At 46.3% G+C, this 57,257-nt stretch carries 57 protein-coding genes and 1 riboswitch (2 of these 58 cut by a window edge); of the genes, 35 read left to right on the forward strand and 22 right to left on the reverse strand.

All coding sequences use genetic code 11. From position 1 onward, the window contains the following. Nucleotides 1-415, reverse strand: the 5' portion of a protein-coding gene (locus ACN0VA_RS01885; RefSeq protein ID WP_417819498.1) for a YggS family pyridoxal phosphate-dependent enzyme. It extends 254 nt beyond the left edge of the window; the window shows 415 of its 669 coding nt (coding positions 1-415); the start codon lies at nt 413-415; the stop codon falls past the left edge of the window. Nucleotides 416-446: 31 nt separating this feature from the next. Here ACN0VA_RS01885 and ACN0VA_RS01890 point away from each other — a divergent pair, with 31 nt between their 5' ends. Then, on the forward strand, nt 447-1,058 hold the full coding sequence (locus ACN0VA_RS01890; protein WP_417819499.1) for a thiamine phosphate synthase: 612 nt from the start codon (nt 447-449) through the stop codon (nt 1,056-1,058). Between the two features lie 67 nt (nt 1,059-1,125). Beyond that, on the forward strand, nt 1,126-1,857 hold the full coding sequence (locus tag ACN0VA_RS01895; protein ID WP_417819500.1) for a class I SAM-dependent methyltransferase: 732 nt from the start codon (nt 1,126-1,128) through the stop codon (nt 1,855-1,857). A gap of 145 nt (nt 1,858-2,002) precedes the next feature. Here the strand turns inward: ACN0VA_RS01895 and ACN0VA_RS01900 are convergent, their stop codons facing one another. Then, the gene (locus ACN0VA_RS01900; RefSeq protein ID WP_417819501.1) at nt 2,003-3,094 is read right to left on the reverse strand and encodes a porin; all 1,092 of its coding nucleotides are present in this window, start codon (nt 3,092-3,094) and stop codon (nt 2,003-2,005) included. Between the two features lie 301 nt (nt 3,095-3,395). On the opposite strand from ACN0VA_RS01900, the gene ACN0VA_RS01905 reads away from it, so the two are divergent. From ACN0VA_RS01905 to holA, 4 genes are all read left to right on the forward strand, one after another. Then, nucleotides 3,396-3,926, forward strand: coding sequence for a DUF3576 domain-containing protein (locus ACN0VA_RS01905; RefSeq protein ID WP_417819502.1), 531 nt, complete (start codon nt 3,396-3,398; stop codon nt 3,924-3,926). Between the two features lie 88 nt (nt 3,927-4,014). Continuing rightward, nucleotides 4,015-6,582: a leucine--tRNA ligase gene (gene leuS / locus ACN0VA_RS01910; protein WP_417819503.1), complete on the forward strand. Its 2,568-nt coding sequence runs from the start codon at nt 4,015-4,017 to the stop codon at nt 6,580-6,582. Further along, entirely contained in the window at nt 6,569-7,120 is a 552-nt protein-coding gene (locus tag ACN0VA_RS01915) for a hypothetical protein (protein ID WP_417819504.1), read from the forward strand. The genes leuS and ACN0VA_RS01915 overlap by 14 nt, the downstream gene beginning before the upstream one ends. 19 nt (nt 7,121-7,139) lie before the next feature. Then, the gene (holA, locus tag ACN0VA_RS01920) at nt 7,140-8,171 is read left to right on the forward strand and encodes a DNA polymerase III subunit delta (protein WP_417819505.1); all 1,032 of its coding nucleotides are present in this window, start codon (nt 7,140-7,142) and stop codon (nt 8,169-8,171) included. A gap of 12 nt (nt 8,172-8,183) precedes the next feature. Here holA and ACN0VA_RS01925 read toward each other — a convergent pair whose 3' ends face one another. After that, nucleotides 8,184-9,074, reverse strand: a complete 891-nt coding sequence (locus ACN0VA_RS01925) for a LysR family transcriptional regulator (protein WP_417819506.1) — start codon at nt 9,072-9,074, stop codon at nt 8,184-8,186. A gap of 104 nt (nt 9,075-9,178) precedes the next feature. Here ACN0VA_RS01925 and ACN0VA_RS01930 point away from each other — a divergent pair, with 104 nt between their 5' ends. After that, on the forward strand, nt 9,179-9,679 hold the full coding sequence (locus tag ACN0VA_RS01930) for a GNAT family N-acetyltransferase (protein ID WP_417819507.1): 501 nt from the start codon (nt 9,179-9,181) through the stop codon (nt 9,677-9,679). A 77-nt stretch (nt 9,680-9,756) separates the two neighbouring features. Here the strand turns inward: ACN0VA_RS01930 and ACN0VA_RS01935 are convergent, their stop codons facing one another. The 6 genes from ACN0VA_RS01935 to ACN0VA_RS01960 all read right to left on the reverse strand — a co-directional run bounded on the left by ACN0VA_RS01935 (nt 9,757) and on the right by ACN0VA_RS01960 (nt 15,920). Next, nucleotides 9,757-10,770, reverse strand: a complete 1,014-nt coding sequence (locus ACN0VA_RS01935; RefSeq protein ID WP_417819508.1) for a ParB/RepB/Spo0J family partition protein — start codon at nt 10,768-10,770, stop codon at nt 9,757-9,759. A 2-nt stretch (nt 10,771-10,772) separates the two neighbouring features. After that, a complete protein-coding gene (locus ACN0VA_RS01940; protein ID WP_417819509.1) occupies nt 10,773-11,561 on the reverse strand; it encodes a ParA family protein in 789 nt (262 codons plus the stop codon). Beyond that, nucleotides 11,558-12,175, reverse strand: coding sequence for a 16S rRNA (guanine(527)-N(7))-methyltransferase RsmG (gene rsmG, locus ACN0VA_RS01945; protein ID WP_417819510.1), 618 nt, complete (start codon nt 12,173-12,175; stop codon nt 11,558-11,560). Before rsmG ends, ACN0VA_RS01940 begins: the two co-directional genes overlap by 4 nt. Before the next feature lie 104 nt (nt 12,176-12,279). Beyond that, nucleotides 12,280-14,151, reverse strand: coding sequence for a tRNA uridine-5-carboxymethylaminomethyl(34) synthesis enzyme MnmG (gene mnmG / locus ACN0VA_RS01950; protein WP_417819511.1), 1,872 nt, complete (start codon nt 14,149-14,151; stop codon nt 12,280-12,282). Nucleotides 14,152-14,325: 174 nt separating this feature from the next. Continuing rightward, the gene (gene mnmE / locus ACN0VA_RS01955) at nt 14,326-15,657 is read right to left on the reverse strand and encodes a tRNA uridine-5-carboxymethylaminomethyl(34) synthesis GTPase MnmE (protein WP_417819512.1); all 1,332 of its coding nucleotides are present in this window, start codon (nt 15,655-15,657) and stop codon (nt 14,326-14,328) included. Nucleotides 15,658-15,665: 8 nt separating this feature from the next. Then, nucleotides 15,666-15,920, reverse strand: a complete 255-nt coding sequence (locus ACN0VA_RS01960; RefSeq protein WP_417819741.1) for a DUF6489 family protein — start codon at nt 15,918-15,920, stop codon at nt 15,666-15,668. Nucleotides 15,921-16,073: 153 nt separating this feature from the next. Here ACN0VA_RS01960 and ACN0VA_RS01965 point away from each other — a divergent pair, with 153 nt between their 5' ends. From ACN0VA_RS01965 to ACN0VA_RS01975, 3 genes are all read left to right on the forward strand, one after another. Further along, the gene (locus tag ACN0VA_RS01965) at nt 16,074-18,116 is read left to right on the forward strand and encodes a thioredoxin domain-containing protein (protein ID WP_417819513.1); all 2,043 of its coding nucleotides are present in this window, start codon (nt 16,074-16,076) and stop codon (nt 18,114-18,116) included. A gap of 120 nt (nt 18,117-18,236) precedes the next feature. Beyond that, nucleotides 18,237-18,704 carry a methylated-DNA--[protein]-cysteine S-methyltransferase gene (locus ACN0VA_RS01970; RefSeq protein ID WP_417819514.1) on the forward strand — a complete coding sequence of 156 codons (468 nt, stop codon included), beginning with the start codon at nt 18,237-18,239 and terminating at the stop codon, nt 18,702-18,704. A gap of 45 nt (nt 18,705-18,749) precedes the next feature. Further along, nucleotides 18,750-19,724: a quinone oxidoreductase family protein gene (locus ACN0VA_RS01975; RefSeq protein ID WP_417819515.1), complete on the forward strand. Its 975-nt coding sequence runs from the start codon at nt 18,750-18,752 to the stop codon at nt 19,722-19,724. Between the two features lie 40 nt (nt 19,725-19,764). Here ACN0VA_RS01975 and ACN0VA_RS01980 read toward each other — a convergent pair whose 3' ends face one another. After that, nucleotides 19,765-20,592 (reverse strand): pirin family protein, encoded by an 828-nt coding sequence (locus tag ACN0VA_RS01980; RefSeq protein WP_417819516.1) that lies wholly within the window; start codon nt 20,590-20,592, stop codon nt 19,765-19,767. Nucleotides 20,593-20,718: 126 nt separating this feature from the next. Between ACN0VA_RS01980 and ACN0VA_RS01985 the strand changes: the two genes are divergently transcribed. Next, on the forward strand, nt 20,719-21,465 hold the full coding sequence (locus ACN0VA_RS01985) for a DUF4197 domain-containing protein (RefSeq protein ID WP_417819517.1): 747 nt from the start codon (nt 20,719-20,721) through the stop codon (nt 21,463-21,465). Beyond that, the gene (locus ACN0VA_RS01990; protein WP_417819518.1) at nt 21,462-22,031 is read left to right on the forward strand and encodes an ion channel; all 570 of its coding nucleotides are present in this window, start codon (nt 21,462-21,464) and stop codon (nt 22,029-22,031) included. Before ACN0VA_RS01985 ends, ACN0VA_RS01990 begins: the two co-directional genes overlap by 4 nt. On the opposite strand, the gene ACN0VA_RS01995 is transcribed toward ACN0VA_RS01990, so the two are convergent. Further along, the gene (locus tag ACN0VA_RS01995) at nt 22,028-22,999 is read right to left on the reverse strand and encodes a glycosyltransferase family 2 protein (RefSeq protein ID WP_417819519.1); all 972 of its coding nucleotides are present in this window, start codon (nt 22,997-22,999) and stop codon (nt 22,028-22,030) included. The two genes, ACN0VA_RS01990 and ACN0VA_RS01995, sit on opposite strands and share 4 nt — an antisense overlap. A 75-nt stretch (nt 23,000-23,074) precedes the next feature. After that, on the reverse strand, nt 23,075-24,334 hold the full coding sequence (gene rho / locus ACN0VA_RS02000) for a transcription termination factor Rho (protein ID WP_417819520.1): 1,260 nt from the start codon (nt 24,332-24,334) through the stop codon (nt 23,075-23,077). A gap of 335 nt (nt 24,335-24,669) precedes the next feature. On the opposite strand from rho, the gene ACN0VA_RS02005 reads away from it, so the two are divergent. Beyond that, a complete protein-coding gene (locus tag ACN0VA_RS02005; RefSeq protein ID WP_417819521.1) occupies nt 24,670-25,293 on the forward strand; it encodes a hypothetical protein in 624 nt (207 codons plus the stop codon). A 4-nt stretch (nt 25,294-25,297) separates the two neighbouring features. Here ACN0VA_RS02005 and hemJ read toward each other — a convergent pair whose 3' ends face one another. From hemJ to hemE, 3 genes are read right to left on the reverse strand one after another with little or no spacing between them, the layout of a single operon-like run. Next, nucleotides 25,298-25,732 (reverse strand): protoporphyrinogen oxidase HemJ, encoded by a 435-nt coding sequence (gene hemJ, locus ACN0VA_RS02010; protein ID WP_417819522.1) that lies wholly within the window; start codon nt 25,730-25,732, stop codon nt 25,298-25,300. A 5-nt stretch (nt 25,733-25,737) separates the two neighbouring features. Then, a complete protein-coding gene (gene hemH, locus ACN0VA_RS02015; protein WP_417819523.1) occupies nt 25,738-26,778 on the reverse strand; it encodes a ferrochelatase in 1,041 nt (346 codons plus the stop codon). A 35-nt stretch (nt 26,779-26,813) separates the two neighbouring features. Further along, nucleotides 26,814-27,854: a uroporphyrinogen decarboxylase gene (gene hemE / locus ACN0VA_RS02020; RefSeq protein WP_188662558.1), complete on the reverse strand. Its 1,041-nt coding sequence runs from the start codon at nt 27,852-27,854 to the stop codon at nt 26,814-26,816. 431 nt (nt 27,855-28,285) lie between these two features. On the opposite strand from hemE, the gene ACN0VA_RS02025 reads away from it, so the two are divergent. Genes ACN0VA_RS02025 through ACN0VA_RS02050 form a run of 6 tightly spaced genes read left to right on the forward strand, consistent with a single transcriptional unit; the run spans nt 28,286 to nt 32,468 of the window. After that, entirely contained in the window at nt 28,286-29,131 is an 846-nt protein-coding gene (locus ACN0VA_RS02025) for a pyruvate, water dikinase regulatory protein (protein ID WP_188662560.1), read from the forward strand. Then, a complete protein-coding gene (locus ACN0VA_RS02030) occupies nt 29,121-29,708 on the forward strand; it encodes a Maf family protein (protein ID WP_417819524.1) in 588 nt (195 codons plus the stop codon). Before ACN0VA_RS02025 ends, ACN0VA_RS02030 begins: the two co-directional genes overlap by 11 nt. A gap of 24 nt (nt 29,709-29,732) precedes the next feature. Further along, entirely contained in the window at nt 29,733-30,572 is an 840-nt protein-coding gene (locus ACN0VA_RS02035; protein WP_417819525.1) for a shikimate dehydrogenase, read from the forward strand. Nucleotides 30,573-30,574: 2 nt separating this feature from the next. After that, nucleotides 30,575-31,165, forward strand: a complete 591-nt coding sequence (gene coaE, locus ACN0VA_RS02040; protein WP_417819526.1) for a dephospho-CoA kinase — start codon at nt 30,575-30,577, stop codon at nt 31,163-31,165. 2 nt (nt 31,166-31,167) lie between these two features. Continuing rightward, entirely contained in the window at nt 31,168-31,851 is a 684-nt protein-coding gene (dnaQ, locus tag ACN0VA_RS02045) for a DNA polymerase III subunit epsilon (protein WP_417819527.1), read from the forward strand. Further along, entirely contained in the window at nt 31,848-32,468 is a 621-nt protein-coding gene (locus ACN0VA_RS02050) for a FecR family protein (RefSeq protein ID WP_417819528.1), read from the forward strand. The genes dnaQ and ACN0VA_RS02050 overlap by 4 nt, the downstream gene beginning before the upstream one ends. Nucleotides 32,469-32,540: 72 nt before the next feature. Here ACN0VA_RS02050 and secB read toward each other — a convergent pair whose 3' ends face one another. Further along, complete coding sequence (gene secB, locus ACN0VA_RS02055; RefSeq protein ID WP_417819529.1) at nt 32,541-33,029, reverse strand: protein-export chaperone SecB; 489 nt, start codon at nt 33,027-33,029, stop codon at nt 32,541-32,543. 68 nt (nt 33,030-33,097) lie between these two features. Further along, nucleotides 33,098-33,607 (reverse strand): FxsA family protein, encoded by a 510-nt coding sequence (locus ACN0VA_RS02060; protein WP_417819530.1) that lies wholly within the window; start codon nt 33,605-33,607, stop codon nt 33,098-33,100. 115 nt (nt 33,608-33,722) lie between these two features. Between ACN0VA_RS02060 and ACN0VA_RS02065 the strand changes: the two genes are divergently transcribed. From ACN0VA_RS02065 to ACN0VA_RS02075, 3 genes are all read left to right on the forward strand, one after another. Beyond that, complete coding sequence (locus ACN0VA_RS02065; protein WP_417819531.1) at nt 33,723-34,421, forward strand: Tim44/TimA family putative adaptor protein; 699 nt, start codon at nt 33,723-33,725, stop codon at nt 34,419-34,421. A gap of 13 nt (nt 34,422-34,434) precedes the next feature. Then, the gene (locus ACN0VA_RS02070) at nt 34,435-35,703 is read left to right on the forward strand and encodes a murein transglycosylase A (protein ID WP_417819532.1); all 1,269 of its coding nucleotides are present in this window, start codon (nt 34,435-34,437) and stop codon (nt 35,701-35,703) included. A 10-nt stretch (nt 35,704-35,713) separates the two neighbouring features. Then, a riboswitch (cobalamin riboswitch) is annotated at nt 35,714-35,912 on the forward strand. Between the two features lie 81 nt (nt 35,913-35,993). Beyond that, nucleotides 35,994-38,267 (forward strand): nitric-oxide reductase large subunit, encoded by a 2,274-nt coding sequence (locus ACN0VA_RS02075; RefSeq protein ID WP_417819533.1) that lies wholly within the window; start codon nt 35,994-35,996, stop codon nt 38,265-38,267. On the opposite strand, the gene ACN0VA_RS02080 is transcribed toward ACN0VA_RS02075, so the two are convergent. Then, on the reverse strand, nt 38,256-38,861 hold the full coding sequence (locus ACN0VA_RS02080) for a hypothetical protein (RefSeq protein ID WP_417819534.1): 606 nt from the start codon (nt 38,859-38,861) through the stop codon (nt 38,256-38,258). The two genes, ACN0VA_RS02075 and ACN0VA_RS02080, sit on opposite strands and share 12 nt — an antisense overlap. A 122-nt stretch (nt 38,862-38,983) precedes the next feature. Here ACN0VA_RS02080 and ACN0VA_RS02085 point away from each other — a divergent pair, with 122 nt between their 5' ends. From ACN0VA_RS02085 to ACN0VA_RS02095, 3 genes are all read left to right on the forward strand, one after another. After that, on the forward strand, nt 38,984-40,246 hold the full coding sequence (locus ACN0VA_RS02085) for a diguanylate cyclase (protein ID WP_417819535.1): 1,263 nt from the start codon (nt 38,984-38,986) through the stop codon (nt 40,244-40,246). 113 nt (nt 40,247-40,359) lie between these two features. Beyond that, complete coding sequence (locus ACN0VA_RS02090; RefSeq protein WP_417819536.1) at nt 40,360-41,394, forward strand: polysaccharide deacetylase family protein; 1,035 nt, start codon at nt 40,360-40,362, stop codon at nt 41,392-41,394. Nucleotides 41,395-41,433: 39 nt separating this feature from the next. Continuing rightward, nucleotides 41,434-44,217 (forward strand): [protein-PII] uridylyltransferase, encoded by a 2,784-nt coding sequence (locus tag ACN0VA_RS02095; protein ID WP_417819537.1) that lies wholly within the window; start codon nt 41,434-41,436, stop codon nt 44,215-44,217. Here ACN0VA_RS02095 and ACN0VA_RS02100 read toward each other — a convergent pair. Continuing rightward, on the reverse strand, nt 44,214-44,792 hold the full coding sequence (locus tag ACN0VA_RS02100; protein ID WP_417819538.1) for a uracil-DNA glycosylase family protein: 579 nt from the start codon (nt 44,790-44,792) through the stop codon (nt 44,214-44,216). The genes ACN0VA_RS02095 and ACN0VA_RS02100 overlap by 4 nt on opposite strands. Further along, entirely contained in the window at nt 44,793-45,518 is a 726-nt protein-coding gene (gene cobB, locus ACN0VA_RS02105) for a Sir2 family NAD+-dependent deacetylase (protein WP_417819539.1), read from the reverse strand. A 57-nt stretch (nt 45,519-45,575) separates the two neighbouring features. Between cobB and ACN0VA_RS02110 the strand changes: the two genes are divergently transcribed. Then, the gene (locus ACN0VA_RS02110) at nt 45,576-46,049 is read left to right on the forward strand and encodes a low molecular weight protein-tyrosine-phosphatase (protein ID WP_417819540.1); all 474 of its coding nucleotides are present in this window, start codon (nt 45,576-45,578) and stop codon (nt 46,047-46,049) included. Nucleotides 46,050-46,069: 20 nt separating this feature from the next. Here ACN0VA_RS02110 and ACN0VA_RS02115 read toward each other — a convergent pair whose 3' ends face one another. Next, entirely contained in the window at nt 46,070-46,246 is a 177-nt protein-coding gene (locus ACN0VA_RS02115; RefSeq protein WP_417819541.1) for a hypothetical protein, read from the reverse strand. 47 nt (nt 46,247-46,293) lie between these two features. Then, nucleotides 46,294-48,474: a PAS-domain containing protein gene (locus ACN0VA_RS02120; RefSeq protein WP_417819542.1), complete on the reverse strand. Its 2,181-nt coding sequence runs from the start codon at nt 48,472-48,474 to the stop codon at nt 46,294-46,296. A 225-nt stretch (nt 48,475-48,699) separates the two neighbouring features. Here ACN0VA_RS02120 and ACN0VA_RS02125 point away from each other — a divergent pair, with 225 nt between their 5' ends. The 9 genes from ACN0VA_RS02125 to ACN0VA_RS02165 form a co-directional block, all read left to right on the forward strand. Next, nucleotides 48,700-49,695: an adenosine kinase gene (locus ACN0VA_RS02125; protein ID WP_417819543.1), complete on the forward strand. Its 996-nt coding sequence runs from the start codon at nt 48,700-48,702 to the stop codon at nt 49,693-49,695. Between the two features lie 121 nt (nt 49,696-49,816). After that, nucleotides 49,817-51,634 (forward strand): translational GTPase TypA, encoded by a 1,818-nt coding sequence (typA, locus tag ACN0VA_RS02130; protein ID WP_417819544.1) that lies wholly within the window; start codon nt 49,817-49,819, stop codon nt 51,632-51,634. 193 nt (nt 51,635-51,827) lie between these two features. Then, nucleotides 51,828-52,718, forward strand: coding sequence for a DMT family transporter (locus tag ACN0VA_RS02135; protein ID WP_417819545.1), 891 nt, complete (start codon nt 51,828-51,830; stop codon nt 52,716-52,718). A 38-nt stretch (nt 52,719-52,756) separates the two neighbouring features. Beyond that, nucleotides 52,757-53,527 (forward strand): (Fe-S)-binding protein, encoded by a 771-nt coding sequence (locus ACN0VA_RS02140; protein WP_417819546.1) that lies wholly within the window; start codon nt 52,757-52,759, stop codon nt 53,525-53,527. Between the two features lie 4 nt (nt 53,528-53,531). Continuing rightward, a complete protein-coding gene (locus ACN0VA_RS02145; protein WP_417819547.1) occupies nt 53,532-54,956 on the forward strand; it encodes a LutB/LldF family L-lactate oxidation iron-sulfur protein in 1,425 nt (474 codons plus the stop codon). Further along, entirely contained in the window at nt 54,953-55,636 is a 684-nt protein-coding gene (locus tag ACN0VA_RS02150) for a LutC/YkgG family protein (protein ID WP_417819548.1), read from the forward strand. Before ACN0VA_RS02145 ends, ACN0VA_RS02150 begins: the two co-directional genes overlap by 4 nt. Further along, complete coding sequence (locus ACN0VA_RS02155) at nt 55,620-56,207, forward strand: Smr/MutS family protein (RefSeq protein ID WP_417819549.1); 588 nt, start codon at nt 55,620-55,622, stop codon at nt 56,205-56,207. Before ACN0VA_RS02150 ends, ACN0VA_RS02155 begins: the two co-directional genes overlap by 17 nt. Nucleotides 56,208-56,236: 29 nt before the next feature. Beyond that, nucleotides 56,237-56,599 (forward strand): helix-turn-helix domain-containing protein, encoded by a 363-nt coding sequence (locus tag ACN0VA_RS02160; RefSeq protein ID WP_188662621.1) that lies wholly within the window; start codon nt 56,237-56,239, stop codon nt 56,597-56,599. Between the two features lie 20 nt (nt 56,600-56,619). Beyond that, on the forward strand, nt 56,620-57,257 hold the 5' portion of the coding sequence (locus ACN0VA_RS02165) for a hypothetical protein (RefSeq protein WP_417819550.1). It continues 289 nt past the right edge of the window; the window shows 638 of its 927 coding nt (coding positions 1-638); its start codon is at nt 56,620-56,622; its stop codon lies beyond the right edge, outside the window.

The raw sequence follows: 57,257 nt of genomic DNA on the forward strand, positions 1-57,257 counted from the left end.
AACATCCGCCTTTTTGATCTTCTTCCCCGGTGTTGATTTGCAGGTAAACCCCCACTTGTTTCTCCTGTTTTTCCATTTCCTTTGCCAAGGCACGTGCAAGCTTGGGACGATCCACCGTTTCAATCACGTCAAAAAGGGCAACGGCTTCCTTGACCTTATTGGTTTGCAATCCACCAATTAAATGCAAACAAACCCCTGAAAACTCGTCTTTTAACGCGGGCCATTTTCCTTGGGCTTCCTGCACCCGGTTTTCACCAAACACGCGGTGCCCGGCCTCAAGTGCTGGACGGATTGTCTCTGCGACATGCACTTTACTGACCGCGACCAGTTCAATCTCATCTGCTGGACGGTCCGCCTCTTGTGCGGCCTGTTGAATTGATTGCTTCACTTGATCAAGATTATCTGCAATACCCATAGGAGAATCCGTTTACATCAAAGGTGTGGAAATGGCCCTGACCGTATCAGAGGTAGCCCGTCAGCTCAATCGCCGGAATGCAAAAAAGAAAAATTTACCGGCCCTTATTTTTATGACGGATGCAAAACGACTTTCTGACCCCACGTCTCTGATCCCGTACCTGCCGAAAAATTCTGCCTTGGTTGTGCGTCATTTTTCAAGAAATCAGAAAGAACAAATTATAATTAAAATCAAAAGATTATGCAGCAAACATAAAGTAAAACTTCTGGTTTCTGCTGATCTTCAACTTGCCCTGAAACATCGTTTGGACGGGGTTCATTTTCCAGAAAAATCTGTAAAGAGAATTGCGGCTTGCGGACGGTTTATACGACCGAAGGCAAGCTTCCTTATAACAGGGGCGTGTCATTCTCTAACCGCATTAAAACGGGCGGAAAAGGCCAAGCTGGACGGTATTCTTCTGTCCCCCGTCTTTACCACACAAAGCCATCCCAACGCAGCCTGTCTTGGCACCATCCGATTTAATGCGTGGGCTTCACAAACCGATAGGAGCGTCTATGGACTGGGCGGGATCAATCAAAAAACCGCCATTCGACTGTCCACCAGCAAATCAATCGGATTTGCCGGGATAAGCGGGTTGATTTGACCTTTTTCATCCGGGCAAGATCGTATAAATTCAAATCAAATCAGAACACTTATATTTTGGGGCATTTATGTTAGAAAATTTTGAAACCGTCGGGGAATGGGAAAGTGACGCAGAAGGCAATAAAGTCGGATTGCGCCGCATTGATATGGAATCGGTCATGCGCCATTTCACCACCTTTGACGGACCGGTCCTACATATCGGCAGTAAAGCTGCGGATTTAGATACCACAACACGCTGGCGCCGCGTTTTTGCCGGTAAGCAGGTCATCGGGATCGATATTGAGGACGGCGATAATGTGGATTACGTCTTTGATATTACAAAAAATATTTCCGGCTTGCGTAAAAAGACCGGAATCAAGCAATATTCCACCATTGTGGCCTATCATCTGTTGGAACATGTCACCAATCCGTTTGAAGTGGCCGCCAATATCGAAAAGCTTTTAAAGCCGGGCGGACGATTGATTCTCAGTGTGCCTTGGGTACAGGCTTTTCACGCTTATCCTGACGATTTCTGGCGCATTTCATTTTCGGGCTTGCGTCAGCTTTTTAAAAATCTTGATTTTGAATTTGAATTTTATGCCGATGGCCATGAAGGTTATGCCTATCAACTGACCCGTAACGGTATCCCGGAACATAGTCCCCGCATGTGTAACCTCGAGGCACGCCTCTTTCAATTACGTTTTGAGATGGGTGATATGCCGGAACAAAAAATTCTGAAAAAACGTGAAGATAAAAAAATACAAATTTCCAAACCATTTTGCCAGTATATGGCCTGTAGTATTGTTGCGGTAAAACGCTGAGATTTTAAATCTTAAAATAATTATACCCCTACCAGTCAGGGGCTTTTTTTGTCTAAAATATCCTAATCTTAATGAAGCAAAAAGAAAGGGCGTTCCAAAAGGAACGCCCTAACTTTTGAAGTATCTTATCTAAGCTGATATCAGATTAGAAGTTCACTTCGATACCAGTGACAACACCGAATGCTTCGTTGTCGCTAGTATTGTTTACTGTGTTCACGTTGCCGTTTTCGTATTCAGCAGAGAAGATAGAACCAACAAGTTTCACGCCAGCACCCATGTCATAGGAACCGCCCAGAACCCAGCTTTTGTCTGTGTCTTCAACAGCCGGGTTAGCAGCATTGTCTTGTTCCAAAGACAGGTAAGACAAGGAAACGCCGTACGGGCCAGTTGCGTAAGCAACACCAACATCCCAACCGGAAGCGTCGATGTTTTTCACGTTACCTTCGTTGTCTGTGTCACGGTAAGAACCACCGATTGTGAAGCCAGCAACACCAACGGAAACACCGCCGCGCCATGCTTCGCGATCTTCAACAGCTGTACCAGTTGTACCACCATTGAAGTCACGTTGGTAAGTTACGTCAGCACCAACAGAAACGCCACCGAATTCACCGTTGTAAGCAACACCAGCATCAAATGCAGTGTCAGAACCAGTGTTTGTACCACCTACGTCGATTGTTGTATCAGCGAGGTTGTTTGCGTTCAAACCGTAAGAGAAACCAGCTTGGAAACCGGCGAAGTTCGGAGTCCAGTAAACGATTTTTTGACCGTCGTTGGATTCAGAAGCAGTGTGAGTTTGGTTAGAAGTCACAACTGTGTCGTTTGCCCAATCAACAATGTCGCCATCGTTGTGGCCCAGCGCACCGAAGTTCGGTGAAGTGTGAGACAAAGCGTATGCAGCACCTTTAGTTTGGCCCAAACGGATTTTACCGAGGGAGTCGCTAGAGATTTGTACGAATACGTCATCAACGCCTTGGTTATCTTGAGCTGTGTACAAGTCGATGTTAACACCGATTGTCAGGCCGTTATCAAGTGTTGTGTTGCCACGGAAGTACAGTTCAGATTCAGAGTGAACAGTAACTTCTGCCCAATCTTCTTGACCGTCTTTGTCTTGATCAACATAACCAACCCACTCGTGCAGGTAACCACCTACAGAAACTTTGATCGGGTCAGCAGCTTGTGCAGAATTAACTGCAGCGAAAGCTACGAGAGCAGTAGAAGCTACGAGAAGCTTTTTCATCTAATTAGATCCCCTTAGAAAGGTTTTGTTTGTACAACATGTGCAATCGACATACCCACATGCCTTTTGCGTGAACGTATTAAATGCCTTTCCAATTCAGAGGTCAACAAGAAGAAATGCATTTATGTGACCTTTTATCCCCACTGTTGCAAAAAAAACACAGGCTGATTTTTGCCATAGGTACAATCAGATAAGGAAAAACCGATAAATCCTCGCTTAGATGCTTGCTTCCCCCTATCATTATAAGGCATATATCTTTCTAAGCTTTACTACACTGTCACAGAGCCGGGAATATCCGTTCATGAAAAGATTTCTATCTTCCATCCGTACCCTCGCCCTTATTGGCACTTTGCCCTTATTGCTTATAGCTTGTGACAGTCTTAACCCAGGACCGACAGAATTACCTAATGACCGCTGGGATAAGCTTGATAAACAGCAAACCGTTTTTGGCGAAGGTGGCCTAAGCTTTGGCGGAGATCAGAAACGTCAAGGCCAAGGTGGCAGCGGTATTGGGGTAAACGCTTATTTGTGGCGCGCGACACTGGATACGGTTTCCTTTATGCCCTTGGCTTCTGCCGACCCATTTGGTGGTGTTGTGCTGACCGACTGGCACAGCGCCAGCAACACACCGAACGAGCGTTTTAAATTAAACATCTATATTCTGGATCAGGCTTTGCGCGCCGATGCGATTCGTGTTGCGGCCTTTCGCCAGTTAAAAAATGCCAATAACGAATGGCAAGCTGTTGAAATTGACCCCAAAGCGGTCACCGACATTGAAAACGCCATTTTAACCAAGGCACGTCAGCTGCGCTCGGAAAGTTTAACGCAATAGAGCGCACGATATAAAACCCGTTAAAATCATACATCCCGGACAAGCCGTCCGGGATGACTTCTTTTAGAACAAGTAAGACATAACGATCATGGCCCGATATAATTTTAAAGAAACCGAATCCAAATGGCAGTCCTACTGGGATCAGAATCAAACCTTTAAGGTCACAGAAGACCCGGATAAGGAAAAATATTATGTGCTGGAAATGTTTCCCTATCCCAGCGGCCGGATTCATATGGGTCATGTGCGTAACTATACACTTGGCGATGTCGTAGCCCGTTATAAAAAGGCACAAGGTTTTAATGTCCTGCATCCAATGGGATGGGATGCCTTTGGCCTGCCGGCGGAAAATGCCGCCATGGATGCCGGTGTTCACCCCGGAAAGTGGACTTATAAAAACATCGAAGACATGCGTGCCCAGCTTAAAACAATGGGCTTGTCTTATGATTGGGACCGCGAAATTGCCACATGTGATCCGCAGTACTATCGCCACGAACAGAAAATGTTCCTCGATTTCTTGGAAAATGATCTGGTTTATCGCAAAGAAAGCTGGGTCAACTGGGATCCGGTCGAAAATACTGTTCTCGCCAACGAACAGGTTGTTGACGGATGTGGCTGGCGCTCCGGTGCCCCGGTGGAACGCCGTAAACTGAACCAATGGTTCCTGAAAATCACTGATTACGCCGAAGATTTGCGCACAGCCCTTAAAGATCTGGATCGCTGGCCGGAAAAAGTCCGCATCATGCAGGAAAACTGGATTGGTCGATCTGAGGGCATGCGCCTGAAATGGCAATTGGTGGATCGCGACGATTCGCTGGAGGTTTATACCACCCGCCCCGATACCTTATATGGCGCGTCTTTCTGCGCTATTTCCGCCAACCATCCGATTGCTGTTGAATTGGCGGAAGCGAATCCGGACTTACAGGCCTTTATTGAGGAATGTAATAAGACCGGCACATCCGAAGAAGCCATTGAAAAGGCGGATAAAAAAGGATTCGATACCGGGCTGAAAGTCAAACATCCGCTGGATGAAAGCTGGGAACTGCCGGTTTATGTCGCCAACTTTGTTTTGATGGAATACGGCACAGGCGCCATTTTCGGCTGCCCGAGCGGGGATCAACGCGATCTTGATTTCGCCCGCAAATACGACCTGCCCGTCGTGCCCGTCGTCGCCCCGGCCGATATGGAAAACCCCGAAAGCTTTACCATCGAAAATGATGCTTTCACCGATGACGGTGTGATGATCAATTCCGATTTTATGACGGGTATGAGCGTTGCCGAAGCCAAAAAAGCTATTTTTGCCAAATGTGCTGAGCTGAACATCGGTGAAAAAGAAGTCAATTACCGTCTGCGCGATTGGGGGGTCTCACGTCAACGTTATTGGGGATGCCCCATTCCGGTTATTCATTGTGATAGCTGCGGCATTGTTCCGGTTCCTGCTGACCAGCTTCCGGTTGAGTTGCCCGAAGATGTTGATTTCGACGAACCCGGTAACCCGTTGGACCGTCACCCCACTTGGAAGCATGTCGATTGCCCATGCTGCGGCAAACCGGCACGCCGTGAAACAGACACATTTGATACCTTCTTCGAATCAAGCTGGTATTTTGCACGTTATTGTTCCCCAAAATCGGAAAACGGTATCGATAAAGCGGCAGCTGATTACTGGATGTCGGTTGACCAATATATTGGTGGTGTTGAACATGCGGTTCTTCACCTGCTTTATTCACGTTTCTTCACACGCGCCTTGAAGAAATGCGGCTATCTATCTGCAGAAGAACCTTTTGCCGGTCTTTTAACACAAGGCATGATCTGTCACGAAACCTATAAAGATGCCGATGGCAACTGGATGTTACCCAGTGATGCGGTCCGAAACGAAGACGGTCAAGTCACTCACAAAAACGATGGTCGTGCCGTCAACGTCGGCCCATCCATCAAGATGTCCAAATCCAAGAAAAACGTTGTCGATCCTGAACTGATTATCTCTTCTTACGGTGCAGATACCGCCCGTTTGTTCATGCTGTCTGACAGCCCGCCGGAACGTGATCTGGAATGGACAGATTCCGGGGTAGATGGTGCATGGCGTTACCTGAACCGTCTCTGGCGCTTAATCACCGAACCAAAGGCTGCTTATCCGGCCAAAGATACGGCACAACCTGCAACGCTTTCTGATGAGGCACAAAAGGTCCGCGCACAAGTTCATAAAACAATCGCTGCCGTCACCGATGATTTAGGCAAATTCCACTTCAACAAGGCCGTTGCCCGTCTACGCGAATTGACCAATACATTGGGCACACTGGATGGCGTTGAAGGTGATGATGCCTGGGTCTTGCGCGAAGGCTATGAATATCTTGTGCGTTTGGTTGCCCCAATGACACCGCATATCGCCGCTGAACTTTGGGCCGAACTGGGCCATGACAGCATTTTATGCGAGGTTTCCTGGCCGGTTGCCGATGATAGCCTTCTCAAAGAAGACACCATCGTTATGCCAATTCAGGTCAACGGCAAACGTCGCGACCAACTGGAAATTCCAGTCGGTATGGATGTGAAAGAAATTGAAAAGCTGGCCTTGGCCTCTGAAAAAGTGCAAGCTATTCTGGATGGAAAACCAGCTCGTAAAGTCATCGTTGTACCAAAGCGGATTATCAATGTCGTCGCGTAACACTTTCATATTAAAAGTTTTTGTTTGTCTTTTCATTGTCGCAGGTCTTGGGGCCTGCGGCTTCCAACCCGTTCATGGCAAACGGAAAACAGCTGAAAACCAGATTATGAAAAATGAACTGGCCAAAGTCTGGATATATGAAATTGAAGACCGTGAAGGGCAAATGCTTCATAATGAATTGTTGAATTTGTTCAATCCAAAGGGACGACCGACACACCCAGCGTACAAGCTGAAAATCATTTATAACGAAACACAAAGCAATACGGGCATCGGAAAAAATGAATTTGCCACCCGTGCAAACCTGATTGTTTCCGCCCTTTTTGAGTTTAGTGGAAACGCACCTTTAAATGGATTAAGCCGTTCAACCGTTGCCTTTAATATCTTGAATTCCCCGACCGGAACGGAGTTTGCCAAACGCGACGCCCGTACACGTGCTATTAAATCCGTTGCCCGCGATATCCATCGTAGAATCGCCGTCCATTTACTTAATAAATCGCCCGCATCCCAAACGGAAAAACCAATCCGTATCATGAAATAACGGGTTTTTAGGCGGTCATATGAAAATCAGTGCAGGAAAAGCAGACGGATTTATCAAATCACCCCCGCCGGGTGTGCGCTGTATTTTGTTATATGGGCCGGATCAGGGATTGGTGTTTGAGCGTGGAAAAACATTAGGAAAAACGATTCTCGGCGATGAGAACGATCCGTTTAACAGTGTTGTTTTACAAGCCGGTGACATTAAATCCGATCCAGCCTTGATTGCGGACGAAGCCGCTGCCATGTCTCTGACAGGTGGGCGGCGCTTTATCCGTATTCAAGATGCCGCCGACAGCCTGACAGCTGCTTTTAAGACCTACCTCAGTGATCCTATCGGTGATGCTTTGATCGTTTTGGAAGGTGGGGATTTAAGCGCAAGATCCACCTTGCGGAAACTCTTTGAAAGCGAAAAATCCATCGCTGCGGTCGTTGCTTGTTATGGGGACGAAGGCCGTAATTTGTCCGATGTCGTGCGCGAAACCCTTCAAAAACATAGCTTAAATGCAGATCGCGATGCGATGGGATATTTACTCAATCATCTGGGTTCTGATCGCCAGGTCAGCCGAGGGGAGCTGGAAAAGCTCGCCATCTATATGGGGGAGGAAAAAACCGTAACACTTAATGATGCAATGGCCTGTATCGGTGATAGCGGTGCTTTTTCTTTAGATAATGTCACCATCGCTGCGGCCAATGGGGATCATGCACAGCTTGAAACGGCCTTGATGCGCTGTTTTGACGAGGGAAATCAACCCATTATGATCCTGCGTATGCTGGCACGCCATTTTCATCGCCTGCATCTGGCCAAAGGTTTCATGCAAAAAGGATATAATGGAGAAGAAGCCATAAAAAAACTTCGCCCCCCAATTATATTCAAACAAGTTCCTGCCTTTAAAAAGCAACTGGCAAGCTGGGACTTACATCGAATTGCTCTGGCCTTGGATATTCTGACTGAGGCCGAACGTGATTGTAAAATTACCGGAAATCCACCGGAAACCGTTTGTTCACGCGCCTTGATGCGAATCGCCCAAGCCGCACGCGCCCCCCGACGTTAAAACCCCTTTGCACTAGCTAAACCAAGCGCGACGGTCCCGGTCAAACAGCACCCCGATATAATCTTTCACCGCTTGAATACGGGCCGTTTGGCTGGTTTCCTCATGGGTTACCAGATAAATCGGCATTTCAAACAGATCTGCACGTAAATCAAGTTCGATCAAATCGCTAACGGCATGGCGATAAAAACGTGGCAACATCCCCATGCCCATGCCGGCCCGCAAAGCGCTGACAAAACTCATGGCGCTATTGGTTTGAAAAACCACCTGATCGTGATTTTTCACTGTTTCCTGCCATAAGGATAAAGCCTTACTTTCCTTATAGCCGAAATAATCCACCAGTTTGTGACCTTTCAAATCGGCCCAGTTCTGCGGTTCACCATAACGATCAATGTAACTTGGCGCCGCAAAAACATGAAACGGCACAATCCCGACTTTACGGGCAATTAAGGCCGGATCATCCGGCTTGCTCAATCGAATGGCAATATCAGCTTCCCGGTTTGCCAAATTCACAAAATGACTTTCACTTGCCATCTCCAGACTAATTTGCGGATAGGATTTTTGAAAATCAGCCAAATTTGGTGTCAGCCAAAAAGACCCCAGCCCATCGGTGACTGAAATTCGAACCTGACCATTCAGTGCATCATCTGCCCCCTTAAGGGTCTGTTCCAAATTACTCGCGGATTTTTCCATTTGTTGAACATGATCCAACAAGGTTCGCCCTTGCGGAGTCAAATTCATACCATAACGATAACGATCAAATAATTTGCATTTTAAATCTTCTTCCAGCTGATCAATGCGACGACCGACTGTTGAGCCATTTACAGACAGGCTCTCAGCCGCAGCAGAGAAGCTCCCACTACGTGCGACAGCTAGAAAATAGCGTAAATCATCCCAGTTCTGCATTTTTGCATTCCGTTATTGCAATATTTCCTATTTATAGCCACTTTTTAACCTGATAATCTAGTCTTAATTGGTATTTATGATGTATTTTTGCAGATGTAAAGAAAATGAGCAAAGCACAAGACTTCAATCTCCTGACAGGTTATCAACCCGGTCTGATCGGACGAACAGCGGCCTTGCATGGGCGCGCCTATGTTGAAAAATGGAAATTCTGGAAATTTTTCGAATGTAAAGTCGCAAGCGAACTTTCCATGTTTATGGAATGTTATGATGAAGAGATATCCTGCATCTGGTCACTGGAAAAAGATGGTGAGTTTTACGGGACAATCACATTGGATGGTTCACATGCGGAAAAAGACGGTGCTCACCTGAGATGGTTTATTCTGCACGAGGAGGCCAAAGGAAAGGGCCTTGGAAAGCTTCTTCTTAAGTCCGTCGTCGATTTTGCAAAAACCAAAGGATATGAATCCATTTATCTTTGGACCTTAGCGGGGTTGGAACCGGCCGGACAACTTTATCGTCATTTTGGATTTACTTTAGAAGAAAGTAAGCTCGATACTCAATGGGGTGTTGAAGTTCAGGAAGAAAAGCTCCGATTAAAACTTTAGCTTCATCAAATCTGATCATATAAAAAAAGAGGCTCAGTAAAATGAGCCTCTTAATGTTTTGTTAATATTTAAAGTCATCAAAGTTTATTTAACTCTTCTTCAACTTCAAACGGGCTCACTGGATCAAGTTCTTCTGATTGATCTTGGCCTGTTTTCCCATGCTGACCATGACTTAAACGGTGAAGAAGATCATCCAGTTGTTCTAATGAGCTGTAATGTAACGTCAACGCCCCGCCTTTTTGGCTCGCCTTAATATCGACTTTAACGCCTAAGAGGTCTGTTAAATCACGTTCCAGAGCAATCGTATCTGTATCTTTTTCTTTTTTCGCTTTAGGACGTGATTGGACACCCGCTGTTTTAACCAGACTTTCGGTTTGGCGAACATTCAGTCCCTTTTTAATTACTTGCTTGGCAATTTCTGCTGGTTGTTCGCAGTTCAACAACGCCCGTGCGTGACCCGTAGATAACAAACCATCTTCAAGGAAAGATTTTACCTCACTCGGCAAGGCCAACAGACGCATCATATTGGCAACGTGTGAACGGCTTTTCCCCAAGGCTTTTGATAATGCTTCCTGTGTATGGCTAAATTCCGCCATTAAACGGTTATAACCTTCAGCTTCCTCTAACGGGGATAAATCCTGGCGTTGCAGGTTTTCCACCAAGGCAATTTCGGCCGCATCACGATCATCCATTTCTTTAATGATGACCGGAACTTCGTGCAATTGCGCCCTTTGTGAAGCCTGCCAGCGGCGTTCCCCGGCAATAATTTCATATTCGCCGGGACGTTCTGGATGAGGGCGCACCAAAATCGGCTGTAAAATCCCTTTTTCTTTAATAGAAGAGGCCAAGCCTTCAATTGCTTCTTCTTCAAAGGTTGTCCGTGGCTGATATTTACCGGGCACGAGCTTGCTAATGGCGATTGTTTTTTGATTACCACTAGAAAAGGGCACCACATCGCCACCGCTGCGACCCGCAGCCGTTGTGTTTTCCTCTGCTGACAAGGTTTGATCTTCAACAACGCTGGCGGTTTCTTCACCCAAAAGGGCAGAAAGCCCTCGACCAAGACTGCGGCGTTTTGTTTCTTTTGCCATTTTTATGCTGCGCTCCTGTTTTCGCGTTTTAAGACTTCGCTGGCGAGATGCAGGTAAGCTTTCGATCCCGCACAATTATGATCATATAAAAGAACGGGTTTGCCATGACTGGGGGCTTCTGAAACCCGCACATTTCTGGGGATTACTGTCTTATAGACCTTTTCCCCGAAAAATTCGCGTACATCACTGGCGACCATATCGCTCAAATTATTGCGCTTATCGAACATGGTCAAAACGATGCCCTGTATTTCAAGTTTCTGATTGAAGTTCTTACGGACCCGTTCAATGGTTTTTACAAGGGCCGAAATTCCTTCCAAAGCGAAAAATTCGCATTGTAATGGCACCATCACCGCATCGGAGGCCACAAGCGCATTGATCGTCAACATACCCAAAGCCGGGGGACAATCAATTAATACAAAATCGTAGCCGCTAATACCTTCTATAGATTCTTTCAAGCAAAACTGCGGACGATCTAATTCGGGAATTTCAATCTCGGCGGCGGCCAGATCGGACCCACTGGGCACAATCGACAAATTGGGGATTTTACAATCCTGAACAGCCGCATCCAGCGAAATATCGCCCATCAAAACATGATAGGCATTCCGACTGCGTTGGTCATGGTCAATACCCAATCCCGTACTGGCATTGCCTTGTGGATCAAGGTCCAGAACGAGTGTGCGTTTACCAACAGCAGCCAAAGCCGTTGCCAGATTAATCGTTGTCGTGGTTTTACCTACCCCACCCTTTTGGTTGGCGACGGCAATAATACGCGGTGTAATTGATTGCGTCATTTAGGTGTCATCCTTTCGATGATGAGTATCTGCCCTTCCGGGTCTGATAAGCTTTGTTCAGTTTCGCAGTCAAAATCCCATACTTTGCGGGCGTCTTTTATTTCGTCTTCAGCCTTGCGACCTTTCAGGAAAATGCAACGTCCGTCCGGTTTTCGCAACTGTGCAGAAAAAGACAAGAGTTTCTCAAGATTCGCCAAAGCCCGCGACGTCACGACATCGGCAAAACCGCTTTCCTTTAAATCGTCGATTCGGCAATTATGAATGGTAACTTGAGTTTCCGTTACGCGTGCAGCTTCGCGGACAAAGGCCATTTTGCGGGCATCGGAGTCAACAAGATGAACATCTTCAACCCCCATAATTGCCAAAACCAACCCGGGAAACCCTGCCCCGCATCCAATATCGACCAGCGTTTTACAATTTTCAGGTAGATAGGGATAGATTTGCGCAGAATCCAAAAGATGGCGGGTCCATAAATCATCCAATGTTGAATTACTGACCAGATTGATTTTAGCCTGCCATTTGACCAATAGGTCCCCATAAGCTTGGAGACGATCCAATGTTTCACGTGAAACATCGAGTGCATTCCATTGATCTTGTTGTGCCTGAAATCCCATTTTACCCCTGCAAATGTCGTTCTGTCGACAAATCTACCCTAATTTCTAAACCAAGTCTTGTTAATTATCCCTGTTTCACGTGAAACAAATGCAACACATTAACTCTAAGCAACTCTGTTCGATTTATTGCGCTTAACATATCCCAGCAACGCGGTTAACGCCGCCGCTGTAATGCCCGAAATTCGCGCGGCAGCCCCCAATGTCGATGGTTTATGTTCCGCCAGTTTCGAGCGTACTTCCGTCGACATCCCTTCGATCGCCATATAATCCAAATCTGCGGGCAGTTCCAACGCCTCATCACGGCGAAAGGCCCGAATATCAGATTCTTGACGTTCCAGATATCCCGCATAGCGGCCTTCAATTTCAACCTGTTCGGCCACCGCGCCGGTGATATCACCCAATTGCGGCCAAATCCCTTTTAGACGATCCAGCGTGACATCCCGGTAAGCCAACAAGGCCATTGCACTGCGGCGTTGACCATCCATGTTGACCTTAATGCCGTGCCCTGCCAATTCCTGCGGTGTGGCATTAATCTCCATCATGCGAGCTTTTGCTTCTAAAATTGCTTTCTCTTTGGCGTCAAAGGCCCCTGCCCGTTCTGCACCCACACAGCCGATCTCCATCCCACGGCGGGTTAAGCGTTGATCGGCATTATCGGCACGCAAAATCAAACGATATTCTGCCCGCGACGTAAACATGCGGTAAGGTTCGTTCGTTCCCTTGGTCACCAAATCGTCTGCCAGCACACCGATATAAGCGGTTGCCCGATCAAAAATAAACGGATCCTCGTTACCCGATGCTTTAAGCGCGGCATTGACCCCGGCCATCAAACCTTGGGCGGCAGCTTCTTCATATCCGGTCGTGCCGTTGATTTGGCCAGCAAAATACAAATGGCTAACTTTGCGGGTTTCAAACGTTTCGCGCAATTCACGCGGATCCACAAAATCATATTCAATGGCATAAGCGGGCTTTAATGCCTCGACCTTTTCCAAACCGGGAATAGAGCGCATAAAGGCCATTTGAATATCGCGTGGCAAAGACGTTGAAATCCCATTGGGATAAACACTGTCTGTATCCAATCCCTCCGGTTCCAGAAAAATTTGGTGGCTGGTCTTTTCCGCAAAACGAACCACTTTGTCTTCAATCGATGGACAATAGCGTGGCCCGCGCCCTTGAATCTGCCCGGAATAAACCGGAGCCTGATCCATATTAGATCGAATAATTTCGTGGGTTTCTTCCGTTGTACGCGTGATATAGCAGGGAATTTGCGGCGTGGTAATTTTATCGGTTAAAAAGGAAAACGGCTGCGGCGGTGTATCGCCATCCTGGCGTTGCAAAACATTCCAATCGATTGTCTTGCCATCCAGACGCGCCGGTGTCCCGGTTTTTAAACGACCAAGATTAAATTTCAAACGTGATAAGGTGTCTGCCAAACCGATAGAAGGTTCATCCCCCATGCGGCCGGCCGGCCATGTTTCTTTGCCAATGTGGATAAGTCCATGCAGGAAGGTGCCTGTGGTTAAAATCACTGCCCCTGCCCGCAAGGTTTCGCCATTACCCAACACTACACCGTTGACACGTTGATCATCATTTTCCAGTGTCAAATCTTCGACGGTGCCTTCCATCAGTTCCAGATTATCCTGTGTGGATAACAACGCCTGAACAGCTTGTTTATAAAGCTTGCGATCAGCTTGCGCGCGCGGTCCACGCACGGCTGGCCCCTTGGATTGATTGAGCATGCGAAACTGGATACCGCCCTGATCAATCGCCCGGCCCATAATACCATCAAGCGCATCAACTTCGCGCACGAGGTGCCCTTTCGCCAATCCGCCAATCGCCGGATTGCACGACATTTCACCAATTGCGTCTAATCTTTGTGTGAGAAGAAGGGTCTTTGCCCCCATTCGCGCGCTTGCTGCTGCTGCTTCGCAACCGGCATGCCCGCCGCCAATCACTATCACGTCATATGTTTTCATAAGGCGCAATGTATGTATCACACCCTGTGAAGTCAATTTGGAAAATAGACTTATTTAAAGCCTGTGGATAAAACAGTGGAAAACACCGTTCATAACCTGCGCGTAAAGCCAGATTTGATGTTTTCATTCATCTTATTTTACGAAATGCAGGGTCTGTGTTTCACGTGAAACACTTTATTTCCCGATGCAGAAGTCGCTAAAGACGACATCAAGGACATCTTCCACATCGATTCGCCCGGTGATGCGACCCAAAGATCGTGTCGCCATGCGCAAATCTTCAGCCGCCAGTTCCGGCAAATCAATCTCGGCAAAACGGACAAGGGCTTCAACACAATCTTCCAAGGCTTCGCGATGTCGCGCGCGTGTCAAGGCCGGCGCCCCTGTCATCATACAACGCGTCGCCACTTCTTCTTCCAGACGTTTAAAAAAGTCAACCAGTCCCTCTTTTGATTTGGCTGACATATAAATCGGTTTCTGCCCACCGATATCAGCAACATCAGGTTTTGCCTTGTCCATTTTATTGAGAACAACCAGACTGTCATCATCAATCAGATCCAAAGTCTTTTGATCGAGATTAGGCCAGTCTGCCGCATCAAACATCACCACTTTCAAATCAGATGATTGTGCCCGGTCCTGCGCACGGCGCACGCCTTCCATCTCAATCACATCTTCACTATGGCGCAATCCGGCGGTATCGGAGACGACAACCGGATAGCCCCCAATATCCAGATGGCTTTCGATGATATCTCGCGTTGTCCCGGCGATATCAGACACAATGGCGACTTCGCGTTTTGCCAACTGGTTTAATAAACTGGATTTTCCTGCATTCGGTGGCCCGACAATTGCTAGACGTACACCATCACGCAAAAGCTCCCCACGATGACCGTCTTTTAAATGGTCTTCGATTTCATACTGTAAGTTTGCCACCTTGGCCCGCGCGCCGGCTTCGACCTCTTCGGGTAAATCTTCATCGGGGAAATCAATCACGGCTTCAAAATGCGCAAGGATATGTAAAATTCGATCAGCCCAGTCATTATATAAAGTGCCCAATACCCCTTCCATCTGACGCAAGGCCTGCTTGGCCTGCGCGCGCGTTTCGGCATGGATCAAATCTGCAAGGCCTTCGGCCGCCGTTAAATCCATCTTGTCATTTTCAAAGGCCCGACGGGTAAATTCCCCCGGTTCCGCCAAACGCAGACCGTCCATTTGGGCAAGGCTATCCAGTAACGCCTGAACAACCGCACGCCCGCCGTGGATTTGAAATTCAACAACCTCTTCACCGGTAAAGCTATGAGGGGCAGGAAAATAAAGGGCCAATCCATCATCAATTGGATCACCCTCAACAGGATCAATCAATTGCACACGATGCGCATAACGTGCCTTAAAATCTGATTTACCGGACAGTTGGCACAAGACAGCAAAGGCCTGTGGTCCCGACAGGCGGACAACCGCAACACCGCAACGCCCGGCCCCACTGGCCAGTGCATAAATTGTTTGATCGTTCATTTTTTTCTTTATTCTTTAGAAGAGCCACCCATTGGGCCATTGTTAAATTGTGCCCAAAACATTTTCTGCAATTGCTCCATATTGGAGATCCCAGCCGGAAGCCAGGTTTTAAACAATGTTTCTGGATCCATTGCGTTGAGATTGGATTTCATCCGCTCTTCAACTTCTTTCATCATCATTTCCTGCATGGGCTTCACATCCGGCAATCCCATAAAGGTACGGGCCTCTTCAGGCGTGCAATCAATATTTATCGTAATTTTCATCATATTCTTCCAACATTCAGCTGAGGGCCATCTCTATCTCTAATGTGACAATCTTTTGCGTGTAGGTCTATCCCTCAAAGAAAAAAGGGTTGTACTTTTTTTCGAAACGCGAAAAGCTGAAAACAACCAGCAAAGAAAACGAAAGTGCGGATTATGTCCCAAAACCAGCTTGGACAATCAACCAGCCCCTACCTTTTGCAACATGCAGACAACCCCGTCCATTGGAAAATATGGAACGATGACGTCTTTGCACAAGCAAAATCCGAAGATAAACCCATTCTGTTGTCAGTTGGATATGCTGCCTGTCACTGGTGTCATGTCATGGCCCATGAATCGTTTGAAGATATAGAAACCGCCCAATTGATGAATGAGTTATTCATCAATATCAAGGTGGACCGTGAAGAACATCCCGATGTGGACCATATTTATCAGCGCGCGTTGAGTGTCCTCGGTCAATCTGGTGGCTGGCCTTTAACCATGTTTTTAACACCAAGCGGACAACCTTTCTGGGGGGGAACATATTTTCCGAAAACTGCCCTTTATGGTCGTCCGTCTTTTAAAGACGTTTTAAAAACCATCGCCGATATTTATCACACTAAAAAAGATGACGTCAGCCAAAATGTCACCGCCATTGCCGATGCCTTAGAAGATATGAGCAAACCGCGCGGCAATGGGGGACTTCATCTTAAAGCCATGTGTGATACCCTTCATTATATCCAGCAAAATATGGACCCCGTTCATGGCGGTTTACAGGGTGCCCCGAAATTTCCACAACCGGTTTTGCTTGATTTTTTATGGCGTACAAACTGGATAAAGAAAAACCCGCAAATTGATCACCTTCTCTGCCTCAGTCTGGAAAAAATGTGTCTGGGCGGAATTTACGATCATTTAGGCGGCGGTTTTGCCCGATATTCGACCGATGAAGAATGGTTGGCACCGCATTTTGAAAAAATGCTTTATGACAATGCCCAACTTGTTTCCCTACTCACAATGGTTTGGCGCAAACGTCAAAACCCCTTATTCAAGCGCAGCGTCTTTGAAACCATCGACTGGATTTTCAACGAAATGCGCGTGGAAACCGACAACGGTTTTGCCCTTGCCAGTGCATACGACGCCGATAGCGAAGGTGTGGAAGGCAAGTTCTATGTCTGGAACGAAGATGAGATTGATGCCCTTTTAAAAGAAGACTCTCCCCTCTTTAAAGCAGCCTATGACGTTAGCTCACAGGGAAATTGGGAAGGTCACAATATCTTGCGCCGCGTAACTCCGTTTGAAAACCCGGCTCAAGAAGACAAATTAGATAAACTGCGTCAAACCCTGTATCAGGAGCGTAAAAAACGTATATGGCCCGCACGCGATGATAAAGTCCTATGCGACTGGAACGCGATGATGATTAAGGCCTTGTCTGAAGCCGCCCTCGTTTTTGATCAACCTGACTGGATCAAACAAGCACAAGATCTTTATGCCACCTTGAAAAAGACCATGATCAAAGAGGATGCCCTTTATCATAGCTGGTTTAAAGGCCGTCATTCGACCACGGCCTATCTGGAAGATTACGCCAATATTTGTCTGGCCGCCCTCGCCTTATATGAAGCCACAGGACACACCTCATATTATCAAGACTGTGTAAAATGGGTTGATCATTTAGAGGATCATTTTTGGGATGTTGAAAATCACGGATATCATTTTGCCGATAAACAAACGGTCGAAGGCTTAAACGTCCGCCCCAAACCAATCAATGATAGTGCGACCCCTTCGGGTAATGGATTAATGGCTCATGTTTTGTGTGATCTTTATCATTTGAGTGGCAATCCCAAATATCAGGAACGCTTCAATCAATTGATGCAATTGTTTGGCAATGACGATCCCAATCAAATATTTGCCGCCCCCGGACTATGCAGCGCCCTTATTCGCTTTGAAACAATGGAAACCATCGTTGTTGTTGGAAAAACCGGAACAAATGATATCAATTCATTGATAAATAAGGCTTATTTATATCCTTCTCCCACTCGAAAAGTTCTACTAGGAGATGGTCAAAATCAGCAAAATACCCCGGAAATTCTACAAGGCAAGGTTTTGCATAACCAAAAGGCAACTGCCTATGTCTGTCAGAATGCAACCTGTTCCCCACCCTTAACCGAACCTTCTATGTTGGAAGCACATTTGAATGATCTTACAAAACAAAGTCCCCTCTAATAGGCTTCATGGGTCATATATAATATAAGGTGAAAACTCCATATGCAGTTTGACAGCGTGGATTATTTTCGTAAACGTTATGTTTAAGCCGCAAACAACAAACAAGAAAGAAAAGACCTTATGGATATCCTGTGCAGCTCCCTTATGACCCCGGTTGGTACCCTTTCCCTTTTTGAAGACGAAGGAAAAATTGTGGTCGTTGAATGGGGACAAGCCCCTGCCGGTGTGGAAACACCTTTGTTGAAAGAAGCAAAGGCACAATTATCAGCCTATTTCAGTGCAAAACTGACAAAATTTGACCTTCCCCTCGATCCAATGGGAACAGAACATCAGAAAAAAGTCTGGGACCAGATGCAGCAAATCCCGTTTGGTGAAACCTGGACGTATGGTGATATTGCTAAAAACATTCATTCTGCAGCCCAAGCTGTCGGGGGTGCATGCGGAAAAAATCCTATTCCCATCATTATCCCCTGTCATCGTGTGCTTGGGGCTGGTGGAAAAATGACAGGATATTCCGGCGGTGATGGGATTGAGACCAAAGAACAACTCTTGCGCATGGAAAAAGCCGTCTTAAGTACATTAAAATAAATAAGAAAAATGCTTGGAACAAAAACATACAGGAAGGATCCTTAAATGACCCACGCCGTTCGTATCCATCAAGCTGGTGGCCCGGAAGTGCTGTCTTATGACGACATCACCGTCACTGCCCCCACCGCCAATCAAGTACAAATTCGTTTCAAGGCCATTGGTCTAAACTTCATTGATTGTTATCACCGCAGTGGTCTTTATCCAGTCCCCACCCTGCCCCACGCCATCGGGATGGAAGGCGCAGGGATTATTGAAGCCGTAAGCAGTGATGTTGATCAATTTGAAATCGGTCAACGGGTCTGTATTGGGGCCGCTCTTGGCTGTTACACCGAGCTTGGAAATTTCGACCAAAATGTCGTCATTCCCCTGCCCGATGAAATTGATTTCGATACGGCCGCTGCCATGATGTTAAAAGGCATGACCGCCCATTATTTATTGCGCCGGATTTATAAAGTCGGCCCACAAGATACCATTCTTTTTCATGCAGCAGCCGGCGGGGTTGGCACCATTGCCACCCAATGGGCAAAATCATTAGGGACAACGGTCATTGGTACGGTTGGCTCCCCTGAAAAAGCAGAACTGGTCAAGGCACAGGGTTGTGATCACCCCATTCTATATCGGGAAGAAAACTTTACTGATCGGGTACGTGAACTGACAAATGGCGAAGGCGTTCCCGTTGTTTATGATTCCATCGGCAAAGCCACCTTTGAAGGTTCCCTTGATTGTCTACGCCCCCTTGGAATGATGGTGACTTACGGCAATGCCACAGGTCCTGTTCCTGATTTTTCCCCAGCCTTGCTGGCACAAAAAGGTTCCCTTTTCATCACCCGCCCCACTTTAATGAGCTACGTTGCCAAACGTGATGATTTGTTATGGGCCGCCAATGACCTGTTTGATGTCGTAAAATCTGGCGCGGTTAAAATCCATATCAATCAAAAATATGACCTAAAAGACGCCGCGCAGGCTCATCGGGATTTAGAAGATCGCAAGACCACAGGATCAACCATTCTCATTCCATAAAAATATAAAAGGCCCCTGCAATCAAACAGGGGCCTTTTCTTTAGAAACTACCGTTTTTAAAATCTTCAAAGGCTTGATAGATCTCTTCACGGCTGTTCATTACAAACGGGCCATATCGGACAATCGGTTCACAAATCGGATCTGCCGCGAGCAAGATAAAACGGGTTTCCTGCGTACAGGACCGAACGCTCACTTCATCGCCATCTTCCAAAATAACCAGACGGTCGGTTTCGATATCTTCCCCATCCAAATGCATTTTTCCTTCATAAATATAAAGAAATGCTGTTTGTCCTTCTGGTACAGGAAGGCTTAATTCCTGATTTGGTTTTAAGACAACATCGATAAATAACGGTTTTGTCGCAATATCAGAAATCGGACCGACAAGATCAAAAAGTTCCCCGGCAATAACTTTAACCTCAGCCCGGTCTTCGATGTGGGCCGTTGGGATCGCATCGGGTTGAATGTCTTGATAACGCGGGGGGATCATTTTTTTATCAGCCGGTAGATTGACCCAGATTTGAAACCCTTTCATCAAGCCTTCGCTTTGTTCCGGCATTTCAGAATGAACCAGACCGCGCCCTGCCGTCATCCATTGTGCCCCACCGGTTTCCAGCAATCCTTCATTGCCAGCACTATCACGATGACGCATTTTACCGTTCAACATATAGGTGACGGTTTCAAATCCACGGTGGGGGTGATCAGGAAAACCAGCGATATAATCTGTGCTTTTTTCCGATCCAAAAACATCCAGCAAAAGGAAGGGATCCAAATGATCCAATGTCGATGTTCCAATTGCCCGTTTTATTTTCACACCGGCCCCATCGGATGTAGAGACCGGAGAGATAATTTGATCAATGGTTCTTTGCATGACAGTTTCCTAATTTCCATCTTACCATTCCATGAAAATAGGATATGATAATTTAACCTTTTCGATTAGAGACTGAATCGGAAACTGATTGTTTCACGTGAAACGCCGAAAACAGGATTGATCCTTATGCGCACACTTCTTCTTCTTTCCACCGCTTTTTTCTTAACGGCAACATCTGCCCATGCTTTGGATTTTAAAGACACCTTTCAAAAAACAGTGATTGATAATCTGACCAATTCTGTCACAGGTAATTCCAGTCCTGTTTCTTCCCTCAGTGAAAATCAAATCATCCAAGGATTACAGGAAGCCCTGAAAGTTGGTACCCAAAGGGTAGTTTCGCAAATTGGCGCAAAAGACGGATATAATATGGACCCTGCTATTCATATTCCCCTGCCCGCACAATTACAGCAAGTTCAAAAACTTCTTGGTAAAGTCGGTCTGTCTTCACTGGCAGATGATGTAGAGCTTAAAATCAACCGCGCCGCTGAACAGGCCGCACCAAAAGCCAAAGAAATTGTCTGGGATGCCATTTCAAATATGAAGCTGGAAGATGCTCGCGCCATTTATCAAGGGCCACAAGATGCCGCTACCCAGTATTTTAAAAAAGTATCATCGGATAAATTGCGGGCCATGATTGAACCAGTGGCAAAAAACAGTTTAAAAGACGTTGGTGCCCTGCAAGCTTATGATACCCTGATCGGCGAATATAAATCCATGCCGTTTGTCCCTGATGTCAAAGCTGATCTTGTTAATCACACAACTACCCTTGCGATGGATGGCATCTTTCATTACCTCGCACAGGAAGAAGCCGCCATTCGTAATGATCCGGCAAAACGTACAACCGAGATTTTAAAAACCGTCTTTGGCCAATGATCCCTATTTTCTTTCAAAAATACTTTCGCTTTCTCTCAATCTCCAAACTGGATTTTGTCAGCGTTTTAATCGTGCTGGGTGGCATCACATTTTTTGTGATTGCCATCTGCGGCCCCGCTCTTTACTGGGTGGAAATGGGCGACCCGAACGCCAATATCAAAAGCTGGTCGGATGCAGTTTGGCTCTGTTTTATGATCGTCACCACCATCGGTTTTGGCGATCATTATCCCGTCACCTTGATCGGTCGCTTAATTGCTGTTCCCTTGGCTGCAATGGGTATTGGTTTATTCGGTACATTTGCCGGATATTTCGGGTCCATCATTTTGGACAAAGTGGTGCGGGCCGCAACAACCGATATGTTGCATCAACAAAATCGACGTATTGAAATACTCAGTAAACAGAATAAAGAGCTCAATGAATCTATCCGTGAAATTGCGGCAGAAAATAAAGAACTCAACAGTATGATCGTTGCCTTGTCTAAAAATAACGAAGTGCTTAATCGTAAAATTGATAAAGACACAGACGATATCTTAGCAGCCTTGCGGGAAATGAAGGCAGGGTCTTAAAAATCAGCCGGTGCTTTACCCGTTTTTCCCGCTCCCGGTTTCCAATCTATTGAACGTTCGATTTTGCCATCTGGTGTGAAGGCGGCCAAACAATTTTTAATCGCAGAAACTTTGTCCTTATGAGGGTATATTTTCGTGCGGATATGATCCCATAAAAACCGATTAAACAATCCGCCATAAACTTTGCGATGGAAACGTTCAGCCCGTGAAATGGCCCGTTTATAGGCATAATCAATATGATCAGGCGTTAATAATGGTGGATTTTCCAAAATGGTAAAATACATCGCCAAGACCGATTCATAGCGTGAACGCCCTTTTTGCGCCGATAAACGATCAGGCGCAGCATGGGGCAGCAAGCCCACATCCCCATGAACACGTGCGCCCTTGGCATAGGCAAAAAGACGGAAAAACAACATTTGATCGGGCGAAACCAGACGCGGATCACAACCGCCAATTTGCTGATAAAAACTTTTCTTAAACAACATACAGGTAGAGTTTGCCGGATTATTACGGATGAAAAATTTCAATCCGTCTTCCATAACTTCCATATGCGGATAAGGGGCATCGCGGGTTAAGGGGTCTTCTTCACCTTGCCATTCAAAATAGGCCGACTGTCCCCAGGCATGGGGAACATCAAATTTTTCACAGGCTTCAATTAACCATTGGCTGGATTGCGGCGTTAACAGATCATCCCCGTCACACAGCTTAATCCATTCGTGACTGGCGGCTTCAACACCTGCGTTCGTTCCCCAGGATGCCCCTAGATTTTCCTGTTCAATAATGATCGTTTTTGCATCCAGATCACGGGTGCAATCACGAATAACCTGAACAGAACGATCACTGGATCCATCATCAATAAAAATATATTCACGATCCTCAATCCCAATTTGAGCTTCAAGGGAACGGATCACTTCCGGTAAATATTCTTCTTTATTAAAAACGGTAATTACATAGGAAACGGCAGTCATATTGCATGTACTTGTCTAATGAAAAACAAAGGAAAAAAAGAGGCCCCTGCTTTCGCGAGGGGCACCTTTTCTTGATTAACGAGAATTCATCGAATCGAAGAAATCATCATTGTTTTTGGAATAACGCAGCTTATCCAGCAGGAATTCCATACCGTCTGCTGTGCCCATCGGGTCCAGAATACGACGCAGAACCCACATTTTGGACAGGGTGTCTTTTTCCACCAACAAGTCTTCCTTACGGGTACCGGATTTCGTGATATCGATTGCCGGGAAGGTCCGTTTGTCGGCAAGTTTGCGATCCATCACAATCTCGGAGTTACCCGTGCCTTTAAATTCTTCAAAGATCACTTCATCCATACGCGAACCTGTATCGATCAGGGCCGTGGAAATAATAGTTAAAGAACCACCTTCTTCGATATTCCGTGCCGCCCCGAAGAAACGTTTTGGACGTTGCAGGGCATTTGCATCCACACCACCTGTCAAAACCTTACCTGATGAAGGAACACAGGTGTTATAAGCGCGCGCCAGTCGTGTAATGGAGTCCAGCAGGATGACCACATCCTTTTTATGTTCCACCAGACGTTTAGCTTTGGAAATCACCATTTCAGCAACTTGAACGTGACGGGTTGCCGGTTCATCAAATGTGGAGGAAATAACCTCCCCTTTCACAGAACGGTCCATATCGGTCACTTCTTCCGGGCGTTCATCAATCAAGAGAACGATCAGATAACATTCCGGATGATTTTTCGCGATGGAATGGGCGATATTTTGCAACATCACGGTCTTACCAGTACGCGGCGGAGCCACCAAAAGGGCGCGCTGTCCCTTCCCGATCGGGGAAACCAGATCAATAACACGCGGGGTGTAATCTTTCTTTTCCGGATCATCAATTTCCATTTTCAAACGCTCATCCGGATAAAGCGGTGTGAGGTTGTCAAAATGGACGCGGTGACGGGCTTTGGCGGCTTCTTCAAAGTTGATATTTTCAACTTTTAACAGGGCAAAATAACGTTCGCCATCTTTGGGCGCCCGGATTTGACCTTCAACCGTATCGCCTGTGCGCAACGAAAATTTACGAACCTGATTGGGGCTGACATAAATATCGTCCGGTCCCGGCAAATAATTGGCTTCCGGTGAACGCAAAAAGCCGAAGCCGTCTTGCAACACTTCCAAAACGCCACCACCATAAATCGTGATATCGTTTTCAGCCAGAGTTTTCAAAATGGCAAACATCAATTCCTGTTTGCGCATATTGCCAGCATTTTCAATTTCCAACTCTTCAGCATAAGCCAAAAGGTCAGCAGGGGATTTTTCTTTAAGTTCCTGAAGATTCATAAGTGATCTACATAAATAGTGAAATGGGAAAAATGATAAGTCTGTTGTATGTCGTCGTTTAAGGCTACGCGATTACTAACTTATTGAAATATAATGATTTTCTATTTTCTGAAGATTAAATCGAAAAAAGAATACTTTCGAAAACAGAAAATTCAAAGGAAGGAAGGACAGCCAAAATTTTAATCCGGTTGCTTTTATTGCTCTACCTCAAAATCAACATAAAAGTCAAGTCATCAAAATTTCTTTCACATCTGCTGTTGCCTTTGCAGCTGACATTCAGTTTACTGGAAAGAGAATAGTATGAAACAGTTAGCAAATATAAAGAGCGTGGAATCATGGTCAAAAAAATCTGCCTAATCACTGGATTATTTTTCATATTTTCCCTTTTTCTGTCTCAAAATGTTGACGCAGGGGCTGGATTCAACCGATTAAAAGCCGCGGGGCAAGGTGTGAAATCAAGAGACAGTGGTGATGAAGGCAGTTCTGATGGTAAAAATGATAAAGGCTCTTCGGGTGGTTCGGGAAGTAATAATGGTTCTATGAATAGTGATCCGGCCAATCACGGCGATATTGTATTCCTCGGCGTTTTTGAAACTTATATCCCCTCAAAACGTTTAAATGCTCGTATGACGGTTTATGCAGAACCACGTAAATTTCTTCTTGGACATCGTGCCTGTTTAAAAACCAGTCGAATTCGCGATCAAATCAACCATTATTTCTTTGAAAACCCGCCAAAAATTGATCGACGCGGTAATGCAGAGACTGAAGGAATGGACACGGACGTGCGCGAAGCCATTAAAAAAGCCCTGAAGACAAAATTGGAATATTTCACCAGCATTTATGTCTTTTCTGGACGCTATAGCGCAATATCTCTGCCACAAGATTTAAAAGAATTACACGTAACCGATTGTGCAGGGGTAATTGCTGCGAAAAAGGAAATGGATAAAGCAGATAAATAACAGCTTAAAACGGTTTTACGATCACCACAATAACCAGAACAATCATCAAGATTGTCGGCACTTCGTTGATCATACGATAAAATTTTTCAGTCTTCTGGTTCTTATCGGCGAGAAAATCCAACCGATATTTTGCCAGCATAAAATGAAAAATGATCATAAGCCCGACACACAAAAGTTTGACGTGAAGCCAACCCTGTGTCCATGCCTGAATTTCAAACAGCAGTAATGTCCCGAAAATGGCTGAAGACACCATTGCCGGATACATAATGGCGCGCAAAAGGCGACGTTCCATTATTTTTAATGTTTCCGACAGTTCAGAACCGATTTCCGCATTTGTGTGATAGACATAAAGGCGCGGCAGATAAAACAAACCTGCCATCCAAGCCATCACAGAAATCACATGAAGGGCCTTGAACCACAAATAACTGTCTTCAAACATTCTATTTATCCCTTACAGATGCAACGACCATGTTTTTGCGGACAAAGACGTACACCGCCTTCAGGTTTCACATCGTCTTTATTTGAAATATGGGAAATGACCAGGTCACGCAATCCATCGATGAAAAATGGATGTGTTCCCACCGCAGGTGTTCGAAAATAAGCAGGAACGCCTTGTTTTTGGGCTAATTCCTTATATTCGATATCCAATTCAACCAAAGTTTCTGAATGTTCGGAAACAAAGGCGATAGGAACGATAATCAAGGGAACTTTTTCACGACCGGCACGGCTGATTTCATCTTCCGTGTCCGGTCCGATCCATTCTAAAGGACCAACACGGCTTTGATAGCTTACCCACCAGTCCAGATTGGGCATATTCAGTTTTTCAACCACAGCCAAAGCGCTTTGTTCAACCTGCCACTGGTAAGGGTCCCCGCGATCGACAATTTTTTTCGGCAAACCATGAGCTGAAAAAAGTACACGCGGTTTTCCAATATGGGAAGCTTCTTCAATTTGTTGAAGTAATAGATCAGTTATAGCGCTTGCAAATCCATTATTAGTTGGATAACAGCAAATAGAAGTTGTCTTGACCTTAATTTTTGCTTTTTTAGCCGCCTGTGCCCAATCTTTTAGCGAAGATTCAGACGTTGTTGTCGAAAACTGCGGGTAAAGCGGCAATAAAACAATATGATCGGGGTTAAATTCTTTTACTTTTTTGGCGCAATCATCACTCATAGGATGCCAATAGCGCATGGAAATAAAAGATTGAACCTCGACACTTTCGCCCATTTCTTTTGAAATTGATGCCGTTAAAGCATCGGCCTGATTTTGTGTCAGTTTCAAAAGCGGGGATTTCCCACCAAGATGAGAATAAATTTCTTCGGCAACCGGGGCGCGTTTCGATGAAATATAACGCGCCAACATCCATCGGATCGGCTGCGGTGCGCCAATAATTGCCTTATCGTTAAATAAATTGAAAAGAAAAGGTTCAATCGCTTCCGGGCAGTCAGGACCACCCAGATTAAATAAAACAATAGCAAGCTTCATATTTTCCCCTCTTCTTTTCTTTTATTTAGGAAGGATCACTTTTTATAATTTTGAACCATCTCAACCACACGCGCGACATTTTCCGGCGGTGTTTGGGGCACAATGCCATGACCAAGGTTGAAGATAAAGGGACCGTCGCTCAAAGTATCAAGGATTTTTTGAACCTGAACTTCCATTTGTTCACCCCCGGCAACCACACAAAGATTGTCTAAATTCCCTTGAACGCAGCATAACGGTTGCAGTTCTTTGGCGGCCCAATCCAATGGAACGGTTTGATCGATGCTGACGCCGTCGACGCCTGTTTCCAGAACAAACTTTTTGTAAAGCGGTCCGGCCCCACGTGGGAAACCAAGAACGGGAATATCTGGATAAGCTTCTTTGATGCGGCGGGTAATTTCTTTGTTTGGGGCAATAACCCAACGATCAAATTGATCTTCGGGAAGAACACCGGCCCAACTGTCAAAAATCTGGACAGCTTCTGCCCCGGCTTCAATCTGTTTAATCAAATATCCGGCTGTGGCCTCAACCAGCATATCAATCAAAGACTGGAAAAAATCAGGATCCTGATAAGCAATAAGGCGGATCGTTTCATAATTTTTTGATCCTTCGCCTTCCACCATATAGGTCGCATTTGTCCAAGGCGCGCCTGCAAAACCAATAAGCGCGGTACTGGAAGGAATACTCTTACTTAACCTGGAGACAGTTTCATAAACGGGGGCGAGATGATCATGAATCCCATCTAAGCTCAATTTTGAAAGCCCGTCCATATCGCGAATAGCTTCCAGTTTTGGACCTTCACCTTTTACAAATTCAACCTTCTGTCCCAAAGCATCGGGAATAGTTAAGATATCTGCAAAAAGAATGGCAGCATCAAACCCGTAACGACGCAAGGGCTGTAAGGTGACTTCTTCTGCTAAATCCGGGGAATAGCAAAAATGCAGGAAGTTTTTGGATTTGGCACGGGTTTCCAGATATTCAGGAAGATAGCGTCCGGCTTGACGCATTAACCAAATCGGCGGACGTTCTGTTTTTTCGCCTTTGAGTGCGCGTAAGAATAATTTGTCTGTCGATGCCATAATACGGTCTTCCCTTCGATCCCTAAAGTTTGATGAGTTATTCACAGTTCAATAACAATAGTAAAGGTTATTTTCTTTAGTTTGTTGTTGATGTTGGTCCTGTGGATAACGGGGATCAAATTTAATCCACAAGCTGTCCCCATATGAAGGACGTTTCTGGCTAAAATATGGCTGGATTGGAGTCGGCCTTGTGGATTTTAGAATTTTACCTTCGGAGTCGCCTCAAAATCTTGGCGGAGTCGCCCGATCTGTGTTTAATTCTGTGGATAACGGGGATAAGTTTTCAAAAAAAGACCTTTGTCCACACAAGGCGGCAGAGTACAAAAGAATTATGCATAGCCTGATAAGCGGGTTGAGAATTTTTGCAAATAGCGGGATGGAATTGGCCCTTGTGATCAACTTGACCAGTTATCCCCAGGTTTGGCGGACTTATGAACAACTATCACATCCATCTTGTCTCCGACTCCACCGGGGAAACCATCGAAACACTGGCGCGTGCCTGTATTGCCCAGTTTGAGGGTATTACCGTCTGCGAAAACGTCTGGACCCTGGTGCGTACAAGCGGTCAGGTGGCCAAAATTCTCAATGGTGTCAAAAACCATCCGGGTGTGGTTATTTTTACAATGGTGGATCGAAACCTGCGTGCCCAATTGGAAAAAGGCTGTGAAAGTTTAGGCGTTCCCTGCATTGCCGTTCTTGATCCGATCATGGAAGCTTTGAAAGACACATTCAGTGCCGAAGCCAGCTTTAAGCCCGGTCTTCAACATGAAATGGATCAAAATTATTTTAAACGGATTGAGGCTATGCATTTTGCCTTGGCCCATGATGATGGGCAATCCAGCCATGAAATCCACAATGCCGATATTATTTTGCTGGGTGTGTCACGGACATCAAAAACACCGACCTGTGTTTATTTAGCCAATAAAGGATTAAAGACTGCAAATATTCCAATTGTGCCACAATGTCCGTTGCCAACTGATCTAAGCGATCCAAAATTTGCCGGATGTTTAATCGTTGGGCTGACGAAAGATCCGCGCCGTCTTATTCAGGTTCGTAAAAACCGTTTAAATCTGCTCAATGAAACCGCCCATACCGATTATGTGGATCTGGATACAGTGGTGGATGAGGTCCAATTTGCCCGTAAGTTATGTAATAAACACAGCTGGCCGATGATTGATGTGACCCGTAAATCCATTGAAGAAACGGCAACCGCTATTTTAAACCTGAAAATGAAACGCGATCAGGCTTATGAGGATAGCAATTGGGATGGTGAATAAGATTATTTTGGCCTCAGCCTCTAAATCCCGGGCTGACTTATTACAAGGTGCAGGCTTGGATATAGAATGCTGTCCCGCTGATTTGGACGAAAACCTTATTAAAAGCGAAGGATTAAGTGTTCGCGAAACCGCATTAAAACTGTCGTTTGCCAAGGCGGTAGCTGTTTCTAAAAAATATCCCGGATCTTATATTATCGGGGCCGATCAAATGATGGCATGTGAAGGTCAAAGATATGACAAACCGGTTGATCAACAAGAAGCCAAAAAACAATTGATGGATTTACGTGGAAAAATTCATCATTTGATCAGCGCGGTCTCAATCGTCAAAAACGGGGAACTGATCTGGTCTTATGCGCAGAATGCAGAATTGGAAATGCGCGATTTTAGCGATATGTTTTTAAACAGCTATTTGGACGATGTTGGCGCGGATGTTTTGACAACGGTTGGCGGTTATCGTCTGGAAAGCAAAGGTGTTCAGTTGTTTAGTCGCATTGAAGGTGATTATTTTACGATTTTGGGATTGCCGCTTTTGGCGCTTCTGGAATTTTTACGATCTCGTGATATTTTGGCGCGTTAATCAATATAAGAGGAGATGGATGAAATGATTTTATCAGGGAAAGCCAAAATTGCCGGTGTGATCGGCTGGCCTGTCGGACATTCCAAATCTCCACGTCTACATGGATATTGGCTGGAAAAATATCAGGTTGATGGAACCTATATTCCCTTACCTGTGGAACCGGACCATTTTGCCAAGGCAATACATGGCATGCAGGCAATGGGTTTTAAAGGGGCAAATGTAACCGTTCCCCATAAAGAAACCGCCCTGAAAATTGCCGATGAGGTCAGCGCGCGGGCCAAAAAAATCGGGGCCGCCAATACCTTGGTTTTTAAAGAAGATGGAACGATCTTTGCAGATAACACAGATGGTTACGGGTTTTATCAAAATCTAATTTGTGGGGCACCTGATTGGCAGGCTGATGCTGGCCCAGCTGTTGTGTTAGGGGCTGGCGGGGCCGCACGCGCCGTTTTGATTGCCTTGGCAGAAGCCGGTGTTCCTGAAATCCGTTTGACCAATCGCACCAAAGAACGCGCTGATAATCTGGCTGCTGAACTGGAGGCACCCATCACGGTTGTCGATTGGCATGAACGCGAACAAGCCTTATGTGGGGCCAATCTTTTAACCAATACAACAACCTTGGGGATGAGTGGGCAAGCATTGTTGGAAATTGATCTGTTTGATTTACCTAAAACAGCCTTGGTCAACGATATTGTCTATGCTCCGTTAATGACGAATTTGTTGGAAAAAGCCCATGTTCATGGCTGTTCGGTTGTCGATGGTTTGGGCATGTTGCTTCATCAAGCCCGCCCTGGTTTTGAAGCCTGGTTTGGTGTAGACCCGGTTGTGGATGAAGCTTTACGCCAGTTTGTTCTGGAAAACTAAGAATGTTGGTTCTTGGTTTGACCGGTTCAATTGGTATGGGAAAATCGGCAACTGCGTCGATCTTTCGCCAATATGGCGTCCCTGTTTATGATGCCGATGCAACGGTTCACAAATTGATGGGTGCACATGGACGGGCAACCCCTTTGATTGAAAGGGTTTTTGGGGATTGTCTGGAGGCAAGCGGCGCGGTGGATCGTCAAAAGCTGGGAGCGCAGGTTTTTGGCGACAATGAGGCCTTAAAAAAGTTGGAAGCCATTTTACATCCGATGGTTCGTGAAGAAGAAAGAAAATTTTTAAGATTGGCCCGATTGCAAAGACGCAAGCTTGTCGTACTGGATATTCCCTTGTTATTTGAAGCGGGCGGAGGCCGTCGTTGTGATGCTATTGCAGTGGTTTCAGCTTCAAAAACGTTACAAAAAAAACGGGTGATGGCCCGTGCGGGCATGAGTGATGAAAAATATAGGGCAATTGTAAAAAAACAAATGCCGGATGCCTTAAAACGGCGCAAGGCAGATTATATTATTTTTACCGGATCGGGCTTTCGTGTCGCCCGTAATCAGGTTAAAAAGATAATCCACGAACTTCAGGATTGATCATGCGCGAAATCGTTCTCGATACGGAAACCACAGGTTTTGAATACAAACAAGGACATCGTCTTGTTGAAATCGGTTGTGTGGAATTGATTAATCATATGCCGACCGGGCGTACTTATCATCAATATATCAACCCGGAACGCGATATGCCGGAAGGTGCTTTTCGGGTTCATGGTCTGTCTGAAGAATTTTTGCGTGACTTTCCTTTATTTAAGGAAGTTGCACAGGAATTTTTGGATTTTATCGGGGATGCAACCTTGATTATCCATAACGCAGGCTTTGACGTGCCCTTCCTGAATTGGGAATTAAAAGGCCATCAATTTCCCGAAATGGGCAATAATGTCGTTGATACCCTAGTCATTGCCCGCAAAAAATTTCCGGGATCACCGGCCAACCTGGATGCATTGTGTCGCAGGTTCAGTGTTGATAACTCTAACCGGGAAAAACACGGCGCTTTGCTGGATAGTGAGTTATTGGCAGAAGTTTATCTGGAATTAATCGGCGGACGCCAACCCGGTTTGGAATTGGCAAAAGAAGCGGGTTATGGCGATGATATACTTAAAAAAGAACGAATATTTAGAGAGCCACGGGCCCATCACGCAAGCGAAGAAGAACTTGCTGCCCATACTGCTTTTTTGGAAAAAATAAAAAATCCCATTTGGTTGGCGGGAGAGGAAAATAAATGAAACGTTTTATCCCATTCTTTTTTTTGGCATTGATTTTTGCCGGGTTTGCGGCACAGGCAGATTTTGAAAAAGGCGTTGCTGGAAAAGTTCATCTTGTAAATGGTTCGGCTCTGGCCGTTCAAAATGCACAAGTTCGTGTTTTGAAAGAAGGCGATCAGGTGATGATTGGTGATATTTTATCAACCGGGCCAGACTCGCGTCTGGAAATTGCAATGGCGGATGAGGGTCGTTTTAAATTGGGGGCTCAAACGTCTTTTGTTGTCAATGATTACACATTTGGAACAGAAAATGACAATGTGGTTGTGGAATTGTTGAAAGGTGCAATGGATGGCGTTTCCGGTTCCATTGCCAAAGCCAATCCCGATGGTATGAAAGTTTTAACCCAGCATGCCACAATCGGTATTCGCGGGACCAAATTTTTTGTTGGGGAAATGGAGGGTAAGTTACAGATTGCCCATTGGTCCGGCGGTGGTGTTCATGTGAAAAACCATGCTGGCGAAGTTTTCTTAAAAGGTGAAAATACCGGTACGACTTTAGAACATGATCATGTTGCCCCCACACCGGCCCAAGACTGGGGCGATGAAAAACGGGAAAAAGCAAAAAGTCTGGTTCATTAAAGAACAGGATAAAAAAACGGCTTCTGAATAAACCAGAAGCCGTTTTTTTTAATTTATATCTATGTAATCCGCTTAGGCTTGACCGGCTTCTGCTTGATTTTGAAGCGCTTCCATACGGGCACGGTACATGGATGCAAAATCGACCGGGTTCAACATCATCGGCGGGAATGAACCGTCGCGTGTTGTGCTGGCAACGATGTTGCGGGCAAACGGGAACAGCATGCGCGGGCATTCGATCAACAACATCGGTTCAAGATGTTCTGCCGGAACGTTCAGTTCAAAAATGCCGCCATAAGCCAGTTCACAAATAAAGGCGACATCTTCGCCCACTTTGCAATCGGCACGAATTTTCAATGTCACTTCAAACTGCGTTTCGGACAATTTGGCTGCATCCACATCGACATTTACAGAAACGTCGGGCTGGTTTTGCATCATTTTGCCAAAAATGCCCGGTGCGTTGGGAACTTCAAAAGACAAATCTTTGATATATTGACCGTGAATGAGAAACGGTGCAGCTTCTTGTTCGCCAGCTTCGGTTGCTTGTTCGTTTTGGTCGGCCATTGCCCTACTCTCCTGATAAGAAAAAATGTTGGGCAAGGTCGTAGCATAAAAGTTGTGCCAAACTCAACTTAATCCTTTTTGTCAGACCAAGGACTGTCGGGATTGGGATCAACTTCTTCAAAATCCGCATCAATAACCGTTGAATTTTCAGATTTATGAGGAGGGGAATTGCCCTCAGGATGGCGAGGGTCCATATCGCCCCCCACAATATGAATATTGCGAGAGTTTTTAATAATGCTGCCCGCCTTTGACCGTAAAAAAGCGCGAAATGGCGGTAAAAATAACAAAAAACCGATGGTATCGGTGACAAATCCGGGGGTGAGCAACAAAGCGCCAGCGATCAGCAGGCAAGCCCCGTCAAAAAGCTCGCTTGTGGGCATGCGTCCTTCGTTCATGGATTGTTGGGCTCTCATCAAGGTGGATAGACCTTGTTGGCGCAACAATGCTGTTCCTGCAATTGCCGTTAAAATAACAATTGAGATGGTTGGCCATAAACCGATCCAGTCACCGACTTGAATAAAAACGGAAATTTCGATGATCGGAACGATGATAAAGACGAGTAGAACGATAAAACCCATAAAACCTTACTTTCGTGAAACCTTGCCCTTTTGGCGATTTAAGATTATCTAGTTTTACAACAGCTTAAGCGCAAGCTACACTACTTGCAAAAGATAACAGGTTTGAAACATCATTATGGCTAATTTCGATCTCATACTCCTTGCCCTGATTGCGGTCTTTATTTTCCTACGCCTTCGCAGTGTGCTGGGCAGTAAGGATGGAAACGAAGACAATCGCAATCATCGCGATATCTTCAATCCCGATCCTATGGATGAAGATAATGAATCCTCTCGGGACAATGTGATCCATTTGCCGGGTTCCGGTCCGGAAAATCAACAAAATCAACATCCTATCCCCGAAGTGAATGAGATTGAACCGGTTGGTCCTGTTCAACAGGCTTTGGCGGAAATCATTGCGGCGGATCCCAGTTTCGATCAACATGGTTTTGTGGAAGGCGCACGCGGGGCTTTTGAAATGATTTTGACAGCCTTTGCCGGTGATGACCGGGAAACGCTGAAAAATCTGCTGACCCCGGAAGTCTATCAAAATTTCGAATCGGCATTGGATGCCCGCAAGGCAGCCGGTGAAACACTGGAAACCACCTTGATCGGGATTGGCTCATTAGAAATTATTGATGCCGCCCTAGATAATAAAATGGCGGAAGTCACTGTTCGTATTGTCAGTGAACAGGTCAATGTTACCAGTGATGCCGATGGTGAAGTGGTCGATGGCGATAGCAATTATATTGATACCATTACCGATGTCTGGACGTTTGAACGTGATATTTCTTCAAACAGCCCGATTTGGTTCCTGAAAGCGACCCAAGCGGAATAGAAGGGCTTATTTCATGTTCGTGGGGCGGGGGTCATACTTAAAGATATGCAGTCTGTTGGCGCTGGTCTCGGTTATCGGTGCTTGCACGCCGTCACATGATATGGATAAACACGAAGTCATGGCGACACCGGATATGCCGGAACGCCATGATATTCGTTTGATGCCTGTTTCCTATGCTAGCTTGCCGGGCTGGGAAGACGATCAAATTGCAAATTCCATCCCTGCCCTGCGTAAATCCTGCCAGACATTTGGGCGTATGGATGAAAACAAACCGATCGGTCCCAATGGGATTGGCGGTGTTGCCGGGGATTGGAAACCAATTTGTACCGAGGCCTATTCCCTGCCCGATGGTGACAGCCAAAAAGCACGCGAATTTTATCAAATGTTTTTCCAACCTTATTTGGTAAGCGATCTTGCAGAAGACCGCGCTGCCAGTGGGTTGTTTACCGGATATTATGAAGCAGCCCTTCGCGGGGCACTGACCCAAGGCGGGGTCTATCAAACCCCACTTTATAAACGACCCGATGATTTGGTTCTAGTCGGTCTGGGTGAATTTAAACAGAACTGGAAAGGCAAACGCCTTGCCGGACGATTGGAAAACGGACAACTGGTCCCTTATGCGTCACGAAGCGAGATTGATGCAGGGAAACTGCGTGGTAAAAATCTCGAACTGGTTTGGGTGGATGATCCGGTCGATGCTTTTTTCCTGCATATTCAGGGATCAGGCCGGGTGGTTTTTGCTGATGGGTCCACCATGCGTGTTGGCTATGACGGTCACAATGGCCATGACTATACCTCAATCGGGCGTATTTTAATTGATCGCGGCGAAGTGTCCAAAGAAGAGATGTCCATGCAAGCTATCCGCAGCTGGCTGGCGGCTCATCCCGATAAGGGGCAGGAGTTGATGCGTGAAAACAGCTCTTTCATCTTTTTTCGCGAACTTAAAGATGACGGTCCGGTCGGTGCACAAGGCGTTGCACTGACGCCGGGACGCTCGCTTGCCATTGATAAACGGTTCTTACCATTGGGATTACCGCTTTACCTTCATACCTTTACCGATCCGGTGACACCAAACCCAATATCCCGACTGGTTGTGGCACAGGATACAGGTGGGGCGATCAAAGGCGTTGTACGCGGTGATGTCTTTTGGGGATTTGGCGAAGAGGCGGCCATGCGCGCCGGTAAGATGAAAGAAACAGGCAGTTTCTTTGCACTTCTTCCAGCAAACTCGTTAAGCCGTTGTGAAGTCTGTGATGTTGCACAAGACAGCCCAAATTCTTAATTTAACGCTTGTTTTTCAAACCTTTGCTTGATAGATAGCCGTGACCTGTTAACGGAACACGGTGTAAATCCGTGGCGGTCCCGCCGCTGTAATCGGGGATGTTTTTCCAACATTTATAAATCCACTGAACATGATTTGTTTTGGGAAGGAGGAATGGGAGAACAGACGATCCGAAAGCCAGAAGACGAACAGGGAATATCTTTTTATTGACGGGCGAAACCTGATGGCAAAAGGGATCGACAAGCATTTTGCTTGTTCGACGCCCTGGCTTTTGTCACGGGGAGTTGACGATGCCCAGCATTCATTTGAAGAAATGTAGAAATATGGCAGAAATGCTGATCGATAAAAAACAGTGGTTCGTACAGTTTTTTACGATTTCTTTTATCTGTCTGGCCGGATTGTATTTTATAGGAGACCGGACCTATTCCAGTGCTCCGCCCTTACCGGATTATCTTAATGAAGCCGGACAGATTATTTTATCGCAAGATCAGATTAAACGGGGGCAAAAGCTCTTTCATTTACGCGGTTTAATGAATTATGGCTCTTTTTGGGGGGATGGGGCTGAACGTGGCCCGGATTTCAGCGCCGAGGCTTTGCATCTAATGGGGCAAGCCATGCGTCGCTATTATGAACAGGGACAAACCTCACCTTTGCCGGATTTTGAACGCGACGCCATTGCCGCCCGTGTCAAACGTGAAATTCATTTCAACAGATGGAATGAATCATCGAATGTGGTTTTGCTGAATGCGGCCCAAGTCTATGCCATTGACGAAATTTCCGCCTATTATCAGGCCATGTTTCGGGATCCGGCCCATCCCGGATATTTTCGCGCCGGATATATTCGTAACCCGCAGGATATAAAAGACTTATCTGCCTTTTTCTATTGGGGTGCATGGGTTGCGGGCACGGATAGGCCCGGTGAAAAGCATACCTATACCCATAACTGGCCTTATGACCCGGATATCGGAAATGAACCAAGTGCGCCCACCTATTTTTGGAGCATGGTTTCTATCTTTGTTTTATTTCTAGGCATTGGTTTGGTTCTGTATGTGTATGGCCAAATGAAATCAACCCATTATGATCCGTTTCACAGTCATGGCGAACGGTCTTTAAGCACACCTGATCTGGAACATAAAACCATTCGCCCCACGCAACGCGCCACTTATAAATTTTTTATGCTGGCAATGGCTTTGTTTGCCTTACAAGTCTTGTTCGGTATTTTAGCGGCAACTGATTTTGTCCGCCCTTTTGGTCTGTATCTGGGCGAAATTATCCCGTTTAATGTCGCGCGCAGTTACCATACTTTGTTTCAGATCATGTGGTTCTTTATCTGCTGGGCGGGTTATACGATTTTCTTTTTGCCCGCCCTGTCCCAACCGCCCAAGGGACAAGTTGGTTTGATTAATCTGATGTTCTGGATGTGCGCCTTTGTCGGGGTCGGCGGTATGATCGGGATTTATCTGGGGCAAACAGGTCGGATAAACGATACGCTTTCTTATTGGTTTGGCAGTCAGGGCTGGGAATTTATGGAATTGGGCCGGGCGTTTCAAATTCTGTTGTTAATCGCCTTCAGCCTGTGGATCCTGATTATTTATCGCGGGATCAAACCCCATTTAAATCGGCAAAATATCTGGTCGGTTCCTGCCTGGTTGTTATATGGCAGTGCGGTTATGGTTTTATTCTTGTTTTTCAGCCTGTTGGTGCTGCCAGATAGCAATTTTGCCGTGGCCGATTTTTGGCGTTGGATGGTTGTTCATATGTGGGTTGAAGTCACGTTTGAAGTTTTCACAACCGTGATTGTGGCTTACATGATGGTGCAAATGGGATTGATTACCCGTATCATGGCGGAACGGGTGATTTTTCTGGCTGTCATGTTGTTTTTTGCAACAGCAACACTGGGGGTGGCCCATAATTTTTACTGGATCGCCAAACCGACCAGTATTATTGCGCTGGGCAGTGTGTTTTCCACCCTTCAAGTCTTGCCGTTACTGTTATTAACGTTGGATGCGTGGCGTTTGCATCAGGAAAAACAGCGGGCAACCGGGTTGCAGGGACAAGGCAAACAAACCCGCGTGATGACTGAAGTTTGGTATTTTATCCTTGCGGTAAATTTCTGGAATGTTTTTGGCGCTGGTGTGTTTGGTTCCTTGATTAACCTGCCGATCGTCAATTATTTCGAACATGCGACCTATCTGACCGGAAATCATGCACATGCGGCTATGTTTGGTGTAAAAGGCAATATTGCCATTGCCGGGATGCTGTTCTGTTGCCAGCATTTGTTAAGTGAAACCCGCTGGAATGCAAAACTTTTGCGAACGGCGTTCTGGTCGTTAAATATCGGAGTGGCTTTGATGATGTTTCTCGATCTTTTTCCAGTCGGGGTCTATCAGGTCATCACCGTTTTGGAAGAAGGCTTCTGGAAAGCGCGTTCTTCGGAAATTGTGTCCGGTGACGTTTTTCGCAATCTGACGATTTTCCGATCTGTCGGGGGGATTTTGTTTGTTGTGGGCGGTGTAATGCCCTTGGTCTGGTTTGTCCTCAGTCGGAAACGTTCAATTCAATAAACGCATGCTTTCCCCGGCATAGGGGTAACGTTTGGCTTCCAGTGCGTAATAGGCTTTTAACAAGGCGGTATCAATGCCCAGCCTGTTGCGCACCTCGCCTAATGTTTTATCCATAAGGGGACCGTAATCAACTTTGTCCAGGGCGTCACTGCGGCAAAGCATGCCAAGGTGTAACCCATCGCGAAAAATTTCCAGATCGTCTTCCCTGAATTTATAGACATCGGGATAAAGATATTGCGAAATCAGGCGATAGAGCTTTTCTTCCAATGCACCGACCTGCCCGGTTGATCCCATCGTGAAGCCGATCACAAAGGCCTCATCCTTTGGTAACATACCCCGGCCCAGCAAAATATGGATGCAATCATGGTCATCCAGATCAACGGCCCCGTGAAAAAGCTCAAGCCCCGGCAGGCGAAACCGTGGGTTTTCCACCAATTGTATGATCAACGGAATCGCGCCCTGCCCATGAGAATGCAAATGCATATCTGTCAAGGCATCGCCAAGGATAATATCATTTTGTGACAACGGGATATGCCAGCTTTTATAGCTGTGGCCCCATTTGGATAATTTATGTGTCTGTTTGTTCTTTTCCATAATCAATATATGGGAAACAAAAATGATATTTGGAGATTAAAAATCAATTTTTGGTTACAACACCATTAATTTGTATATAATATATATCCAAAAAGATAATAACACAAAGCTGAGATATACCAATGCGTCTTCTATTGATTGAAAATTCAAAGACGATTGTTTCGCTGATTCAAGTTCAATTGGCTGAGATGATTAATGTGCCCGTTGATTGGGCATCGACAAAAGAACAAGCGATCTCATTGATTGAAACCAACGGGATTGAAAATTATTGCTTGGCTGTGAGCGGACTTAAAATACCGGGGGCGGATGACGGCTCTATTGTTGCGACGATAACGGAATATCAAATTCCCACTATTATTTTTTCAAGTAATTATAGCGAGGAATTACGCAATAAGTTTATTCAAATGCCGGGTGTTGTCGATTATGTCCTGAAGGAAAGTCAGGCTTCCTTGCACTATCTTTGTAATACTATTTATCGTTTGATTGTGAATCGCGGGATTAAGGCCTTGGTTGTTGATGATTCACGTACGATGCGTATGTACGTTTGTGAACTTCTGCGCCAGCACCAGTTCAAAGTTTTAGAAGCTTCCAGTGGTGAAGAAGCTTTGAATATTTTGCAGGAAAATAGAGATATAAAATTGGTTGTTACTGATTTTAATATGGAAGGTATGAATGGCTTTGATCTGACAAAAAAAATCCGCGAGACTTACGATAAGGATGAATTGGCCATCATTGGTTTGTCAGGTATGGATACTGCAACTTTATCGGCCCGTTTTATAAAGACAGGCGCGAATGACTTTCTAAGAAAACCATTTGAGCCGGAAGAATTTTTCTGTCGTATTACGCAAAATATGGAACTGATTGAAAAAACTAAAAAGTTATTGGATATGGCGACGAAAGACTTCTTAACGGGTCTTTATAACCGCCGTTTCTTTTTTGAGAAGGGCAGTAAAAAAGTAACCCGTTTGTTGGCTCAAAAAAAGCCCGGCTATGTAGCTATGCTGGATATCGATCATTTTAAAAGCGTGAATGATACGTATGGACACGATGTTGGAGACGAAGTTTTGCGGAAGATCTCGTCTATTTTGTTACAGAAAATCAGACCTTGTGATTTAGTTGCGAGAATGGGCGGGGAAGAATTCTGCATTATTTTTGAAGAGGCAGATAAGGATACAGCTCAAAACTTGCTGGAAAATATGCGTCGGGGAATTGAAGAATGTATCATTCCTTCGTTGCAGGACCGGCGTCATGTCACATCCAGTTTCGGGGCAGTGCCCATTCAAACGGGTGAAAAATTGGATTTAGCCGTTAAACGGGCGGATGAACTTTTATATAGGTCCAAACAAACGGGACGAAATCGTCTGACAATTGAAGAGTTTAATTAACACCTTTTACCATAAGCATTTTAGATTAAATCTTGCTCTTTTGAATCCTTCTTGGGATAGTACGGGTTTAAATCATAAACTCATAAAAAAGAAATGCTGCGGAAGTTAATCTGATGAAACTCGGTCATTCATTCTCCAATTGGAAAAAGGTCTTAACCGCCTTTGGATTTGTTGCTTGTAGTGCCCTGCCCGCTTTTGCGCAGTCTTCGGCAAGTGTTGTGATGTATCACCGTTTTGGGGAAGAGAACTTTCCATCGACAAACATTACAATTGAACAGTTTGAATCACACCTGCAAGAGATCAAAACAGGCGGTTATAATGTTTTGGCCTTAGGGGATCTGGTTGATAAAATCCGCGCGGGCGAGGAATTGCCTGACAAAGCCCTAAGCATTACCATTGATGACGGTTACGCCAGTATTTATGAGAAAGCCTATCCGCGTTTTAAAAAGGCTGGTATTCCTTTTACCATCTTTATTTCAACCGATCCCATTGATCGGGGTTATGCCGGACATTTAACCTGGGATCAAATCCGCGAGATGGATAAAGATCCCTTGGTCAGTATTGGGGCGCATACAGCCAGCCATCTTCATATGGCGGCGGCGTCACAGTCACGCATGGGCGATGAAATGTCACGATCGCTTGAACGTCTTGAAAAAGAATTGGGCTATCGTCCGGATTTATTTGCTTATCCATATGGGGAAGCCAGTTTGACAGCCGTGTCTGTGGTGCGTGGTTTTGGAATGCGCGCGGCCTTTGGACAGCATAGCGGGGCCATTGGCATTGGGGATGATATTTATTATCTTGCCCGCTTTGCCTTAAATGAAAAATATGGGGATTTGAAACGTTTTCAAATGGTGGCACAGGCTAAATCCCTGCATGTTAAAGACATCGGGCCGCGTGATATGATGGTGGGCAGTCGCAATCCGCCGATCATCGGCTTCACCGTTGGTGAAAAAGTCGGGGATCTTGATACCTTGGCCTGTTTTTCTTCCCATGAAGGAAAGGTCCGCTTGGAACGCTTTGATCGCCGCGTAGAAGCGCGTCTTGAAAAAGCGATGCCGGTGGGTCGCACGCGGTTGAATTGTACGCTGCCGGCCGGGGACGGACGCTGGCGCTGGTTTGGACGCCAGTTTTATGTTTCCCCCTGAATTTGAATATAGTGCATTTAGAAAAGTGTTAAAAAAAGAATGGCCAAAATCCTAGAACAACGCAAAATCATTGACCGCAAAGCTTTGTGGGCGGAGTTGGAAAATATGGCCGGATGGTCCGGCTATTCGTCCAAAATGCAAAATGATGTTTTGAAGTTGTTCAAAGGGGCCTTGAAAGAGGGTCGTCAGGAAATCAAGGATCGGTTTGAACGCAAAGAAGCCAACGGGATTGTTACGTTTCATAATTATGCTTTTTTGATCGATCAAATTATCCGTACCCTTTATGATTTCACCACCAAATACGTTTATGCCATTCATACACCGACCAAGGCCGAACAGTTTTGTGTGGCGGCTGTCGGCGGGTATGGGCGTGCGGAAATGGCGCCGCAATCCGATATCGATTTACTTTTTCTATTACCCTACAAACAAACGCCCAAAGTCGAACAGGCTGTGGAATATATGCTGTACCTGTTGTGGGACCTGGGGCTGAAAGTCGGTCATTCCACCCGCAGTATTGATGAATGTATTAAATTGGCAAAAGACGATTTAACCATTCAGACCGCCCTGCTGGACGGGCGATATTTGTGGGGGAACAAAGACCTTTTTGATGAGTTTCAGCAACGTTTCAAAGAAAAGGTTATTGATGTTTCGGGGCGTCAATTTGTTGATGCCAAGTTGGAAGAACGCGATGAACGCCACCAACGTATGGGCGATACCCGTTATGTGGTCGAACCAAATTTGAAAGAAGGCAAAGGCGGTTTGCGCGATCTGCAAACGCTTTATTGGATCGGTAAATATATTTACGGTGTGGAACGTTGGCGCGAACTGGTCAAATACGATGTGATTACGGCAGATGATGCCGCTGCTTTTAAAAAGGCGGTCAACTTTTTATTTTCTGTGCGTTGTGCCTTGCACTATCTGACCAACCGTGCGCAGGAAAGTTTGACATTTGATGTGCAAAACCAATTGGCCCTGACCCTGGGATATAAAGATCGGGGCAATTTGCGCGCGGTTGAACGGTTTATGAAACATTATTATCTGACGGCAAAAACCGTCGGGGATTTGACGCGTAATTTATGTGCGGTTCTGGACGAACAACACAAAAAACAGCAACAGCGTTTTACCATGCTGACCAACCTGTTTAAACGCAATGTAGAAGGGTTTGGGGTTGATTCCGGGCGTTTAACACTGGGGGATAAGGACGCGTTGATCCAAAATCCGCTTTTGATGTTTGAACTGTTCAGCGTGGCGCAGGAACATGATCTGGATATTCATCCCTTTGCCCTAAAACAGGTGCGTGCCAATTTGCGTTTGGTCGACCATGATCTGCGTGAAGACCCGGAAGCCAACCGCTTGTTTATGGATATGTTGACCTCGCTTAAAAAACCGCAGCGTATTTTGCGGATGATGGGTGAAGTTGGCCTGCTGGGTAAATTTATCCCAGATTTTGCCCGTGTTACGGCCCAGATGCAGTACGACATGTATCATACCTATACGGTCGATGAACATACCATCAAGGCGATTGGGGAACTCAACAGTATTGAGTTAGGCGAAAATGCAGAAGAATTACCGGCAAGTTCGGTTGCCATACATGAAATTATTTCACGGCGTGCCCTTTATGTGGCGGTGATGTTGCATGATATTGCCAAGGGTCGTGGTGGGGATCATTCTGAATTGGGTGCAGAAGTCGCACTGGAACTTGGCCCGCGTCTGGGGTTGGATGACGAAGAAACCGAAACAGTTGCATGGTTGGTACGCCATCATTTGACCATGTCCAATGTGGCGTTTAAGCGCGATCTGGAAGACCCCAATCTGATCAAGCAATTTTGCGATATTGTCCAGTCACCGGAACGTTTACGTCTGCTGTTGGTTTTAACAGCGTGTGATATCCGTGCGGTTGGGCCGGATGTCTGGAATGGCTGGAAAGGTAACTTGCTGCGCGTTCTATATATGCGGGCGCTGGAGGTTTTAAGCGGTGGGGAATTGGCTGCCGGTGGTGTTCAGGCGCGTGTGACAGCCAAGCAAAATGCTTTGCGTGATGCGTTACAGGATTGGTCCGAAGACGAGATTGAAGAATTTATTGAACAAGGCAACCCCGGTTATTGGCTGAGTTTTGAAACAGACGTTCAAGCCAGACATGCTGCCCTTGTCAGGCGGGCGACACAAGAAGATGGCCCCGTCCATATTAATGTGGAACATGATACCTTCAACAATGTCAGTGAGATTTCCATTTATACGGCGGATCACCCGGGGCTATTCTCGATCATTGCCGGGGCAATGGCACTGACCAATGGGTCAATTGTCGATGCAAAAATCGCCACGTTGTCGAACGGTATGGCACTTGATACGTTTTCTGTACAGGATCACAGTGCGGAAGCCTTTGATTCAGAAACAAAAATCAAACGTTTGGCAGAACGGATTGATAAGGCCTTAAAAGGTGAGCTTTATCCCGCCAGCGAATTGGAAAAAGTCACCCAGAATACCTTAAAATCGCGTCGCGATGTCTTTACGGTTCCCCCACGTGTTTTGATCGATAATAAAGTATCCAATGCCTTTACTGTAGTGGAAGTCAATGGACGTGATCGACTGGGTTTTCTTTATGATGTGACACGGACCTTGACCGATTTGGGTTTGCAGATCAATTCAGCCCATATTGCGACGTTTGGGGAACGCGCGGTCGACGTGTTTTATGTCAAAGACGTTTTTGGTTTGAAGGTGAATTCAGAAAGTAAACTGGCGACCATTAAGACGCGCTTGTTGCAAACCATTACCGAAGAAAATTTTCACAAACCGGAAAAACGGCGCGAACGCTCAGGTGTCTAAAGATCAAGGTGGTGATGAACAAGGCGTCGTAAGTCAGGAAGCAGCTCATCTTCAAACCACGGATTTTTTTTGATTAAATTCGTCACCCGCCAACTGGGATGAGGCAAAGGCAGGTATCCGTCTTTGAAATATTCCGACCAATGACGCACGGTTTCAGTCATGGTTTCCTTTTGCACGCCTTTTAAATAACGGTTTTGGGCATACGATCCAACCAGCAAGGTCAGCTGCAAATTTTCCAGTTCCTGTAAGACCTTATGATGCCATGTGGGGGCGCATGGCGCAGGTGGCGGTTTATCCCCGCCTTTATCCAGTCGTCCCGGATAACAAAGACCCATCGGCATAATGGCGATTTGACTGTCGTCATAAAACGTCTCTTTATCCACCGCCAGCCAGTCGCGCAAACGCTCCCCACTAGGATCATCCCACGGCACACCGCTTTCATGAACCTTTGTGCCCGGTGCTTGCCCGATTATCAGAATTTTAGCTGATTTTTGTGCCCGAATGATCGGACGCGGTCCCAACGGCAGGTCTTGGCACAAGGTACAGGCGCGTATTTCCTTGAGTAAGTCTTCCATTTAATCCGCCAACAACTTGTCCACATAAGCCGGGACAATCTGACTTGCCGGGCCGTAGATGGTTTCTTGAAACTGGGTGGCCCCGTTGGATGGATCGAGATTCAGTTCGACCGTGTGACAGTGACCCAAACCGGATACGGCTTGTACAAAACCGGCAGCGGGATAGACGTTGCCGGATGTACCGATGGACATAAAAAGATCAGCATCTTGCAAGGCGTCGTAAATATCATCCATCTGTAAGGGAATTTCGCCAAACCAGACCACATGGGGGCGCAAACCGCCGATTTCGGCACAATCGAGACAGGGGGTGTCGATATAGAGATCCTCTTCCCAAAGATGCAAAGCACCGCAATGATTACAGCGGATTTTCATCAATTCCCCATGCATATGAATAATATCTTTTGATCCGGCAAGTTCATGCAGATTATCGATATTTTGTGTGACGATCAGGACACGTCCGGGCCAATCGCGTTCCAGTTTGGCAAGGGCAAGATGGGCGCGATTGGGTTGAGGTTTCTCACAAACCAATTGTTTACGTCGGGCATTGTAAAAGGCCTGCACCATTTCGGGATCACGTTGAAATGCCTCGGGGGTGGCAACATCTTCCAAGTTAACTTTTGACCAGATGCCCCCTTCGCAACGAAATGTATCCAGACCCGATTCACGTGAAATACCCGCGCCTGTCAGGATGACGATGGTGCCTTCTTTGTCGATACGTACATTCATGGTTGCTCCCAAATTCGTTTGAATTCATATTAGGGGAAAATGAAAAGGGAGAAAAGTGTGGTTAAAGTCCTGTTTGTCTGTCTGGGAAATATTTGTCGCTCCCCCACTGCTGAAGGGGTGTTTCGTGATTTGGTGAAGCAAAAAGGCTTGCAAGACCATATTAAAACCGATTCTGCGGGAACCGGGGATTGGCATGTGGGTAAAGAACCGGATAAACGGGCGCAAGCTGCGGCAAAGGTGCGCGGTTATGATCTATCAGACTTGCGTGCCCGTCAGGCCAAGCCGATTGATTTCAAAGAATTTGACTATGTTCTGGCGATGGATCGCAGCAACTATGCCCAACTGCAACAGATTTGCTTGCCCGGTTATGAAGACCGTTTGCATATGTTTTTAGGTTTCGATCCCAACAGCCCGGAAGAAGAAGTTCCCGACCCCTATTATGGCGGCCCGGCCGGATTTGATTACGTCTTGGATTTGGTGGAAGAAGCCTCAAACGGTTTGTTGCGCGATATTGAACGGAATTATCTTTAAGGTTTGCAAAACCTAAATTTCTATAATTTTCCGTCTTTGATAAATTGTTTGTAATCAAGTTCAGGAATAATTTTTTGATGTTCTTTGATGTACTCAATCTGAATGATACGTCGATCATCTAAAATCATACGGTCAAGTTTATGTCCATCTTGTGGATATAAGCCGTGAGGTGTTTGTATTTCATAAGGGTATGTCATATTTGAGTCCTCTCTTTTTTTATTTATGAAAAGAATAGGCGATTAATTTAACAAACCCGGTTGCGACCTTCATGTTTTGCGCGGTAAAGGGCTTTATCGGCGCGTTGTAGGATATCTTCGATCCGGTCGCCCATGACATTGTCAAGCATGGCCACACCGATGGAGACAGTGAGTTTGATCGGTTCATTCTTTTCGCTGACCAGATCAATATTTTCAATACCCTGGCGCATACGTTCGGCAAGTATATAGGCCCCTTCGCGGTCTGTATCGGGCAGAAATATACAAAATTCCTCCCCACCAAGGCGACCAATGACATCAATGTCGCGCAAGATATCACGACTGGTATCTGCAAAAGCTTTCAGAGCCATATCACCGCAATTGTGACCAAAGCGATCATTGACGGTTTTAAAATGATCAAGATCGAGCAATAAAAGCGACAAGGGATTGCCATTGCGTCGGCTACGTTTAATCTCACGTTCCAGCAAAGTGGTAAAATGGCGACGGTTGCTCAGCTCGGTCAACGGGTCCGTATTGGCCAGTTTGCGTAACCGTGTCGCCATACGTTTATGTTCGGTAATATCGACATAGGTTGAAATGAAGCCAAAGGGTTCCCCATCAATATGCAAAGGCTTGCCGGTTACTTGTAAAGTATGTCCATCCGGTCTGGTGCGTTCAAATTTATGAGGTTCAAATTTTAAAGAGGCTTGAACGCGCAGTTTAACATGTTGTTCTGGGTCACCGGGACCATATTCCCCGCGAATGGCATTATAGCGGATCAGGTCTTCATATTTCATCACCGGCTTCTTAAGGTGGTCTGGTAATTTCAAAAGGTCGAAAAAGGCATTGTTCCAGAAAACAATATTCAGATTTTCGTCTGTTACGGTAACGCCTTGATCCATATTGTGCAGCAAGGCGCGTAAGTAACCGGAGGTGCGCATGGCTTCTTCTTCAGCCTTCTTGCGATCGGTAATGTCTGTATAGGTGGTGATCAGGCCTTGATCGACCCAAACGCCCCTGATTTCGAGAATGGTGCCGTCAGGTCTTTTGCGTTCAAACACATGATCAATGCGTTTTTTAGCCTTCTCAATTTGTTCGGCAATGACAAGGTCGGGATTATTTTCCCCATATTCCCCGCGCTGTGCATTAAAATGCAGCAACGTTCGTAAACTGGGCAACCCGCCATGAAACAGAGTATCGGGAAAATCGAGAACTTTTTTAACCATTTCATTGCAAATCAGCATTTGCAGGTTGTTGTCAAAAAAGGTCACCCCGCTGGGAAGGTTGTCGACAATGGTTTGGAACCGTTCGCTATCTTTGCGCCGTTTATAAAGCAGGTAAAAGGCAATCATTACCATTAAGCCGATTAAAGTAATCCCAATGGCGCTGGAAAGAGCCTGATTTTGGATGGGGGCCGTGGGAGAAAAGAGCCAAACGGTCCAGTTCAATTCATCCAAAGAGACCTTTTTGACAAAATATTCATTATAATTGATCCAATAGGTATTCAAACTCCCGTATTTTGTATCGGAAACATGATTTTCAAGTGTTTCAATCTTATGGATGGGATATTGGCGCGTGCGCGAAATATAGCGTCGATCATTTGCGGAAATGGTCGACAGGGATTTTAACTCGAACGTTTTATTGGAACTGAGAAAGATAATATTGCGCTCATCCGCGATGAAATAATCGCCATCCATGTCTTTGGTAAATTGCTGAATATGGCGCAGATCGATCTTGATGACGATAACGCCGACCGTCTCACCACCATTTTTAATCGCATGGGCAACATAATACCCCAGTTGATAGGATGTAATTCCAACCGCGAGAAAACGACCAGTTCCTTTTTCCAACGCGTCTTTGAAATAGGGGCGGAATGAATAATTCTTTCCGACGAAGCTATGTTCCTGATCAAAATTGCTGGCGGCAACGGTCCGGCCGTTTTTATCCATTAAGAAGACGGTTGCGGTTTCAAGCTTTTGATTGGCTGTTTTGAGAAGATTGTTTGCAACATCTACATAAGACGGTGCACCATTGGGCTGTAAAGCGGCAATAAGTTGGGGGTTTTGCGCAAGGATAGCAGCGATATAATCAACTTGATTGAGCTCTCGCTGTAGAAAGTCTTTATAAAGTGTGATGCGATGATTGAGGTTCTGGTCAATTTCTCGCGCCGCAGTTTCTCCGGTCTCGCGTGCCGCAAACCAGCCGAGACCAATAAGAAAGATTGCGGCCAATAAAAAAGATAAGCCGGTTATAATTTGCGATTTATGCTTCAAATGCAGACCCGCCAATTTCCTGTTACAATCGGACAACGTCAATATGATTTATTAATTTTATATTTTAACAATACCTTAAGCGACCAGAGATACAACCAAAAAGCATATATTTCTCTCTTGTTGTTTAAATCGATCCTTCTATACTGTCGCGCAAATTGATGTCTATGGGAAGATGAGGACAACATGGTGCAAGCAGACTTTGATGTGATCGGTATTGGCAATGCGATTGTCGATGTATTAAGCCATTCCAGCGATGCCTTTATCACGGAAAACGGGTTGACCAAAGGCGGCATGGCCTTGATTGATGCAACACAAGCGGATCGTCTTTATGAAAAGATGGGTCCAGGTGTGGAATGTTCCGGCGGATCTGCGGCCAATACCATTGCCTGTTTGGCGAGCTTAGGGGCCAAAGGGGCCTTTATCGGCAAGGTCAAGGAGGATGGTTTAGGCAAAATTTTTGCTCATGACATTAAGGCTGCGGGTGTGGATTTTGCGTCCAAACATGCCAGTGACGGCCCCAGCACGGCACGGTGCTTGATTTTGGTTACAGATGATGCGCAACGCACCATGAACACGTTCTTGGGTGCTTGTGTGAATTTAATGCCTGATGATATCGACCCGGACTATATCGCCCGTGGTGCGGTAACGTATCTGGAAGGCTATTTATGGGATCCAGATCATGCAAAGGAAGCTTTTTTAAAAGCGTCAATGGCAGCGCATAAGGCGGAACGCCAAGTCGCGCTCAGCCTGTCTGATGCCTTTTGTGTAGATCGTCACCGTAAATCTTTTCAAGATTTGGTGGAACATCACGTCGATATTTTGTTTGCCAATGAAGACGAGATTAAATCGTTATATGAAGTCGATAGCTTTGATGCGGCCCTGCAATGCGTGCGCGATAAATGCAGTGTTGCAGCCCTGACCCGTGGGGAAAAAGGGTCTGTAATCATTGCAGGCAATGAAATCCACGTGGTCGATGCGGAAAAAGTCGATCATGTTGTCGATACCACCGGGGCTGGTGATGCCTATGCGGCGGGTTTCCTGTTTGGTTATACCAAAGAATTTGATATGGGGACCTGTGCGCGTCTCGGTTCTATTTGTTCTGCCGAGGTTATTAGTCATTACGGGGCACGACCTGAGGCTGATTTGGCAGACCTTGCCGGTGCTGCTTTGTCCGCGTAATTTATGATACTTTTAAGAAAGCCCCTATGAACTGCGGTTTGTAGGGGTTTTTTTATTGCTGTTTTTTTATTTAAGCGTATAGTCCCGCGCAAATCATATTCCCTACAGACGGATTAAATTCATGGAACTTCGCAATATTGCGATTATCGCACACGTTGACCACGGTAAAACGACTTTGGTTGACGAACTTTTGAAACAAAGCGGCCAGTTCCGTGAAAACCAGCGCGTTGAAGAACGTATTATGGATTCCGGCGATATCGAAAAAGAACGCGGCATTACCATTCTGGCGAAATGTACGTCGGTTGAATGGAATAATGTCCGTATCAATATCGTCGATACCCCCGGTCACGCCGATTTCGGCGGGGAAGTGGAACGCATCCTGTCTATGGTTGATGGTGTGGTTTTGCTGGTGGATGCCGCAGAAGGTCCGATGCCGCAAACCAAATTCGTAACCGGTAAAGCCCTGAAACTGGGATTGCAGCCGATCGTGGTAGTCAACAAGGCTGATCGTCCCGATGCGCGTCCCTATGAAGTGCAGGATGAGTGTTTTGATCTGTTCAGTGCCTTGGATGCCAATGACGAACAACTTGATTTCCCGACCTTGTTTGCCTCAGGGCGTGACGGTTGGGCGGCCGAAACCCCGGATGGAGAGCGGACCAACCTGACACCGTTGTTTGATTTGATCCTGAAACATGTCAAAGAACCGGCCGGTGATCTGGATAAACCGTTTTCCATGTTGGCGACGACGTTGGAATCTGATCCGTTTTTGGGTCGTATCCTGACCGGGCGTGTCCATACCGGGACGTTTAAAGTCAATACCAACCTGAAAGCCATGACAGCAGACGGCGAAATCATCGAACAGGCGCGTGTCACTAAATTGCTGTCTTTCCGTGGTGTGGAACGTGTTCCGGTCAATGAAGCCCACGCAGGCGATATTGTTGCCGTTGCCGGTCTGACAAAGGCCAACGTTGCCGATACCCTGTGCGCCCCGGAATTGATGGAACCGTTGAAAGCGCAACCGATTGATCCGCCGACCCTTGCCATGACATTCTCGGTGAACGATTCACCGTTGGCGGGCCAGGAAGGGTCCAAGGTTACATCGCGTATGATCCGTGATCGTCTGTTTGCCGAGGCTGAGGGCAACGTTGCCATTACGGTCAATGAAACTGAAAATGCCGATAGTTTCGAAGTGGCTGGTCGTGGTGAATTGCAGCTGGGTGTTATCATTGAAACCATGCGCCGCGAAGGGTTCGAACTGGGGATTTCACGTCCGCGTGTTTTGATCCAGCAAGACCCTGAAACAGGTGAAAAGCTGGAACCGTTTGAAGAAGTTCAGGTTGATGTGGATGAAGAATTTTCCGGTATCGTGGTGGAAAGTTTGTCGATCCGCAAAGGTAAAATGACAGAAATGCGCCCTTCCGGTGGCGGCAAGACACGTTTGACCTTCCATGTTCCGGCACGTGGTTTGATCGGGTATCATGGGGAATTTCTGACGGAAACACGCGGTACCGGTATTATGGCGCGTACCTTCCACCATTTCGGTCCTTATGCCGGTCCGATCCCGGGACGTCGTAACGGGGTTCTGATTTCTATGGTTGCGGGTGCGGCTGTCGGTTATGCGCTGGCAAACCTTGAAGGACGTGGCCCGTTGTTCATCGGCCCGCAAGCCAAGATTTATCAGGGGATGATCATTGGCGAACATGCCAAAGGGACCGACCTTGAAGTTAATGCCATGAAATCCAAGCAACTGACCAACCACCGCGCCTCTGGTAAGGATGATGCCATTCGTTTGACACCGCCGCGTGTGATTACGTTGGAAGATGCCATTGCCTATATTCAGGATGATGAACTGGTGGAAGTGACACCGGAAAGCATCCGATTGCGCAAATTCCACCTTGATCCGCATGTTCGTAAACGTGCAGAAAAAACAGTGGGTTAAACAAAAGTTTTTCCAAGTTGATTTATTAAATCGCCGTGTTTGTTCTTTTGAGAATGAGCGCGGCGATTTTTTATTTTTATTCATTTTCAATGGTGGGTTTAAGCCTGTTTGGAAAGCTTAAAAGAAAGGTTGACCAGTTGGTAAAATTATTCCAAAGGTATCTGCCAAAATAAGAATAAGCGTAGAGATCGAAATGAACCGTCTAAAAGCCAACATTCTGCTGCTCATCACAGCGTTGATCTGGGGCACTGCTTTTGTTGCCCAACATACCAGTATGGAAAACATCGGCCCGTATTATTTTACCGGGATCCGTTTTACATTGGGTGGGCTGGTTGTGTTGCCTTTGGCTTTGCGTGAATTGTCGAAATATCGCCAAAGGGGTGCTGAGGTCAGTCTTAAAGACTGGTTGGGCATGGCGCTTTGTGGGGTGTTTATTTTTACGGCTTCGATTACCCAACAAATCGGGATTTCCATGACTTCGGTGACCAATGCGGGCTTTTTAACCGGGCTTTATGTGCCGTTGGTTCCCTTGATGTTGTTGGTTTTCTGGCGCAAACTCCCCCATTGGTCAATCTGGCCATCGGTGGTGGGCTGTATGGTCGGCACATATTATCTGTCAGGTGGCAACCTCAGCGGGTTAAGTACCGGGGATTTCTGGATGATGGTTTCGGCCATTTTCTGGGCGGCTCAAATCATTACGGTCGGGTTTGTCGTTCGCAATTGTTCGACCCCGGTAATGCTCGCTTCCACGCAGTTTCTCGTATGTGGCATGTTGGGTTTGACGGGTGGGTTGATCTTTGAAGAATTCAGCATGGCCAATGTAATGGCGGCAGGATTTGAAATTTTTTATGCGGGCGTCTTGTCTGTTGGTATTGCCTTTACCTTACAGGCTGTGGCCCAAACTTATACAGGACAGGCAGACGCGGCGATTATTATGAGTGGGGAAACCCTGTTCGCTGCCCTTGCCGGTGCTATTATCTTAGGCGAACGCTTGCCTGTTGAGGGTTATTTCGGGGCCGCAATTATGTTTATCAGCATTCTGTCGGTTGAACTTTTACCCCTGTGGCGGCGTAAAACGGCATAATGCTTGTCAATTGCGCCTAAAAAGGCCATCTTCATGGCATGTCGGAAAATGAGAAAAATGTCGGTTTGTTCGTAACCTGTCTGGTAGATTTGTTTCGCCCGACCGTTGCCTTTGCAGCCGTAAAATTGATGGAAGAGGCAGGGTGTTCCATCTGTGTCCCAGAACGTCAAACCTGTTGTGGTCAGCCCGCCTATAACACTGGCGATAATGATGACGCCAAGGCAATGGCGCAAATGGTGATCGAAGAATTTGAACATTTCGATTACGTTGTCGCGCCCAGTGGGTCTTGTGCGGCGATGATCCGGGTGCATTATCCGGAATTGTTTGCTGACAGTCCCGACTGGCTGAAACGCGCGCAAAACCTATCGACCAAAACCTATGAACTTTTGACTTTCCTCAGTGATGTCCTGCATGTGGACAAGGTCGAAGCCGCCTTGGACCGTACAGCAACCTATCATGACAGCTGTTCGGGCTTGCGCGAATTGGGGATCAAGCAACAACCACGCAAATTGCTGGGCAGTGTTGAGGGTCTTGAACTGGTGGAAGCCGAACAAGCCGAACGGTGTTGCGGGTTCGGTGGGACATTTTGCCTGAAATTTTCCGATATATCGTCGCGCATAACCGATGATAAATGTGATGATTTGCTGAAAACTGGCGCGCAAACCGTTTTGGGCGGTGATCTGGGCTGTTTGATGAATATTGCCGGACGGATGACACGACGCGGGGAAACGGTAGAAGTGCGCCATATTGCAGAGGTTTTAGCAGATATGTGTGATGAGGTGCCGCCAATTTCACAGGGAAAGGGCTAAACCGATGAAGCTGAACGCCCATAACTTTAAAGAAAATGCCAAGAAGGCGTTGAAAGATGATGATCTTCAGGCTTCCTTGCAAAAATTGGGAACCGGTTTTCCGTTAAAACGTTTGGCGGCGATGGATCGTTTGCCGGAATTTGAAGATTTGCGCGATCAGGCCCGCGATATTAAAGACCATACGCTGCGCCATCTGGACTTCTACCTTGAACAATTTGAAAGCCGTGTGGTGGAAACCGGCGGCAAGGTCCATTGGGCGCGCGATATCAAGGATGGGCGCAAGATCGTTTATGAAATTTGCGAAGCGGTGGGGGCAAAAACCGTCACCAAAGGCAAATCCATGATCGGCGAAGAAATGGCGATCAATGAATATCTGGAAGAAAAAGGCCTGATCCCGATTGAAACCGATCTGGGTGAATATATTATCCAGTTACGCAATGAACCGCCCAGCCATATTATCGCACCCGCTATTCATTTGCGCAAAAGCCATGTGGAAGAAGCCTTTCGCAAAACCCATACGGAATTACCGAAAGACCGTAATCTGGACGCCCCTGAAGATTTGCTGGTCGAAGCCCGCACCATGCTGCGCAAAAAATTTATTGCCGCTGATGTCGGGATTACGGGTGCGAACTTTATGGTGGCAGAAACGGGTTCAACCGTTATCGTAACGAATGAAGGTAATGGGGATCTGACGCAGACGTTGCCCCGTGTTCATATCGTACTGTGTTCCATTGAAAAAGTTGTACCGACATTGGAAGACTGCACAACGTTACTGCGGGTTTTGGCACGTTCGGCCACGGGGCAGGAACAATCGGTCTATACGACCTTTTCCACCGGGCCACGCGGGGAAACCGACCCGGACGGACCGGATGAATTCCATGTGGTCATTCTGGATAACGGGCGTTCGCGCATGCTGGGCCATGACACGCATGATATGCTGCGCTGTATTCGCTGTTCTGCCTGTATCAACCATTGCCCGGTCTATCAAAGTGTTGGCGGTCATGCTTACGGGTCGATCTATCCTGGACCAATGGGCTCTGTTTTAACCCCAGCTTTGCATGGTTTGGAAAAATCATGTGATTTGCCCAATGCCTCGACCATGTGTGGGAAATGTGAAGAAGTCTGTCCTGTCCGTATCCCTATTCCGAAGATGCTGCGTTCCTGGCGGAAAAAACAATGGGAAGATGGTCCCGTTCCGACTCTGCAACGATTGGCTATGAACTGGTGGGCTTGGTGGGCACTGCGTCCGAAACTCTATCACAAGGTTGCAGGCTGGAAGATGCGGATTATGGGCTTTATGTGCCGAAAATCCGGTCATATCAAGGCGTTACCTATCAAAAACGGCTGGACGGAAAACCGTGATTTTCCGGCACCGGAAGGCAAAACGTTCCAACAACGCTGGTCTGAAAAAGGGGGGCGTCGTACATGAGTTCACGTGATTATATTCTGGGGCGTATTCGTTGGTCACTGGGGCGGGGCGCGATGGAACGCGAAGATGATTTGAGCCTCGTTGAACGTCTTTCCCAACCCAAGGCCAATTTAATCCCGAAACGTGGCAGCGGCACGCCTAAACAACAGATCAGTCTGTTTGTGAAAATGGCAAAAGAAGTCAACGCGACTGTGTCCCGTCTGAAATCTTTGGACGGTGTGCCGCGTGCTGTAGCAAAATATCTAAAAGATAATGATCTGGGGACGGCAATACGGATTGCCCCTCACCCTGATCTGGAAAATCTGGATTGGTCGAAACTGCAAACAAGTTTTGGTCCCAGTGGGGGCGATGATTTAAATGGTTTGGTGATGGCTTTTGCCGGTGTGGCGGAAACGGGATCCCTTGCGCTGACATCGGGGGCACAAAGCCCGACAACACTGAATTTCTTGCCGGACAATCATATTGTTGTGTTAAAGGCCGATGATCTTGTTGGCGATTACGAGGCGGTTTATGCCCGTCTGCGCCGGGAAAGCAACAGTGCGGACTTTATGCCGCGTGCCCTGAACTGGGTGGCGGGTCCATCGCGCACGGCTGATATTGAACAAACTTTGTTACTTGGGGCGCATGGTCCGCGCAAACTGCATATTTTGTTGGTAGAAGACGATGGGCCAGAAGGATAAAAAATATATAGAAGCTCCACAAAAACGTCACCGCGGCCTCAGTGTGGGCGAAGCGCAATTGTGGAAAAAAGTCACCGATGATGTCAATCCCCTGCCCGGTCGTTTTGTCGATCTGGACGGCGCGGACCCGATCCCGGAACCGGTGGCGACACGCCCGTTCCCGGATACGGCGGTGCCCTTGCCCACCCATCGCCCAGATGAATCACATAAACAGTTTCATCATTTGGAACATGGCAAAGCCAGCGGCGTGGACAAACGTACAATGGAACGTTTGCGCCGGGGGCAAATGGCGATGGAAGGCCGTCTTGACTTGCATGGTATGACGCAGGATCAAGCACACGCTGCTTTGTTGCGTTTTATGAACTCGGCCTTTTCACAAGGCAAACGTTGCGTATCCGTTGTGACAGGTAAGGGAACGCAATTAAATGGTAAAATCGGTGTTTTGCGGCAAATGGTTCCGCATTGGTTGAACCAACCGGGTTTGCGTTCCAAAATCATTGCTTTTACCTATGCCCCTAAAAATGAAGGTGGCGAAGGCGCGCTATATATATTATTAAAACGGTGGCGTTAACCGAATTAACTGAAAACGAGATAATAAATTTGACACCGTTTGGCGAGAAAGTACGTGAGCTGCGAAAAAATCGTGGCATTTCATTGAAGCAAATGGCGCAGGACCTTGAAGTGTCTTCGGCCTATTTGTCGGCATTGGAACATGGGAAACGGGGCAAACCCGGTCCGGGTTTTGTAATGCAGGTTGCCGGGTATTTTAATTTAATCTGGGATGATGCCGAAGAATTGAAAGAACTGGCAACCCTGTCTCATCCGCGTATTGTCGTGGATACGGTTGATCGTTCTGCAAACGCAACGTTGCTGGCGAATTTATTGTCACGCCGCATTAGCCGGCTGGACGAGGAAACAATTGCTGAATTAATTGCCCGCATTGAAGAAACAATTCCAAGCTAAGGATCGGGGAGAAAAAAATAATGAAAAAATTGCTTTTGGGGACGGCCTTGTGTCTGATCAGTTATCAATTGCACGCCAATGAAGCGCGTTATTCAAGTTGGTCAGATCCCAATAAAGAGATGAGCCAAAATACCGATGCCTTGAAGAATATGATCCGGGAATTAAATGATTTGGTGAAAGAAGCCGAACAAGCCCGTGCTGCAGATCCCCGTTTTTTGCAGGATTTGAAAAATTTAACCCATCGATATGGTGTGCCGGCTGTGCCCCGTGTGGCCTTGCAAGATGATTTTGCCGATGGGAATTTTACAGAAAATCCTGTCTGGCAAGTGGTTAGCGGGAAATACTGGATTGAAAAAGGCTATGGGCTGCGCTCATTTGTTGATGGATCATCAACGACATCAAACGCAGAAAGTTCCTCTTCACGCAAAGTTTCGAAAGAAGAATTACTGATTGGTGTTCTGGGGGCTGTTCTGGGTGGTAAAACCCAAACGCAACCACAGGAACAGGTGCAGGATGCATCCGTGGTTTCATCTGCCGAAATTTATACAGATCAAGCCATTTCCAATAGTTTCGAAATTGATATGGATATGTCGAGTTGGGTGGTGGCAGGCCATTTGGAATTTGGCCCATATCAGGGCACCAATCGTCAAACCGGTTA

The organism is Terasakiella sp. (assembly GCF_048267425.1).
In the GTDB taxonomy this organism is placed as follows: domain Bacteria; phylum Pseudomonadota; class Alphaproteobacteria; order Rhodospirillales; family Terasakiellaceae; genus Terasakiella.

Bases quoted from the DNA above. Each gene is read 5' to 3' on its own strand.
- ACN0VA_RS01890 (WP_417819499.1), top strand. From the start codon at position 447: ATGGCCCTGACCGTATCAGAGGTAGCCCGTCAGCTCAATCGCCGGAAT.
- ACN0VA_RS01895 (WP_417819500.1), top strand. From the start codon at position 1,126: ATGTTAGAAAATTTTGAAACCGTCGGGGAATGGGAAAGTGACGCAGAA.
- ACN0VA_RS01900 (WP_417819501.1), bottom strand. From the start codon at position 3,094: ATGAAAAAGCTTCTCGTAGCTTCTACTGCTCTCGTAGCTTTCGCTGCA.
- ACN0VA_RS01905 (WP_417819502.1), top strand. From the start codon at position 3,396: ATGAAAAGATTTCTATCTTCCATCCGTACCCTCGCCCTTATTGGCACT.
- leuS (WP_417819503.1), top strand. From the start codon at position 4,015: ATGGCCCGATATAATTTTAAAGAAACCGAATCCAAATGGCAGTCCTAC.
- ACN0VA_RS01915 (WP_417819504.1), top strand. From the start codon at position 6,569: ATGTCGTCGCGTAACACTTTCATATTAAAAGTTTTTGTTTGTCTTTTC.
- holA (WP_417819505.1), top strand. From the start codon at position 7,140: ATGAAAATCAGTGCAGGAAAAGCAGACGGATTTATCAAATCACCCCCG.
- ACN0VA_RS01925 (WP_417819506.1), bottom strand. From the start codon at position 9,074: ATGCAGAACTGGGATGATTTACGCTATTTTCTAGCTGTCGCACGTAGT.
- ACN0VA_RS01930 (WP_417819507.1), top strand. From the start codon at position 9,179: ATGAGCAAAGCACAAGACTTCAATCTCCTGACAGGTTATCAACCCGGT.
- ACN0VA_RS01935 (WP_417819508.1), bottom strand. From the start codon at position 10,770: ATGGCAAAAGAAACAAAACGCCGCAGTCTTGGTCGAGGGCTTTCTGCC.
- ACN0VA_RS01940 (WP_417819509.1), bottom strand. From the start codon at position 11,561: ATGACGCAATCAATTACACCGCGTATTATTGCCGTCGCCAACCAAAAG.
- rsmG (WP_417819510.1), bottom strand. From the start codon at position 12,175: ATGGGATTTCAGGCACAACAAGATCAATGGAATGCACTCGATGTTTCA.
- mnmG (WP_417819511.1), bottom strand. From the start codon at position 14,151: ATGAAAACATATGACGTGATAGTGATTGGCGGCGGGCATGCCGGTTGC.
- mnmE (WP_417819512.1), bottom strand. From the start codon at position 15,657: ATGAACGATCAAACAATTTATGCACTGGCCAGTGGGGCCGGGCGTTGC.
- ACN0VA_RS01960 (WP_417819741.1), bottom strand. From the start codon at position 15,920: ATGAAAATTACGATAAATATTGATTGCACGCCTGAAGAGGCCCGTACC.
- ACN0VA_RS01965 (WP_417819513.1), top strand. From the start codon at position 16,074: ATGTCCCAAAACCAGCTTGGACAATCAACCAGCCCCTACCTTTTGCAA.
- ACN0VA_RS01970 (WP_417819514.1), top strand. From the start codon at position 18,237: ATGGATATCCTGTGCAGCTCCCTTATGACCCCGGTTGGTACCCTTTCC.
- ACN0VA_RS01975 (WP_417819515.1), top strand. From the start codon at position 18,750: ATGACCCACGCCGTTCGTATCCATCAAGCTGGTGGCCCGGAAGTGCTG.
- ACN0VA_RS01980 (WP_417819516.1), bottom strand. From the start codon at position 20,592: ATGCAAAGAACCATTGATCAAATTATCTCTCCGGTCTCTACATCCGAT.
- ACN0VA_RS01985 (WP_417819517.1), top strand. From the start codon at position 20,719: ATGCGCACACTTCTTCTTCTTTCCACCGCTTTTTTCTTAACGGCAACA.
- ACN0VA_RS01990 (WP_417819518.1), top strand. From the start codon at position 21,462: ATGATCCCTATTTTCTTTCAAAAATACTTTCGCTTTCTCTCAATCTCC.
- ACN0VA_RS01995 (WP_417819519.1), bottom strand. From the start codon at position 22,999: ATGACTGCCGTTTCCTATGTAATTACCGTTTTTAATAAAGAAGAATAT.
- rho (WP_417819520.1), bottom strand. From the start codon at position 24,334: ATGAATCTTCAGGAACTTAAAGAAAAATCCCCTGCTGACCTTTTGGCT.
- ACN0VA_RS02005 (WP_417819521.1), top strand. From the start codon at position 24,670: ATGGTCAAAAAAATCTGCCTAATCACTGGATTATTTTTCATATTTTCC.
- hemJ (WP_417819522.1), bottom strand. From the start codon at position 25,732: ATGTTTGAAGACAGTTATTTGTGGTTCAAGGCCCTTCATGTGATTTCT.
- hemH (WP_417819523.1), bottom strand. From the start codon at position 26,778: ATGAAGCTTGCTATTGTTTTATTTAATCTGGGTGGTCCTGACTGCCCG.
- hemE (WP_188662558.1), bottom strand. From the start codon at position 27,854: ATGGCATCGACAGACAAATTATTCTTACGCGCACTCAAAGGCGAAAAA.
- ACN0VA_RS02025 (WP_188662560.1), top strand. From the start codon at position 28,286: ATGAACAACTATCACATCCATCTTGTCTCCGACTCCACCGGGGAAACC.
- ACN0VA_RS02030 (WP_417819524.1), top strand. From the start codon at position 29,121: ATGGTGAATAAGATTATTTTGGCCTCAGCCTCTAAATCCCGGGCTGAC.
- ACN0VA_RS02035 (WP_417819525.1), top strand. From the start codon at position 29,733: ATGATTTTATCAGGGAAAGCCAAAATTGCCGGTGTGATCGGCTGGCCT.
- coaE (WP_417819526.1), top strand. From the start codon at position 30,575: ATGTTGGTTCTTGGTTTGACCGGTTCAATTGGTATGGGAAAATCGGCA.
- dnaQ (WP_417819527.1), top strand. From the start codon at position 31,168: ATGCGCGAAATCGTTCTCGATACGGAAACCACAGGTTTTGAATACAAA.
- ACN0VA_RS02050 (WP_417819528.1), top strand. From the start codon at position 31,848: ATGAAACGTTTTATCCCATTCTTTTTTTTGGCATTGATTTTTGCCGGG.
- secB (WP_417819529.1), bottom strand. From the start codon at position 33,029: ATGGCCGACCAAAACGAACAAGCAACCGAAGCTGGCGAACAAGAAGCT.
- ACN0VA_RS02060 (WP_417819530.1), bottom strand. From the start codon at position 33,607: ATGGGTTTTATCGTTCTACTCGTCTTTATCATCGTTCCGATCATCGAA.
- ACN0VA_RS02065 (WP_417819531.1), top strand. From the start codon at position 33,723: ATGGCTAATTTCGATCTCATACTCCTTGCCCTGATTGCGGTCTTTATT.
- ACN0VA_RS02070 (WP_417819532.1), top strand. From the start codon at position 34,435: ATGTTCGTGGGGCGGGGGTCATACTTAAAGATATGCAGTCTGTTGGCG.
- ACN0VA_RS02075 (WP_417819533.1), top strand. From the start codon at position 35,994: ATGCCCAGCATTCATTTGAAGAAATGTAGAAATATGGCAGAAATGCTG.
- ACN0VA_RS02080 (WP_417819534.1), bottom strand. From the start codon at position 38,861: ATGGAAAAGAACAAACAGACACATAAATTATCCAAATGGGGCCACAGC.
- ACN0VA_RS02085 (WP_417819535.1), top strand. From the start codon at position 38,984: ATGCGTCTTCTATTGATTGAAAATTCAAAGACGATTGTTTCGCTGATT.
- ACN0VA_RS02090 (WP_417819536.1), top strand. From the start codon at position 40,360: ATGAAACTCGGTCATTCATTCTCCAATTGGAAAAAGGTCTTAACCGCC.
- ACN0VA_RS02095 (WP_417819537.1), top strand. From the start codon at position 41,434: ATGGCCAAAATCCTAGAACAACGCAAAATCATTGACCGCAAAGCTTTG.
- ACN0VA_RS02100 (WP_417819538.1), bottom strand. From the start codon at position 44,792: ATGGAAGACTTACTCAAGGAAATACGCGCCTGTACCTTGTGCCAAGAC.
- cobB (WP_417819539.1), bottom strand. From the start codon at position 45,518: ATGAATGTACGTATCGACAAAGAAGGCACCATCGTCATCCTGACAGGC.
- ACN0VA_RS02115 (WP_417819541.1), bottom strand. From the start codon at position 46,246: ATGACATACCCTTATGAAATACAAACACCTCACGGCTTATATCCACAA.
- ACN0VA_RS02125 (WP_417819543.1), top strand. From the start codon at position 48,700: ATGGTGCAAGCAGACTTTGATGTGATCGGTATTGGCAATGCGATTGTC.
- typA (WP_417819544.1), top strand. From the start codon at position 49,817: ATGGAACTTCGCAATATTGCGATTATCGCACACGTTGACCACGGTAAA.
- ACN0VA_RS02135 (WP_417819545.1), top strand. From the start codon at position 51,828: ATGAACCGTCTAAAAGCCAACATTCTGCTGCTCATCACAGCGTTGATC.
- ACN0VA_RS02140 (WP_417819546.1), top strand. From the start codon at position 52,757: ATGTCGGAAAATGAGAAAAATGTCGGTTTGTTCGTAACCTGTCTGGTA.
- ACN0VA_RS02145 (WP_417819547.1), top strand. From the start codon at position 53,532: ATGAAGCTGAACGCCCATAACTTTAAAGAAAATGCCAAGAAGGCGTTG.
- ACN0VA_RS02150 (WP_417819548.1), top strand. From the start codon at position 54,953: ATGAGTTCACGTGATTATATTCTGGGGCGTATTCGTTGGTCACTGGGG.
- ACN0VA_RS02155 (WP_417819549.1), top strand. From the start codon at position 55,620: ATGGGCCAGAAGGATAAAAAATATATAGAAGCTCCACAAAAACGTCAC.